This window comes from Parapedomonas caeni (assembly GCF_041060555.1).
In the GTDB taxonomy this organism is placed as follows: domain Bacteria; phylum Pseudomonadota; class Alphaproteobacteria; order Sphingomonadales; family Sphingomonadaceae; genus CAUJIW01.
Window position 1 is genome coordinate 1 of sequence record NZ_JBEUDS010000002.1, and the last position, 55,470, is coordinate 55,470.

The following is a 55,470-nucleotide window of genomic DNA, read 5'->3' on the forward strand; positions in this document are numbered from 1 at the left end:
TGCAAACTCCACCATAACGATGAACCCGGTGGCCACCAGCGACGCCGCATTCCGGGGTGGGGCATGCCCCACCCCGGAATACACCATCGCCTACACCGGAAATTACACCACGAGCGCGGACGCTAACAATATGTGAAGCTTCAAAAAAGCGGCCGTTCTGTCGAAAAATGCGGTTGCGGGCGGCAAGCCTCGCGGTTATTAATTTGCGCGAGGTGGGGGTCCGGCGAACCGTCGGCGGACGTCCACTTTTCGTTTTTAGTGCTCGCTTGTGGCGGCAATTGGCCGACAAACAAGTGAGAGAGCGCTGCTCGCGGGCACTCGGGACGGTCACATTCAGTTCGTGGGAGAGGAGCTGAGCCCCCTTCGATGGCGTACACAGATCAGCGAATGAGTTCCGGACGTATGGCGGCGCTAGGCGTCGTCATTGTCATTCACATCGGGCTTGGTTGGGCCTTCTCGGCCGGACTGGCGCCCAAGGTGATGCAGGTTATCCGTAATCCTATGGAGGTCCTTGATATCAAGGAGGAGCTTCCAAAGGAGGAGGAGCCGCCACCGCCCCCTGAAAAGCTGGAAGAAATTCCGCCCTACGTGCCGCCGCCCGATCTGCCGATCGAGCTGCCGCCGCCGCCGACGACGCAGCCTACCATCACCACCCAGACGACGGTGAGGCAGGATACGCCGCAGCCGGTGCAGCCAGCGCCGGAGCCGGTCAAGCAGGTCGTGCGCAAGCCGTCCGTGCCGAGCAAGCGCAACGTCATCAGCGAGGAGGACTACCCGTCCGCGTCGCTGCGCGCTGGCGAGGAGGGTGTCACGGTCGTCAATTATGCCGTGACCGCCGATGGCCGCGCGACCGACTGTCAGGTCGTGAAGTCCAGCGGTTTCCCGCGGCTTGACGAAAAGGCCTGCGATATCATTCCGCGTCGTTTCCGGTTCACGCCGGCGACCGAGGATGGTCAGCCGGTCGCCGAGCGGAAGACGCAGAACATCAGGTGGCAGATCCGCAAGTAACGCGGACCGCCAGTCACACGCCATAAACCGACATAAAACGATTCGTTAGAGGAAGTTCGAAATGGAACAGGTTGCCGTTGAAAATCCGTATGGCTTCAAAGCCGCGCTTGAGCAGGGTGGTTTCGTCGCCCAGGCGACGTTTGGCATCATGGCCCTCATGTCGCTGGTTTCCTGGTACATCATCTTTACCAAGGCCTGGGACCAGCAGAAGATCATGAAGCAGGCCAAGGACATGGACAAGAAGTTCTGGTCCTCGGCCAGCCTCAAGGAAGGCGCCGCCAAGCTGGAGAAGAACAGCGCCTATCGCCAGATCGTGGACGATGGCCTGCGTGCCGCCGATCACCACGAAGGCCGTCTGACCGACAAGATCGACGCGCATGAGTGGCTCACCATGTCGCTGCAGCGTTCGGTTAACGCGATCAACGGTCACCTGCAGGGTGGTCTGGCGTTCCTCGCCTCGGTCGGTGCGACCGCGCCGTTCATCGGTCTGTTCGGTACCGTGATCGGTATCTACCGCGCGCTGATCAAGATCGGCATGGCCGGTCAGGCGTCGATCGACAAGGTCGCCGGCCCGGTCGGTGAAGCGCTGATCATGACCGCCATCGGTCTGGCCGTCGCCGTGCCGGCGGTGCTGGGCTACAACTGGCTGCTGCGTCGCAACAAGGCGGTGATGGACGATCTGAATGCGTTCTCGGCCGACGTGCACGCCTTCCTGATGTCGGGTTCGCGCATGGCGCCGCAGTCGGCTGCTGCTCCGGCCGCCAAGAAGTAACCGGCATCGCCTGCCTCTTTAGGGAGATCATCCCATGGCAATGAGTGTAGGCCCGTCTGACGGTGGTGGCGAAGGCTCCACGATGTCGGACATCAACACGACGCCGCTCGTCGACGTCATGCTGGTGCTCCTCATCATCTTCCTCATCACCGTTCCAGTGGTCATTCAGACGGCCCCCGTCGATCTGCCGAAGGTCACCAACCTGCCGTTGGAGACCAAGCCCGAGAACATCGTCGTGTCCGTCGATGCCGAAGGCAATGTCTACCTTGGCGCGAAGCTTCTCGAAGGCGGCAAGACCGAACTTCGGGAAGTGGTCAAGACCAAGGTGATCGAGGCGGTGCAGAAGGGTCAGCCGCTGCCGGAAGTGCATATTCGCGGTGATCGCACGACACCCTACCAGTTTATTGGTGGCGTGATCTTCAACGTGCAGCTCGCGGGTATTCCGAAGGTCGGCTTCATCTCCGAACCGGTCGCCGGCGAAGTCACGAGGGATTAATCGCTATGGCAATGAGTGTTGGAAGTAGCGACGATTCCGCCCCGATGGGGGAAATGAACACCACGCCGCTTATCGACGTGATGCTCGTGCTCCTCATCATGTTCATCATCACCATTCCCATCCAGACTCACGCCGTGAAGCTGGATATGCCGCAGAACAACCCCAACCAGCCGCCACCGACGACCCAGCCGGTGATCCACAAGGTTGAGGTCGACTTCCTGGGGCAGATTTACTGGGATGGTCAGCCGGTCGACCTGCCGACGGTTACGCAGTACTTCCGTCGCGCGGCAACGGCGGCGGAGGAGCCGGAAATCCACATCCGGCCTGACAAGCTGGCGCAGTACGAAATTGTCGATCAGGTCCTTGCGGCCGCCCAGAAGATGGGCGTCACCAAGATGGGCTTTGTCGGCAACGAGGCATACGCCAACTGAGTTGGCATGGGTCTCCCGCCAACTGAGTTGGCAAGAGCCTCACGCCAGTCAGAACATGCGCCCGGCTTTGGCACGCCAAGGTTCAGGGTAAGTTCAGGGTGGGGCCGGTATATCCGGCCCCACTTGCGTTTAACCGTAGGTCATGCGTTGATGCGCGCCGACCTAAACGGGAGGGTCCGTAGATGACACTGAAGATGCTTTCGCGCGCCGCGACGTCGGCGCTGGTGCTTGGCCTGCTGTCGGTGGGCGCCGTGGCTATCGCCGTGCCGGCAGTGGCCGCCGACAAGACGAAGGAAGAGCCCAAGGGCAAGGTGCCCAAGGCCAGCAGGAAGGCCCAGAAGCCGCTTGGCGAGATTCAGAAGCTGATCGGCGAGCAGAAGTTCGAGGAAGCCAAGCCGAAGATCGCCGAGGCCGAGGCGCTGCCGGACCTGACCGCGGATGATCGCTATTTCATCAACAATTTTAAATACAACACGGCGCTGGCGCTGAAAGACAATGCCATGCTTGAGCAGGCGCTTGAGGCAATGGCGATCAGCGAGTTCACGGCGGAGACTGATCGGCCGAAAATCCTCCAGAACCTGATCGCGCTGGCCTTCCAGCGTCAGGACATGCCCAAGGCGATCGAGCAGTCGAAGCGGCTGCTGCAACTCGCGCCGGACAATGTCGACGCCCGGATGAACCTCGGCCGCGTCTACTACAACCAGGACGACTTCAGCAATGCGCTGGGCGCGTTCAAGGAGGCGATCGCCACGGCCACGCGGCTGGGCCAGCCGGTCGAGGAATCCTATTACAAGATCGTCGCCCAGACCGCGCTGCGCGCCAACAACCAGGCCGAGCTGCGTTCGGCGATGCTGGAGCTGGTGAAGGCCTATCCGTCGTCCACCAACTGGCGCGACGCGCTGGTGCTCTATCGTGACACGCCGGGGATGACCGATCCGCTCATCCTCGACTCCTACCGCCTGCAGTGGCTGAACGAGGCGCTGGTTGGCGAGCGCGACTACATCGAGATGGCGGAGATCGCGCTCACCAAGCGCGGCCTGCCGGGTGAGGCGAAGTCGGTGCTGGAGAAGGGCATCGCCAATGGCGTGTTCACCAAGGCCAAGGGCGTTGCCAACGAGATGCTGACCCAGGCCAAGGGTCGTGTCGGCGCGGACCAGAAGTCGCTGCCGGGTCTTGAGAAGGAAGCCCGTGCCGGCAAGACCGGTGATTTCGCGGCGTCGGTCGTTGGTCAGGGTTATCTCAGCTATGCCGATTATGCCAAGGCGATCGAGTTCTACCAGCTGGCGCTTTCCAAGGGCGTCAAGAACCCGGACGAGGTCAACCTGCAGCTGGGTATCGCGCTCGTGGGCGGCGGCCGGGCGGCGGAGGCGTTGCCTGCCTTCGCCAACGTGAAGGGCGCGCTGGCGCGGCCGCTGGCTGATCTCTGGGCGGCCTACGCGACCCGGAAGGCTCAGTAAGCATCAGCCTGCCGTTACCGGACTGGTAACCCAATGACACGGCGGCCGGGATCAGTTCCGGCCGCCGTTCTCATTGCTGAGGCTTATGCCATCTCGTCGTCGCGGCTTAGACCATATGAGGCATTGAGTAAGGTCCACGGTGGTGAAATGCTGCTGCTTCAAATGCTTTCCGCGTCTGATGACCGGCGATAGGACTAGTCTCTTGCGCGTTGGGGAGGGCACCGGCACGGTGAGCACGGACGTGGTTTCGACCGGAGGCATGGGGTGAGCGATCCCATCTCGACCATGAGGGAAGGGACAATGGACGCCCCGGCGCTGGACCGCCTGTTCAACGGCGTGACGGTCGGTCTGGCGGTGACCGATACCTCAGGCATCTTCACGGCGGTCAACGCCCGCTTCGCCGCGATTTTGGGGTACAATCCCGCTGATCTGGTCGGCCAGTCATTCAGGAAGGTCGTGCACCCCGAGGATGTGGCGGAGGACGTCGACCGCATTCGCGAGATGCTGGAGGGAGCCATACCCGGTTACTCCCGGGAAAAGCGCCATGTGCGGGCCGATGGCAGCTTCGTCTGGGTCAATCTCAACCTGTCGCTGATCCGGGATGCCGATGGCCAGCCCGATTACCTGGTCGCCGTGATCGAGGACATTGATCAGCGCCATACCATCCTGCATGCCCTGCGTGACAGCGAAGCGCGGTTGCGCGAGGCGCAGCGGATTGCCCAGCTGGGCAGCTGGGAGCTGGACCTGGCGACCAACCGCCTGCACTGGTCGCCGGAGATCTATACGATTTTCGAGATCGACCCCGGCATATTCGAGGCATCCTACGAGGCCTTCCTCAACAAGATTCATCCCGACGACCGCACGCTGGTCAACGAGGCTTTTCTGCGTTCGGTGCGCGAGCGCGGCACCTATGAGATAACCCATCGCCTCCAGTTTCCCGACGGGCGGATCAAGCATGTGGTTGAGCGCGGCAATACGATCTATGCCGAGGACGGCACGCCGCTGCGGTCGCGTGGCACGGTCCAGGACATCAGCGCGCAGCTTTCCGTCGAGGCGGAGCTTCGGGCCGCCGAGGAGCGCTACCGCTTCCTGTTCGAGAATATTCCCGATGCCCTGCTGCTGACCAACAACGACCGTCGTTACACCCAGTTCAATCCGGCGGCGCTGAAGATGCTGGGCTACACGGCCGAGGAGATGCGCGAGCGCACCATCGAGAGCATCACCCCGCCGCGCTGGCACGCCGCCATGCAGGAGGCGATGGTCGAGATCAACGAGCGGGGCTATTCCGGCGTGCTGGACTATGAGCATGTCCGCAAGAATGGCGAGGTGTTTCCGATCGAGGTGCGCGCCTTCCTGCGCCGCGACGAAACGGGCGAGCCCACGGGCATGTGGGCGGTTGTTCGCGATGTCAGTGACCGGCGCGCACTGGAGGAACAGTTGCGCGGCGCCCAGAAGATGGAGGCGATCGGCCAGCTCACCGGGGGCATGGCGCATGACTTCAACAATCTGCTCAGCATCATCATGGGAAACCTTGAACTGCTGGCGATGCGCCATGAGGTCAACGAACAGGACAAGACGCTGATCAAGCGCGCGGTTGCCGCGACCCAGCGGGGCGCGAAGCTCACCCGGCGACTGCTGGCGTTCGCGCGCCGGCAGTCGCTCAACCCGCAGCCGACCGACGCGGGCGCGCTGGTGCGCGGCATGGTGGCGATGCTGCGCCGGACGCTGGGCGAGGCGATCTCGATCGAGGTCGACGAGGAGACGGGCACCTGGCCGAGCATGATCGACCCCGCGCAGTTCGAGGAAGCCATACTGAACCTGGCGATCAACGCCCGCGATGCCATGCCCGCGGGGGGACGCATCACCATCGCCATCGGCAACGTGGTGGTGCCCCGTTCACGACCCGATCAGCCCGACCGTCAGGGCGAGGCGCCGTTCGTCAGGGTCGCGATGACCGACACCGGGGGGGGCATGTCGGCGGAGGTGATGGCGCGTGCCTTCGAGCCCTTTTTCACCACCAAGGATGTCGGCAAGGGCACGGGCCTTGGTCTCAGCATGGTCTATGGTTTTGCCCGCCAGTCAGGTGGCTACGTGCAGCTCGACAGCGCGCCCGGGCGGGGCACGACGGTCGCTATCTTTCTGCCGCGGGCGCGCGAGCCCGCCGTGGCGGTCGCTTCCGTCGACCCTGTGAGCGCCATCGAGCGCGGCGCCGGGGAGCGACTGCTGGTGGTCGAGGACAATCCCGATGTGCGGGCCTGGCTGGAGGAGGGGCTGATCTCGCTAGGCTATCGGCCGACCGTGACGACCGATGGCGCCGCCGCCATCGAGGCCGTGCGCGCCGGCGGCGACTACGCCCTGGTTCTGAGTGATGTCGTGTTGCCCAGCGGCGTCAGCGGGTTCGACGTGGCGCGGACGATTCGGAGCCTGCGACCCGACCTGCCGGTACTGCTGATGTCGGGATTTGCCGATCAGGCGCTGCAGGGCGAGGGCGGCCACGAGGTCATTGTGTTGCACAAGCCGTTCAACATCAGGCAGCTGGCGGCCCAGCTGGCGGCCGCACTTGGCCATGGGGCGCCTGCCTGAGCGGACGGCGTGGTCAGCGGTCCTTGAGGTAGAACTTGGCGGTCGGCTTCAGCGCCGCGTCCAGTTCATAGACCAGCGGCTGGCCGGTGGGGATTTCGACCTTGGTGATGGCCTCGTCCGACAGGCCGTCGAGGTGCTTGACCAGTGCGCGGATCGAGTTGCCGTGAGCGGCGATGATGACCCGCCTGCCCGCTTTCAGGTCGGGCGCGATCGCTTCGTCCCACAGCGGCAGCGAGCGGGCGATGGTGTCTTTCAGGCTCTCGGTCTGCGGCACCGGCAGGCCGGCGTAGCGGCGGTCGGTGGAGACGTCGAACGGGCTGGTGGTCTCCAGCGGCGGCGGCGGAATGTCGAACGAGCGGCGCCAGATGAACACCTGCTCCTCGCCCACCTTGGCGGCCATCTCTTCCTTGTTCAGCCCGGTCAGGCCACCATAGTGGCGCTCGTTCAGCCGCCAGTCCTTGTGCACCGGCAGCCAGAGGTCGCCCATTTCCTCCAGCACCAGGTTCAGGGTCTTGATGGCGCGGGTCAGCAGCGAGGTGTAGGCGACGTCGAAGGCATAGCCCTTGGCCTTGAGGTCGCGGCCGGCCGCCCGCGCCTCGTCCGCGCCCTTGTCGGTCACCGGCACGTCCCACCAGCCGGTGAAGCGGTTTTCCAGGTTCCAGGCCGACTGGCCGTGGCGGATGAGAACGAGCTGCGGCATCGGGAAGCCCTTCATTGCACAAGTGGTTGTCTCGGTCGCCCGACCCTCTAGAGCCTGAGCGAGCGGGAGGAAAGAGCCGTCGCGTCGTCGGGCGGCGGTAATCAGGCGCCGGTCAGTTCCTTCATCGGCACCGCCGGATCGGCCAGCCGCGCCTTGTCGGGTTTCACGCCGGCCTGAATCAGGCCCTTGGCGCCCATGAAGTCCTTGATGGCGTTGACGGCGTCGATGGCGATGATCTGGCCGTCGCGCAGATAAACCACCGAGAACGGCGCCGTGGTGGCATCGCCGCGCACGATTGTCTCGTCGTAGCCGATGGCCAGCCCGGCGGTCTGCAGCTTGAGGTCATACTGGTCGGACCAGAACCACGGCAGATCCTTGTAGGGCTCTGGCTGGCCCATGATGACGCCGACCACGGTCTTGGCCTGATCAACGGCGTTCTGCACCGATTCCAGGCGCATGGCGTCGGCGGCGTAGCGGTTGGGGTGCCTGGCGACATCGCCGATGGCGAATACGTCCGGGTCGGTGGTGCGGCACAGTTCGTCCACCACCACGCCATTGTCGCAGGCCAGCCCCGATTCGTGGGCGAGTTCAGTATTGGGCAGGATGCCGATGCCCACGACCACCAGATCGGCCGGCACCACCTCGCCCGTCGCCAGCCTGACGCCGGTGACGTGGTCGCCGCCTTCGATGGCCGTGACGCCGGTGCCCAGCCGCACGTCGACGCCGTGGGCGCGATGCTGGGCCTCGTAGAAGCGGGAGATGATCGGGCTGGTCACGCGGGCCAGCACCCGGTCCAGCGCCTCGATCAGGGTGACGTCATAGCCGAGCTTGCGGGCCGAGGCCGCCATCTCCAGGCCGACATAGCCGCCGCCGATCACCACCATGCGCGCGCCGTCCTTGAGGTCGCCGCGGATGGCGTCGACGTCGGCCAGCGTCCGCAGGTAATGCACGCCGGCGAGATCGGCGCCCGGGCAGCTCAGTTTGCGCACCCGGCCGCCGGTGGCGATGACACAATGGCGGTAGCGCACCACCGTGCCGTCGGTGAGTTCGGCTTCATGGTCTTCGTGGCGCAGGCGGGCGACGATGGTGCTCACGCGGACCTCGACGTCACGCTCCTGCCAGAACTCCGCCTTGCGCAGGTAGAGCCGCTGCTCCTCCAGCGCGCCGACGAAATAGGCCTTCGACAGCGGCGGTCGCTCATAGGGCAGGGCGGGCTCCTCGCCCACCATCAGGATCGAGCCGGTAAAGCCCTTCTGACGCAGGCCCACCGCCACCATGGCGCCGGCGTGCCCCGCACCGATGATCAACACGTCCCGATCCGCAACAGCCATGATGCTTCTTCTCCCCCGGCAGTGGCCTGCAACAATCCGGGCGGACTCATGCCCCGGGACGCCGGCCAGATCAACCCGCTTGGGCGGATAGGTTGGCAGGCACGCGTCTCAGCGGATGTCGGGCGAGACTTCCAGCAGCGCGTCGAGGCAGGCGCGGCCCAGGTGCTTGGCGCGTTCAGGCGACCAGCCGTGCAGCGGGTCGGGATTCTCCGCCACGTCCTTGAATGGCATCTCCAGCGTCATCGCCAGCGCGCCGAACCGGCCGGCCAGCGCATTGGTGGACATGCTCATGTTGGCCTTGCCCGGCGCGGCGGGCGGATAGCCGACGCGGGTCTGGAAGTCCGGGCTGAGCCGGGCGAGTGCCGCCTTGTAGCGCTCCAGCAGGGCGAACTGGTGGTGGCTCGCCGCCGCCACGCCTTCGAAACCGGCGATGAAGTTGTGCGGCAGCGCCTCGTCGCCATGGACGTCCAGGCAGACGTCGCACCCCACATGCACCATGTGGGCGAGCACGTGGTAGACCTCGGGGCTCTTGTCGAGGCTGGGCTCATGCCATTCGCGATTGAGGTTGGTGCCAGCGGCGTTGGTGCGCAGGTGTCCCCGCCGTGAACCATCGGGGTTCATGTTGGGGACGACGTAGAAACAGGCGCGTTCTTTCAGCCGCGTGGCCACCGGATCGGCGGGGTCGGTGAGGCGCTCCAGCATGCCTTCCATCCACCATTCGGCCATGGATTCGCCGGGGTGCTGGCGGGCGATCAGCCATACCGCCAGCTTTTCCTTGTCCGAGGCATGGCTGTTGGGCGCACTGACGGTCAGCAGATCGAGATCCTGCCCGTCCAGCGTCTGGCCCAGCACCGACACGCTCACGCCCGGCCGGTTGGCCATGCGGGCGACGAGGTCGGCGTGACGTTCCATGCTGTAAGGCGCGAAGTAGGCGAACCAGGCGCTGCTGGTGCGCGGCGTGTAACGGATGGTCAGCACGCCGTCGGCATAGCTGGTCTCGGCCTGGGTCCAGCTCTGGCGATCCTCCGAGACGCGGGCCTGGTAGCCCGGCCAGCCGTCGGGGTAGGCCGCGCCGCCGCAGTTGACGATGCGCAGCGTGCACGGCGTACCCGCCGCCCCGGTCAGCCGGAAGTGGAACCACTGGTAGAAGTCCGACTGGGCGTCCTTGCGAATCGCCAGCTCGATCTCGTGCGGGCCGCGGATCGACAGCACCTCGATGTTGCCGCTGTCGAAGTTGGCGGAAATGGCAATGGTCATGGAACGGCTACTTCCCTGCGGGCTCGGTGTAACGGGTGGTGCGACCGGACGGGCCTGGAAAGTCCGTGAACAGGGCATCGATCAGCTTGGGCAAGGTGGTGGCGAAATCGCCAGTTTTCGCCGGGTTCTCGCTGCTGGCGCGACCTTCCCACACCGCCTCGCCGCCGGGCTTGACGAGCCGCAGTGACAGGCTGTTGACCTTGACGTCGTTGCTGGTCTTCTCGCCGATGCCAAACGCCGTGCCGAGGCTGACGCCGACATGGCTGCCGACACCGCCGACGCCGACGCCGACCTTCACCGGCGAGTCTTCCTTGAGGCCGCGCCGGGTCGCTGAGCTGTAGCTGATCTGGCCGACCAGCGCCGCCTTGGCGGGGTCGGGCTCCGGCGCGAAGCCGAGCTGGCCGAGGCGGGCGCCAATCTGGTTGGCATAGGCCGTGAACTCCAGGCTGTCCGCGAGCGCCGGATCGGCGGGCACCAGCGCCACGCTCATCGGAGCTGGCTGATAACCGCTGTGGAAGCGCACCACGTCGGCCTTGAAGCGGGTGTCGGCACAACCGGCAAGCAGTGACAGGGCGATGAACGGCGCCGCGACGCGCAGGATGGACCGCGTGATAGATGTGGCCATGAGCCTCTCCCAATCAGGACAGGCGGCTAGCCTAGCCCCGGCGCTGGGGCGGGGCAACGCCCCTCGTCGCACCAGCAGGTGGCGCTGGCGCACGCGGCCGCTGGCGGCGGTCGCCGGCCTGGCTGTAACGTTCCTTGGTGTCGCGACGCTCCTCGCGCATGCGGGTGGTGATCTCGCCCAGCCGCAGGTGTGATTCGATCTGGTCGAGCAGGTGCACGCCCTTGCCGATGGCGCCGAACAAGACGCCAACCAGTAACCCGTTGGAGAGAAACATGATATTGCTGGTGTACATGCCGTAGCCGACGCCAATCGCCACCGCCGCCAGACCAATCATGTAGAGCAGGTAATGCATCCAGTTCCGCCTTTCCCCGGCCTTACCATGCACCGGCTTCCTCAAGGAAAGGTAACCATCGTGGTGGTGCAGGGTGGCGGTGTGGCGCCCTATGGTTGTATTGGGCGTGGTTGCCCTCGCGGGGGCAATGCGCTACCCGCGTGATCGAGATTTCGCAGCGACTGTCCGGCGGGCGCCGCCGGGAGGGGGAAGAGTTGAGCGATCATCCAGTCCTGGTCACCGGGGGTGCCGGCTATATTGGCAGCCATGCCGTGCTGGCGCTCAAGGACGCCGGCTTTCCTGTCGTGGTGGTCGACAATCTGGTGACGGGATTCCGCTGGGCGGTGCCGGCCGATGTGCCTTTCTACGAGGGTGACATTGCCGACGACGGGCTGATCGACCGCATCTGCGGCGAACAGGGCATTCGCGCCATCATGCATTTCGCGGGCTCGGTGGTGGTGCCGGAATCGGTCTCCAACCCATTGAAATATTACCACAACAATACCGCCAAGAGCCGTGCGCTGATCGAAAGCGCGGTTCGCAACAAGGTCAGCCACTTCATTTTTTCGTCGACGGCGGCCGTCTATGGCGTGCCCGACCGCACGCCGGTCGCCGAGGATTTCCCGACGGTGCCGATCAATCCTTATGGCGCCTCCAAGCTGATGACCGAGGTGATGCTGCGCGACTGCGCGGCCGCCTATCCCCTGAACTATGGCGCCTTGCGTTACTTCAATGTCGCCGGCGCCGACCCGCAGGGGCGCACCGGCCAGTCCACGAAGGATGCCACCCACCTGATCAAGGTGGCGGTCGAGGCCGCCCTGGGCAAGCGCGGCGCCATTTCGGTGATGGGCACCGACTATCCGACCCCTGATGGCACCGGCGTGCGCGACTATATCCATGTCACCGACCTCACCGAGGCGCACGTGCTGGTGCTGCGCCGGCTGATCGAGGCGCCGGCCGAGAGCCTGCTCTTCAACTGCGGCTATAATCGCGGCTTTTCGGTGCTGGAGGTGCTGGATGCCGTGGAGCGGGTGTCCGGCAACCGCATCGAGCGGATCATGGCGCCGCGCCGTGCCGGTGATCCGGCGGCACTGGTCGCTGACAACCGCAAGATCACCGAGGCGTTCACCTGGCAGCCGCGCCACGGCAACCTCGACCATATCGTCAGGACCGCGCTCGACTGGGAGCGTGGGCTGGCCGACAGGCTCTGACGAGGGCAGCCGAAACCGCGTCGCCGATCGTCGCGCGGACGTCATATCGCTGTCGCATGATCGCCGGATAACGGCCGTGACGGCAGCACAGGATTTTACGCAACCATGCAAGCTCAAGGAGGTGTCCCGGGCATGAAGGAATGGGAAAGCGTCGCCACCCAGCTTTGTCAGCAACTTGAAGAACCACTGGCGCGCCTCGCCGTCCGTCGCCCGCCGACGTGGCCGGGATTGATCCGCCAAGTAGGCGCGTTGCGTCTTGATTTCAGTCGCACGCATTTGTCCCCCGATCTGTGGGCGGCGATTTCACCGTTGTGGCCGGCCGGCGGCTGGCGTCAGGCGTTCGCCGACATGGTGTCGGGCGCCATCGTCAATGCCAGCGAGCAACGCGCCGCCCTGCATACCGCCGCCCGCGGCTTCGCCGTACCCGAACATGACGCCACGGGAGCCGCAGTGGCCGCGCCTATCGCCGAGGCGGACCGGTTGATGCAGGCAACCGTCGAGCGGCTTAGGGCGCCCGACAGCGGTTACGACGCCATCGTCCATCTCGGCATGGGTGGTTCCTATCTCGGCCCCGCACTGGTGCTGGAGGCGCTGGCGCCCACCTGTGCCCGCCGTTTCGAGACGCGCCTGGCCGCCAACATCGACCCGCAGGCCTTCCGGCGTGCGGTCGCCGGTCTTGACCCCGCCCGGACCCTCGTGGTGGCGGTGTCCAAGAGCTGGACCACGCTGGAAACCCAGGCCAACCTGCAGCTGGCGCATGACTGGTTGCGCGCCGGCGGTATCGCCGACCCCGGCGCACGGACACTCGCGGTCACCGCCCGAACGGACCTGGCGGCGGCGGATGGCGTCGATGCCAGTCGTGTGCTGCCCTTTGGTGAATGGGTTGGCGGTCGTTATTCCCTGTGGTCGCCGGTCGGTGTCACCATCGCGTTGACCTTCGGCTGGGACGTGTTCATGGCCCTGCGCGCTGGCGGAAGGATCATGGATACCCATGTCGCCGGCGATGACATGAATGCGGCGACGCTTGCCGCGGTCTCGGGCTATGCCTGTGCCGCCGCCGGGGCGGGCAGCCGGGCGGTGTTCGCTTATGATGAGCGGCTGCGCTTGCTGGTGCCCTATCTCCAGCAGCTGGAACTGGAAAGCCTTGGCAAACGGGTGACGGCCGAGGGCCTCCCGTACACGGGCGCGCCAGCACCGGTGATCTGGGGCGGGGTGGGTACCGATGGGCAGCACGCGGTGTTCCAGTGGCTGCACCAGAGTTCCGACTGGGCGCCGGTGGACCTCATCGCCTGCGCGAAGCCGGTGGGGGCGGGACAGGAGGCGCGTCACCGGACGCTGCTCGCCAATGCGCTGGCCCAGGCCAGTGTCCTGATGCACGGCCGGGCGTCGCCCGACGATCCGGTGCGGGCCTACCCCGGCAATCGGCCTTCGACGATGATCCTGCTTGAGACCCTGACGCCCGAGTCACTGGGCACGCTGCTCGCCTTCTATGAGCATCGCACCTTCGCCCTTGCCCTGCTGATGGGGGTCAACGCCTTCGACCAGATGGGCGTGGAGCTGGGCAAGACGCTCGCCACCGGCATGGACCGGGCGCTGGCGACAGGCGAGACCAGCGGACTGGACGCCGAGGCGGCGGCGTTGGTCGGCTGGTTGCGCACCCGGTAGGCCGGTCGCCATGGGTGCCGGCGCCCCGCGGGCCCTCGTCGTCAGGCGCCGGGAAGTTCCCGTACCATCAGTACGTCGCTGTCGAGGCACGATAGTAGCGCCTCGGCGACACTGCCGATCATGGTGGCGATGAAGCCGCTGCGGCCATGGGTGCCGATGACGGCGAGGTCGGTGCCGAAATCTCGGCCCACCCGGCGGACCATCGAACACACCTCGCCGTAATCAAGATGCGGGACAACCCGTCCGGCGATGCTCGCCGGCATATTGGCTTCCTGCAGGAAGGCGCGCAGATCCGTTTCGGCATGGGCCTGCAGTTCAGGCATTGCCGTCTGCTTGTCGATAAAGCCGGAAAACGGCACGTGAAACGCATGGGCGAGGTGGAACCGGGCGTCCGTGAACAGTGCGCCGGCGACCTTGAGGGCGTGGGCCGAGCAGGTCGAGAAGTCGCTGGCGACGAGGATGTCCCGGTAATCATGGCGGACGCGCTGCTTGACGATCAACACCGGCGCCCGGCTGCGACGGATCAGGCGGTCCACGGTTGTGCCAAGGACAAAATCGCCGAATTCATTGTAGCGGGCGACCCCGGTGACCACCAGATCGGCACCCAGTTCATCCACCGCGGCGGCCACGGTGCTGGCGACATCGCCGTGGCCCAGGCGGATTTCCAGGTTCACGTCGTCGGCGTCGATGTCCTCGCGCAGCTTCTCGACGAGGCGGGCTTCCTCCCGGCTTTCCTCGCTGTCCGGCCGCGGCGGCTTACGATCTTCGAGAATGTGAAGCAGAATGAGCCGGGAATTCCACTGCCGGGCCAGTTTCAGGGCCCGCGCCAGCGGGCGGTCGCAGCGACTGCTGAAGTCGGTCGGGAAAAGGATAACCTTGGGGGGGATATGCAATCTGTCCTCCTGCCGTTCTGGCGCCCGCACGGCGTCGGGGAGCCGTGCGTTGGGTAGCGTCAAGGACGGGACGGCTGATCGCGCGCCCCACTGTCTCCTGCTGGTGTCGTGTTCAGGATGACCACGATTCCAGTCTGTTGACTGTTCCCCCAAATGCCCGATGACATCAAGCCCCGAGTGTCCAGGTGTGCGGCAGTCCGGGCATTTCAGAGACCGGCGCGCGGATCGTCAGGGGTGCCGGTGGTGACATAGCGACGCTGCGTCGCTTCCGCGACAAGCGCGGTCAGCCGACCCGAACTGTAGGCGCCGGTGTCGATGCCGATTCGGTTGGGTCGCTCGCTCACCGTGCGGGTGATCGAGTGACCATGGACCACCACGGCGCCGAAATCTTCGGTGGACGACAGGAAAGGTTCCCGGATCCATATCAGGTCCTGGCGCGACTGCGCGTCGATCGGCACGCCAGGGCGTACGCCGGCGTGGACGAACAGATAGTCGCCGAAACGCAGACTGAGCACCATGTCGCCCAGCAGCCGGTGGTGGCGCGAGGGTACGCCCTTGCGCACCGCCTCCGCGATGTAGGCGGGATCGTCGGCATAGACCACCGGCGCGCCCAGCCGGTAGCTGGCCAGGGTGTCGCGCCCGCCGTAAAGCAGCCAGGCACTGATCGTTTCGTCATCGGCGGTGCCGTCGAGTATATCGAGCAGGGCCTGTTCGTGATTGCCCCGCAGCAGGTGGACGCGCGCCCAGTCCGGCTGGTGGTCGCACAGCCAGTCGAGCACGTCGGCGGACTGCGGTCCGCGATCGATGTAATCGCCCAGCAGAATCAGGCGGGTGTCGAGCGTCGGGCCGGCCTTCACCTCGGCCTCCAGTCGATGCACCAGGCCCTGCAGCAGGTCCAGCCGGCCGTGCACGTCGCCGATCGCGATCAGGCGCATGCCCTCCGGCGCCGAGGCCATGGGAGGCTGGGGCGCCTCGGTGGCGGCGCGGGGCCGACCTAACAGGTGCGACAGCAGTCGCTTCATCAAAGGCTCGTCCTTGCGCGGGCTTGTCCTTGCCACGCCTGAATGGCAGATGAGGTGCGTTCTTGCCAATGACAATCGGCACGCGCGGGCCAGCCAAGGCTTGACAAAAGCCGCGCGGGCCCATATCCGCGCTGCTTCCATTGAAACCACGATAAACGACGAACGCCATGAAAATTCGCAACTCGCTCAAGTCGCTGAAGACCCGCCACCGGGATTGCCGGGTGATCCGTCGTCGTGGTCGCGTCTACGTGATCAACAAGACGAACCGCCGGTTCAAGGCGCGCCAGGGCTGAGTCCCGGCGCTGTCGTGACCAGCCAGCTCAACGCCGTTGTCTTTGACATCGGCGGCGTGCTGATCGACTGGAATCCTCGTCATCTCTACGCCAAGCTGATCGATGATCCGCGGGAGCTGGACTGGTTCCTGGCGAACGTGGTCACGCATGACTGGCATTTTCAGCACGACGCCGGACGCTCTGTCACCGAGACGGTGCCGGAGCTGTCGGCGCGCTTTCCCCGTTATGCCAAGCTGATCGGGCTGTACGGCCCGCGCTGGCTGGAGACGATCGCCGGCCCGGTGCCGGGCGTCTGGCCGTTGGTCGAGGGGCTGGCCGCGCGCGGCGTGCCGCTGTTCGCCATCACCAACTTTTCCGCCGAGTTCTTCCCGGCCTTTCGCGACGCCTGTCCGGTGATGCGGCACTTTCGCGATGTGGTGGTGTCGGGCGAGGAAAAGGTGATGAAGCCGGCGCGGCGCCTCTACGACATCGCCATGGCCCGGTTCGGGCTGGCGCCGGGCGAGGCGCTGTTCGTCGACGACCGCGCCGACAACGTGGCGGCCAGCGAGACCGTCGGCCTGGTGGGGCATCACTTCACTGACGCCGCCCGGCTGGAGACGGCGCTTGTCGAGGCCGGCCTGCTCTGAGGCTGGCCGGTCCTGGCACCGCGTTGCCGGTGGTTCAGTCCTTCAGTTCGCTCCCCTGCAGGCGGGAGATGTGCAGCACGTTGGTGGAGCCCGGCGTGCCGAACGGGTAGCCGGCCATGATGATGACCCGGTCGCCGGCGCTGGCAAGCTTGGTGCGCAACGCCATCCGTTTGGATTTCTCCACCATCTCCTCGAAGCTGGTGACGTCCTTGGTGCGCACGGCGTGCAGGCCCCAGACGATGCCGAGCCGGCGCGCGGTCTCCAGACTGGGGGTCAGCACCAGAATCGGCGCGTTCGGCCGCTCGCGGGAGGCGCGGTGGGCGGTGGAGCCCGACGTGGTGAAGCAGCAGAGCGCCTTGGCGGCCAGCGTCGCGGCGGCCTGGCCGGCGGCGGCGGAGATGGCGTCCGCCGAGGTAGCCTCGGGCCGGGTCTCGCTGAAATGGACACGCGCCTGATAGGTCGGGTCGCCCTCCACCTGGGCGGCGATCTCGTCCATCATGGCGACCGCCTCGATGGGGTAGCTGCCGGCGGCCGATTCGGCCGACAGCATCACCGCGTCGGCGCCGTCGTAGATGGCATTGGCGACGTCGGAGACTTCCGCACGGGTTGGCACCGGGTTCTGGATCATCGATTCCAGCATCTGGGTGGCGACCACCACCGTCTTGCCCTTGGCGCGGGCGGCGGCGACGATCTGCTTCTGCAGCGGCGGCACTTCCGCCACCGGCAGCTCGACGCCGAGATCACCGCGGGCAACCATCACCGCGTCGGCGAGGTCGAGGATTTCGTCCAGCCGGTCGATCGCCGAGGGCTTCTCGATCTTTGCCAGCACGCCGGCGCGGCCGGCCACCAGCTTGCGGGTTTCCGCCACGTCTTCGGGCCGCTGGACGAACGACAGCGCGATCCAGTCGGCACCGGCGTCGAGCGCGAAGGCGAGGTCGCGGCGGTCCTTGTCGGTGAGCGCCGCCAGCGGAATCACCACGTCGGGGACATTGACGCCCTTGTGGTTGGAGATCTTGCCCGCCACCAGCACTTTGGTGACGATGCGGTCGGGGTGGACCTCGATTGCCTCGACACTGACCTTGCCATCGTCGATCAGCAGCCGGGCGCCGACCGAAAGGGCGGAGAACACCTCGGCGTGCGGCAGGTGGACCCGCTCGGCGTTGCCAGGGCGTTCGTCGCGATCGAAGGTGAACAACTGGCCCTTTTTCAGCTCCACCGGGCCGTCGGCGAAGGTGCCGACCCGCAGTTTCGGCCCCTGAAGGTCGACGAGGATGGTGGTTGGCCGCCCTACCTCCTCCTCCAGCGCCCGGATGTTGCCGATGATCTCGGCCCGGTCGGCCTGGGTGCCGTGGGACATGTTGATGCGAAACACGTCGGCGCCGGCCTCGAACAGCGCGCGGATCATGTCCGGTGATCGGCTGGCTGGCCCCAGCGTGGCGACAATGCGGACCTTGCGACGGCGCGGCTTGAACATGGGCGAGGATCACGTATCTGGCTGAATGAGCGATACACTCACCGTTACACGCCTGCGCGGGGAAAGGGAATCCATCATGGACAAGAACACGCACATCGACACGGCGACGCGCGACGCCATCGAGGCGGCGGCGTTCCGCCACCTGCTCCAGCACCTGCGCCAGCGGACCGACGTGCAGAACATCGACCTGATGGGCTGGGGTGGCTTCTGTCGCAACTGCCTGTCCGACTGGGTCGCCGAGGCGGCCACGGCGCGCGGCGTGGCGCTGGACCGCGAGGCCGCTCGCCAGTGGGTCTATGGCATGCGCTACGATGACTACAAGTCGCGCCACCAGACGCCGGCGACACCGGAACAGATGGCGCGCATGGATGCCAGCGTCGCCCGCAACAAGGCCGTGCGCGGCGAGGGGTGAGGGCAGGCGAGAGTCCCCTTGTTCGCGTGGGCACAAGTCGCTAGGGATGCCGGCTCTTCAGGACCCAGGGAAGGAATCAGCATGTCGGGCGATGTCGTCGCGGTCGAGCAGTTGCGCCAGTTCATCGAGCGGATCGAGCGGCTCGAAGAGGAAAAGAAGGGCATCGCCGAGGATATCCGCGACGTTTATGGCGAGGCCAAGTCACAAGGCTTCGACTCCAAGACCATGCGCACCATCATCAAGCTGCGCGCCATGGACAAGCACAAGCGCATGGAGATGGAAGCCCTGCTGGAGACCTACAAGACCGCGCTCGGTCTGCTGGACTGACGAACCCGCGTCGCGCGGGGGCAGGATGAGGCCATTGCGCCGAGCCCCCCCGACGCACGTCACCCCCAGGCCCTTGGCGCGCCCGGGGCACCGCGTTAGGCTGGTGCGTTCGATAGTGATCAAACGCTGGGGGGGTAACGATGATCCTGTATGGCGGCCTGCTGTCTCCGTTTGTCATGCGCGTCGTGCTGGCGGCGCGCGCCAAGGGTCTGAGCCTGCCGGTGCACGAGCCGGAAGGCGGCCTGAAATCGGCGGGTTTTCTCAAGCTGAACCCGATCGGCAAGATGCCGACCCTGGTCGATGGCGATTTCGCGCTGCCGGAGTCGGAAATCATCGTCCAGTATCTCGACGAGATGCACCCGCGCCCCTCGATCCTGCCGGACGATCCGCGCGACCGGGCGCGCTCCCGCCTGATCTCCCGTCTGGTGGATGTCTATGTGGTGCCGCAGCTCGCGCCGGTGTTCCAGGGCAAGCCGGTCGACCGGGAAGGCTTCGCCGCCGCGCTGGGCTATATCGAGCATTATCTGTCCGCCACCGGCCCGCACGCGCTGGGCGCTGACTTCACGCTCGCCGACTGTGCCCTGATGCCGGTGCTGTTCTTCACCGATGCGCTCAACGCCCGCGGCCACACCGCAGAGCTGGTGGCCGGCCACCCGAAGCTTGCCGCCTACTGGGATCGCGCCAAGCTGTCGGAAACCGGCCTGCGGATGAACCGGGAAATGGCGGCGGCGCTGGAGGCATTCATGAAAGCCCGCGCCGGCTGATCCCGAGTCAGGCGGATTGCCGCCTCGTATCCGCGTTATCGAGGGCCGGCGTTCCGCGTCTGGACAGCCCTGACACTCTGTGCCGAATCGGCACGGCGGGAGTAGGGGATGTTTCTCCAACCTGTTGATTTCAAAGGGTGCGCGGTCTGGCATCCTCCTTGCAATGATCGGGGCGTGGGATCTGCGCGGCCCCGTTCCGCGCCATTCCAACCGACCGGCCGCGTCGGTTGTCGTCACAGTGTTGCGTGATGATGCGTGGGCGCGCGGTAACATCCTTGTTGCGTTCGTGTTGTAGGATGTTCCGGGTTGAGATGTGAGACCTCTGGGTGGCGTCCACTTGGCCCTGTGACGCCGCCCTTTTCTTTTCTGACAGGCTTCCCTTTTCAGCCTCGCTTGCTAGCTTTCCTCCTCCGGGGAGGGAGATGGCCCACATGCAGCTCAATATGAACCTCAATGGCGAGGCCGTGACCGTCGAGGTGGCACCCGAACAGCTGCTTGTCGAGCTGCTGCGCGACGATCTTGGCCTCACCGGCACCCACATCGGTTGCGACACCAGCCAGTGCGGCGCCTGCAACGTGCTGCTGGACGGCGAGCCGGTGAAGGCCTGCACGCTGCTGGCCGTGCAGGTGGAGGGGCGCGCGCTGACCACCATCGAGGGGCTGGCGCAAGGCGGGGCGCTGCACCCGATGCAGGCGGCTTTCCGCGCCTGCCACGGCCTGCAATGCGGCTTCTGCACGCCGGGCATGGTGATGGCCGGCATCGGCATCGTCGCCCGCCACGGCCATGACCTGGACGAGGCGACCATCGTCCACGGGCTAGAGGGCAATCTCTGCCGCTGCACCGGTTATCGCAACATCATCAAGGCGGTGGCCGAAGGTGCCCGCGCCATGGCGGGGGACTGACATGCGGCCGTTCAGCTACCATCGCCCCACCGATCTGGCGCAGGCGGCCGCCCTGCTGGAGTCCGGCGACGATGTCGCGGCGCTGGCGGGCGGTCATACGCTGCTGCCGGCCATCAAGTCCCGCCTGCGCGCCCCCGACGGGCTTGTCGACCTGTCGGCGATCCCCGGTCTGGCCGGCATTCGCGAGGATGGCGACCGGCTGCTGGTCGGCGCCATGACCCGCCATGCCGATGTGGCGACCAGCCCGCAGGTGGCCGCGCACTGCCGGGCGCTGGCCCGGCTCGCCGGCGGCATCGGCGACCCGCAGGTGCGCAATCGCGGCACGCTGGGAGGCTCGATCGCCAACAACGATCCGGCCGCTGATTACCCCGCCGCCGTGCTGGGGCTGGCGGCGACGGTGCATACCAGTCAGCGCCGGATCGAGGCCGACGACTTCTTTCAGGGCATGTTCACCACGGCGCTGGAGCCGGGCGAACTGGTGACGGCGGTGGCCTTTCCGCGACCGCTGGCGGCGGGCTATGGCCGTTTCGCCCACCCGGCCTCGCGCTACGCGCTGGTGGGGGTCTTCGTTGCCCGTTTTGCCGCGGGCGTGCGGGTGGCCGTGACGGGCGCCGGCGCCGGGGTATTCCGCTGGATGGCGGCGGAGAATTGCCTTTCCGGTTCGTTCGATCTCGGTTCTGTTGCCGGGCTGGTGCCAGACGAGGCGGACATGAACGGCGACATCCACGCCAGCGCACCCTATCGCGCGCACCTCTGCTCGGTCATGCTCGGCCGGGCGCTGGCCGACTGTGCCGCGTCATCCTGATCCCCGGTCTTGTCACCACAGGAGGCTTCATGCTCGTCACCACCACCGCGATGCTCGATGGCAGGCCAATCGCCGACTATCTCGGCGTCGTCACCGGCGAGGTTATCGTTGGTGCCAATATCTTCAAGGACTTGTTCGCCTCGATCCGCGACATCGTCGGCGGCCGCTCGGGCGCCTATGAAGGCACGCTGCGTGACGCGCGACAGACCGCGCTGGCGGAGATGGAGGCGGAAGCCCGGCGGCTGGGCGCCGATGCCGTGATCGGGGTCGACCTCGACTACGAGACGGTGGGGCAGGGTGGTTCCATGTTGATGGTGACGGCGACCGGCACCGCCGTGCGGCTGGCCTGAACGGTCAGTCGGCGCGTCTGGCCTCTGGCGTTTGGCCCATCGGATGGTGTAGAGGCCATCGCCAGTCGGAAAACATGCAAGAGGACGCGCGGCCGGGGCTGCCCGGTCGCCAGACGGTGAAGTCATGGCAGGTCATTCCCAGTTCAAGAACATCATGTACCGCAAGGGCGCGCAGGACGCGAAGCGCGCGCGCCTGTTCGCCAAGCTCGCCCGTGAAATCACGGTGGCATGCAAGATGGGGCAGCCGGACCCCAACCATAACCCGCGCCTGCGCGCGGCGATGAACGCCGCCCGCCAGGCCCAGATGCCCAAGGACAACATCGAGCGGGCGATCAAGAAGGCCAGCGGTCCGGACATGGAGAATTACGAGGAGGTCCGTTACGAGGGCTTCGGCCCCGGCGGCACGGCGATCATCGTCGAGGCGCTGACCGACAACCGCAACCGCACCGCCGGCGAGGTCCGCTCGCTGTTCTCCAAGAACGGCGGCAACCTTGGCGCTTCGGGCTCGGTCAGTCACCAGTTCGATCGGGTTGGCCAGATCGTCTATACCGCCGCCGCCGGCTCGGCCGACGCAGTGTTCGAGGCGGCGCTGGAGGCCGGTGCCGACGATGTGCAGTCGTCCGAGGATGGCCACGAGATCTTCACCGCCATCGAGAACCTGCACGAGGTCGCCCGCGCGCTGGAGGACAAGATCGGCGCCGCCGAGTCCGCCAAGCTGGTGTGGCGCCCGCATGACCTGGTGTCGGTCGACGAGGCCGCCGCGCAGTCGCTGATGAAGCTGATCGACGCGCTGGAGGACAATGACGACGTCCAGACGGTGTCGGGCAACTACGACGTTTCCGACGACATCATGGCCAAGCTCGGCGGATGACGGCGCGCACCGTCCGCCTGATCGGCCTCGATCCGGGGCTGGGCGCGACGGGCTGGGGCGTCATCGATGTCACCGGCACCCGGTTGTCCCACGTCGCCAACGGCGTGCTGCGTACCGACCAGAAGGCCAGTCTCGCCGCGCGGCTCGTCGAGCTGCACGAGGGGCTGAAGCTGGTCATCGCCGACTGGCGACCGGCCGAGGCGGCGGTCGAGGAGACCTTCGTCAACAAGAACCCGACCTCGACGCTGAAGCTGGGCCAGGCACGCGGCGTGGTGCTGATGACGGCGGCGCTGACCGGGCTCAAGGTGGCTGAATACACCCCCAACCATGTCAAGAAGGCAGTGGTGGGCGTCGGCCATGCCGACAAGGACCAGGTTCACGCCATGGTGCAACGGTTGTTGCCGGGGGTGTCGATTGCCGGCGCCGACGCCGCGGACGCTTTGGCCGTTGCCATCGCCCATGCTCACGCGGCAGGATCGGCGGCCGTGATCGCCATGGGCAAGAGGATGGCCTGATGTTCGCCAAGCTGCGCGGTGTGCTCGACAGCGTCAACGAGGACAGCCTGATTATCGACGTGGGCGGGGTGGGCTATCTGGTCCATGCCGCCAGCCGCACCCTGTCGCAGCTGCCGGCGGCCGGCGAGCCCCTGACCCTGTTCATCGAAACCCAGGTGCGCGAGGACGCCATCGCCCTCTACGGCTTCCTCAAGGCCGAGGAGCAGCGCTGGTTCCGGCTGCTGCATTCGGTGCAGGGCGTCGGCGCGCGCATCGCGCTGGCCATCCTGTCGGTGCTGTCGGCGGCGGAACTGTCGGCGGCCATCGCCGCCCAGGACACCGCGTCGGTCGCCCGCGCCAATGGCGTCGGTCCCAAGCTCGCCCAGCGCATCGTGCTGGAACTCAAGGACAAGGCTGGCGCGCTGTCGGCCGACTTCGGCACCTCCGCTTCGGCGCCGGTGGCCTCGGTGCCGGCCGTGCAGGCCGATGCCATCTCGGCGCTGGTCAATCTCGGTTACCGGCTGGCCGACGCGACGGCCGCCGTCAGCGCCGCGCTGGCCAAGCTCGACGGCGGCGCGCGCCTCGACGTGGTGGTGCGGGCGGCGCTGAAGGAAGCGGCCCAGCGATGACCGTGTGGCGTCGACGGGCCGGCGCCTGATGCCGGTCATCGGGCCAAGGCCTTTGCCTTGGCGGGCTGCCCGCCGTAAAGGAGGGGCGAACAACCGGGAAAAACCATGACCGTGGACGAGCAGGCCGACCGTTTCGTGAGCGCCGCCAAGCGCGAGGAGGATTTCCTCGAAGCCTCGCTGCGCCCGCAGCGGCTGGAGGAGTTCATCGGCCAGCTGACCGCGCGGGACAATCTGCGGGTGTTCATCGAGGCGGCCAAGGGCCGTGGCGACGCGCTCGACCATGTGCTGTTCTTCGGCCCGCCGGGGCTGGGCAAGACGACGCTGGCGCAGATCATCGCGCGCGAGATGGGGGTCAACTTCAAGGCGACCTCGGGCCCGATCATCGCCAAGGCCGGCGATCTGGCGGCGCTGCTGACCAATCTCGAAGCCGGCGACGTGCTGTTCATCGACGAGATTCACAGGCTTAATCCGGCGGTCGAGGAAGTGCTCTACCCGGCGATGGAGGATCGCCAGCTCGACCTCATCATCGGCACCGGACCCTCGGCGCGCTCGGTGCGCATCGACCTGCCGCCGTTCACCCTGGTGGGGGCGACCACCCGCTCGGGGCTCATCACCACGCCGTTGCGCGACCGTTTCGGCATTCCGGTGCGGCTGCAGTTCTACGAGACCGACGAGCTGGAGCTGGTGGTGCGGCGTGGCGCGCGGGTGCTGGGCGTCGAGATCGCCAACGATGGCGCCCGCGAGATCGCCGCGCGCTCGCGTGGCACGCCGCGCATCGCCGGCCGGCTGCTGCGCCGGGTGCGGGATTTCGCGGCCGTCGCCGGCGCGGGCGTGATCGACCGGGCGGTCGCCGACGCGGCGCTGACCCGGCTCGACGTCGACCGGCTGGGGCTCGACGCCATGGACCGGCGTTATCTGATGTGCATCGCCGACACCTACCAGGGCGGGCCAGTGGGGGTCGAGACGCTGTCGGCCGCGCTGTCGGAGCCGCGCGACACGCTGGAGGAAGTGATCGAGCCCTATCTGATCCAGGTTGGCATGGTCGCCCGCACCGCGCGCGGCCGCCAGCTGACAGTGCGCGCTTTCGAGCATCTGGGCATGGCGCCGCCGGCCAGCCGTACCCCCGGCCTGCCGTTGCTGGACGCCGAGGGCTGATCGGCTCGTCATGACCCAGGCACAGGCCACCGACACCGCCTATCAGGGCCGCTTCATTGGCGCTACCCATCGGTTTTCGCTGCGGATCTACTTCGAGGATACGGATGCCGGCGGCGTCGTCTATCACGCCAACTACCTGAGGTTCATGGAGCGAGCGCGCACGGACATGCTGAGATGCTTCGGCATTGAGCAGCGGTCGGACCTGGAAGCGCCGGGCGATGCGCGCGGTGTCTATGTCGTCAGCAGACTTGCCATCGACTATCGCCGGCCGGCCTACCTTGATGACGTGCTGACCGTGGTCAGCACGGTGGAGGCGGTGACCGCCGCCAGCTGCACCATGCGCCAGCGGATCGAACGGGCTGGCGAGCTGCTGACCGAGGCGACCGTCGTCGCCGCCTATGTGGGAAAGGGTGGCCGGCCACGGCGCCAGCCGGTATCGTGGCGCCAACAATTTGAAGCGTTGGCTGACGCCGCGCGCAACAGTTAGGGATTGAGGATGGACCAGGCCGTCAACTCGGTTGCTTTGCCTTTGAATCACGTGGATTATTCTGTCTGGTCGCTGTTCCTCCAGGCCGACGTGGTCGTCAAGCTGGTGATGATCGGACTGGTTGTCGCGTCCATCTGGTCGTGGGCGATCATGATCGACAAGGGGCGTCGGGCACGCCACATCAAACGCGAGGCGGACAGCTTCGAGGATGCCTTCTGGTCCGGCAATTCGCTCGACAAGCTGCACGACAAGGCGAAGAAGCGCGCCGATCACCCGTTCGCGATGGTGTTCGTGGCGGCGATGGAGGAATGGCGCCGCTCTTTCACCGGCGCGCGGGTCGACAAGGCGTCGATCAAGCAGCGGCTGGCGACGGTGATGCGTGTCACCTTCGAGCGCGAGATGGACAAGCTGGAAGGCAGCCTGGTCTATCTGGCGACAGTGGGCTCGGTGGCGCCGTTCGTGGGTCTGTTCGGCACGGTCTGGGGCATCATGCGCGCCTTCACCGGCATCGCCCAGACCCAGAACACCACGCTGGCGGTGGTGGCGCCGGGCATCGCGGAGGCGTTGTTCGCGACCGCCATCGGCCTTGTCGCCGCCATTCCGGCGGTGATCGGCTACAACAAGATCCAGGGTGATGTCGCCCGCTATGGCAACCGGCTGTCCACCTTCTGTGACGAGTTTCACGCCATCCTGTCGCGCCAGCTCGACGAGAAGGTGGACTGATGGCCTTCCACGTCATCCCGTCGTCCAGTGGCGGCTCGCGCCGGCGCCGGCCGATGGCGGACATCAACGTTACTCCGCTGGTGGATGTGATGCTGGTGCTGCTCATCATCTTCATGGTGACGGCGCCGCTGCTGGTGGCCGGTGTTCAGGTGGACCTGCCGGACTCGCGTGCCAAGGCGCTGTCATCGGACAACACGCCGGTACAGATCTCCATTGACGGGCAGGGGCAGGTGTTCATCGATCGTCAGCCGATCGAGGTCGCGGCGCTGGGGCCGAAGCTGGCCGCGATTGCCCAGGCCCGCACCGACCAGCCGCGGGTCTATGTGCGCGCCGACAGCGGGCTGGATTACGGCCTGGTGATGCGGGTGGTCGGCGAAATCAATGCCGCCGGCCTGAAGAAGGTGGCGCTTGTCACCGAACAGAAGGGCCGTTGACGGTGAAGGACTGAGCGGTGGAGCGATCCAGCCTTGCCATGTCCGGAGGCATGCACGCGGCGGTACTTGCCGCGGTGCTGTTCGCGTGGCCGGCTTCCAGGGTGATCAACGAGGCAACCGAGCCGGTGACGGTGGAGGTTCTCACCGTCGACGAGCTGACCCGGATGACCGAAATGCCCAAGCCGTCGATGGCGGCGGCGCCGCGCGAGACCAGTGCGCCGGATCAGGCCCAGGCGGAAAGTCAGCAGGAGCCCGAGCCTGCGGAAACGTCGGCCGATATGCCCCCGCTGCCGGACCAGAAGCCCAAGCCGGAGAAGGCGCCCGCCGACAAGCCGCAACTTGATGCCTCCCGGCTGGAAAACCTGATCGACAAGAGCCTCAAGCAGGCCAATCGCAAGCCGCTCAATGTTTCCGAGCTTGCCAAGACGCTGGAGAAGGACATCGCCAAGAAGGCGGTGCTGGACGTGCGGGCGGCGATCACGCTCCAGCAGCTGATGGATGCCCAGGTGTCGCGCTGTTTCAATCCGCCGACCGGCGGCTCCGATGTCGCCAACATGACGGTGACACTCCGGTTGCGGCTTGACCCGGAGGGCAAGATCGTCGATCCGCCGGTGATCGTGCGCCAGACCGGCATGACGGAGGGCAACCGCGCCTACGCCCAGGCGCTCGCCAGTGCCGCCCGTCGCGCGGTCATCAAGTGCGCGCCCTATGACCTGCCCAAGGAGCTGGCGCCGGTGTGGGCGGGCCAGGAACTGGAACTGAATTTCGATCCGTCACGACTGATGTGAGGGGAAGCATCGTGAAGCGCCTGCTGTTGTCCATTTTCGCCCTGCTGCTGACGTCGGCCCAGCCGGCCTGGGCCGTGCTCAAGATCGACATCACCGGCGGCGCCGTGCAGCCGATGCCGGTGGCCGTGCCGTCCTTCCCGGCCGTGGCGCCCATCACCACCCAGTTCGGTACCGCGAGCGAACTGGGACGGCAGGTGGCGCAGGTGGTGTCGGCCGATCTGGAGCGTTCAGGCCTGTTCCGGGTCATTGACCCGCGCGCCTTCACGACGACCGTGCAGGTGGGCGACGTGCAGCGGCCGCAGTTCCCGGCCTGGCGCACCGTGGCCGCGCAGGCGCTGGTGACCGGTTACACCCAGGTCAATGCTGACGGATCGCTGCTGGTCGCGTGCTATGTCTATGACGTGTTCGGCGAGGAGGAAATCGGCCGCAACGGCTTCACTGCCCGCTCGCCCAGGGACTGGCGGCGTGCCGCCCACAAGTGCGCTGATTTCGTCTATTCCAAGATCACCGGCGAGAAGGGCTATTTCGATAGCCGGATCGTCTACATCGCTGAAACGGGTTCGAAGAAGAACCGTATCAAGCGGCTGGCGATCATGGATCAGGATGGCGCCAACCACCAGTATCTCACCGCCGGCCAGACACTGGTGCTGACGCCGCGCTTCTCGCCGACGCAGCAGCAGATCACCTACATGTCATACTTCCAGAACCGGCCGCGGGTGTTCATCTACGACCTGCCGCGCGGTCGTCAGGAGCTGCTGGGCGACTTTCCCAACATGAGCTTCGCGCCGCGCTTCGCGCCGGATGGCAACAGCGTGGTGATGAGCCTGAGCCAGGCCGGCAATGCCGAAATCTTCACCATGGATCTGCGGACCCGCCAGTTGCGCCAGCTCACCCGCTCGCCGGCGATCGATACGGCGCCGTCCTATTCGCCCGACGGCAGCAAGATCGTGTTCGAGAGCGATCGCGGCGGTACGCAGCAGCTCTATGTGATGAACGCCGACGGTTCCAACCCGCAGCGCATCTCGTTCGATCGCAACAATGCCCGGGCGAAGTATGGCACGCCGGTGTGGTCGCCGCGCGGCGACCTGATCGCCTTCACCAAGATGTCGGAAGGCAAGTTCCGCATCGGCGTCATGCGGCCTGACGGATCAGGGGAGCGGTTGCTGACCGACGCCTGGCAGGATGAGGGGCCGACCTGGTCACCCAATGGCCGTGTCATCCTGTTTTTCCGCAGCGAGAAATATGGTCCGGGTGGTACCGGTGGCGGGTCGTCTCTGTGGTCGATCGACCTGACCGGCCAGAATGAGCGGCGGATCGCGACGCCCCAGGATGCTTCCGATCCGGCATGGTCGCCGCTACTACCATGAAATTTATCGGACAATCGGAATTGTTCATCTAATATTCATGTGCAGTGTGTTGCTTGAACGCCACCGATAGTGTTCTATAACCACAATATGGCTGTTGGAGCTGCGAGGAAGACGATGCGCACGAATCTCAAATTGATCGCCCTGATGAGTGGTGTGGCCCTGATGGCCGCTTGTGCGAAGAAGGAGGAGCTGCCGCCGCCGCCGCCGCCCGCGCCCGCGCCTGCGCCCGTCGAGGCGCCGAAGCCGGTTGACACGGGTCCGGTGACGCCCGCCGTCGTTCCGGGCAGCCTTCAGGATATGATCAACACCGTCGGTTCCGACCGGGTGTTCTTCGCCTACGACAGCTACGTGCTGGACGCCGATGCCCGCGCCACCCTCGACAAGGAAGCGGCGTGGCTGAAGCAGTATCCGGCGCTGAAGGTGGCGATCGAGGGTCACTGCGACGAGCGCGGCACCCGTGAGTACAACCTCGCGCTGGGCGACCGTCGCGCCAACGCCGTGCGTAGCTACCTGATTGCCCAGGGCGTTGATGGCGGCCGCATCAGCACCATTTCCTACGGCAAGGAGCGCCCCGAGGTGCTGGGCTCGGACGAGGAGTCCTGGTCCAAGAACCGGCGCGGCGTGACTGTGCTGCAGGGCGCGTCGAGCTGATCTCAGCGGCGCCTGCGAATCTGACGCTCCGGTGCCACCGCGCCGGAGCGTTTGATTTTTCGGCCCAATCAGCCTTTGTTTTGCTCTCGCCCGCGTTAGGGTGAGCGACGCTGAGGCGCGCGGCGGTCATGGTGGCCGCGCCGCGCTATCGAACGGAAATCGGCGGCCTGGTGATGCTGGGGGTACCCTCCTGTGCACTGACCGGTCGCCACGACAGGGAGACCCGAGCCGATGCTCAACCGTCGTCTTGTGTCCATGATTGCGATCGTGGCCGTTGTCCTGCCATCCGTGGCCCAGGCGCAGACCGCTGCTGATATCGACAAGCGGGTCGGCAAGCTCGAATCCGAGATGAGGGCGGTACAGCGCAAGGTATTCCCGGGTGGATCGCCCAAGTATTTCGAGCCGGAAGTCGCGTTGCCCGGCGGACAGCCGGGTGTGGCGCCGCCGCAACAGGACTCCGGTGCCACCAACCTGCTGCCGGAACTGCAGACCCGCCTGCAGCTGCTGGAACAGCAGGTGGCATCGCTCACCGGCCTGGTCGAGCAGTCGGGGTTCCGTATCCGTCAGCTGGAGGATCAGCTCACCCGGCTGAAGTCGGACACCGAGTTCCGCTTCGGCGAGCTTGAGGGCAGTCCGCAGGCCCGCGCCGCTGGCGGCGCCGTCGCGGCGCCGGCCAAGGAGCCGGAAGTCGCCGCCAGGACGTCCGTCGATCCGGTGGAGCAGCAGTATCGCGATGCCTATGCCTATGTGACGGCGAAGGACTACGATCGCGCCGAGGCGGCCTTGAAGGCGTTTGTCGAGAAGAACCCGAAAGCCGGTCAGGCGGCCTCCGCCCAGTACTGGGTGGGGCGGACCCACATGGCGCGCCGGCAGTACGCCGAGGCCGCGATGGCCTTCCTGGATGTCTATCAGAAGTATCCCAAGAGCGATCGCGCCCCCGACAGTCTGCTCTGGCTTGGCGACGCCCTGACCCAGTGGGGCAAGCCCGAGGAAGCCTGCCGCGCCTACAACAGCCTTCAGACCAGCTATCCGGCCAAGGTGACGGGTGACCTCAAGGTGAGGCTGGAGCAGAGCCGCAAGAAGGCAAAATGTGGGTGATGACGCGTCGTCGCTGCCGCTGACCGTCGAGGCGGTGCGCGCGGCGATCGCGCGGGTGGCGGCGCCATCCGGTCTCGACATCGCGCGCGTGCCGCTTGCCGTGGCGGTTTCGGGCGGTGCTGACAGTCTGGCGCTGGTCCTGCTTGCCGCCGAGGCCTTTCCCGGCCGGGTGACGGGTGTTACCGTCGATCATGGTCTGCGGCCCGAGGCGGCCGCCGAAGCGGTGCAGGTGCAGGGCTGGCTCGGGCGCCACGGGATTCCTCACGCCACCGTTCGCTGGGAAGGCGAGAAGCCGTCCGGTAACCTTCAGGCGACGGCGCGACTGGCGCGCTATCGGCTGCTGGCGGCGTGGTGCCGTGCGAACGGGGTGTCGGTTCTGTTGTCCGCCCATCATCAGGATGACGTCGCCGAGACGCTGCTCCAGCGGCTGTCGCGCGGCAGTGGCCTTGCCGGACTGGCGGCGATGCCGGCCCTGCGGCGCCTTGACGACGGCGTGGACGGCGTGTGGCTGGCCCGGCCGCTGCTGGACGTACCCCGCGCCCGGCTGCGGGCAACGCTCGCCGCCCGCGGGCAGGCCTGGGTCGAGGATCCCAGCAATGGCGATGATCGCTTCGATCGCGCCCGCGCAAGACGATGGCTGGAGACCCAGCCGGATCTGTCGGCGCGGCGGCTGGCCCTGGCGGCGCATCACCTCGCCGAGGCGGACAGCGCGATCCATTGGATGGTGAAGCGCCATCTGGCGGGGTATGTGGCACGCCGCGAGGACGGGGCGGTCGCCGTGGCCGATCCCGCCGCCTTCCTCGATGTGCCGGGAGAGGTCTTGCGCCGGAGCGTCGCCTGGTGTCTGGGCGCCGTCGTCGCCGGCGCCACGCCAAGGGGTGCCGCGCTCGACCGGCTGATCAGCAGCTTGCGTGCCGGCCGGCCGTCCACGCTGGCGGGATGCCAGGCTGGCTTTGAGCGTGGCAGCCTGGTTTTCCGCCCTGAGGCGCCGCGCCGCCACTGACCGGCGGTGTTTCGTCGCGGGTTCGCCCGGCTTCGCCGAGATGCGACGATCGGGCAGTTGTCTCGCGGCGCGGAGAGCTTATCTTAACATCAAACGGCGCATTGTCTGGTCAAGGCGCCTTTAGTGTAGGAACAAGCATGTCCGATAAGCCTGGCCCCAGCACCCTGAGCAGGAGCATCGCCTTGTGGGCGATCATCATCCTGGTTCTGGTGGTGATGTTCAACATGTTCTCGCCCCAGGGTTCGCGTGGCACGGTCAGTCAGATCGCCTATTCCGACTTTCTGGCCCAGATCGACGAGGGCGAGATTCGCGAGGTGCAGATTCAGGGCCCGGACATCTCCGGCACCCTGCGGGACGGTCGGCCGTTCCGTACCTATGCGCCTGACGATCCGCAGCTCGTCGACCGGCTGAAGGCAAAGGGTGTCACCTTCAAGGCCGCCCCCGAAGAGAGCCGCAGCCTGCTGGTGCAGCTGGCGGTCAACATGCTGCCGTTCCTGCTGGTGCTGGGTATCTGGATTTTCGTCATGCGCCAGATGCAAAATGGTGCCGGTCGTGGCGCCATGGGTTTCGGCAAGTCGCGCGCCCGCATGCTCACCGAGAAGCATGGCCGCGTCACCTTTGACGACGTTGCCGGCATCGACGAGGCCCGCGAGGAGTTGCAGGAGATCGTCGATTTCCTCAAGGATCCGCAGAAGTTCCAGCGCCTGGGCGGCAAGATTCCGAAGGGCGCGCTGCTGGTCGGCCCGCCGGGCACCGGCAAGACGCTGCTTGCCCGCGCCATCGCCGGCGAGGCTAACGTGCCGTTCTTCACCATCTCCGGCTCCGACTTTGTCGAGATGTTCGTCGGCGTTGGTGCCAGCCGCGTGCGCGACATGTTCGAGCAGGCGAAGAAGAACGCGCCGTGCATCATCTTCATCGACGAGATCGACGCCGTCGGCCGCCATCGCGGCGCCGGCCTGGGCGGCGGCAACGACGAGCGCGAGCAGACACTGAACCAGCTGCTGGTGGAGATGGACGGCTTCGAGGCCAATGACGGCATCATCATCGTTGCCGCCACCAACCGGCCCGACGTGCTCGACCCGGCGCTGCTGCGTCCGGGCCGCTTCGATCGCCAGATCGTGGTGCCGCGCCCCGACATCGTCGGTCGCGAGAAGATCCTGTCGGTGCACATGAAGAAGATTCCGCTGGCCCCCGACGTCAAACCGCGGGTGATCGCGCGCGGCACGCCGGGCTTCTCCGGCGCTGACCTCGCCAATCTGGTCAACGAGGCAGCCCTGCTGGCCGCCCGCAAGGGCAAGCGGCTGGTGGCGATGGATGATTTCGAGGATGCCAAGGACAAGGTCATGATGGGCGTGGAGCGCAAGTCCATGGTCATGACCGAGGACGAGAAGAAGATGACCGCCTATCACGAGGCCGGTCATGCGCTGGTGGCGTTGTTCGAGCCGGCCTCCGACCCCATTCACAAGGCGACCATCATTCCGCGCGGCCGCGCGCTGGGCATGGTCATGCGTCTGCCCGAGCGCGACAGCTACAGCTATCATCGTGACAAGATGTTCGCCAACCTGTCGGTGGCCATGGGCGGCCGCATCGCCGAGGAAGTGATCTTCGGCTATGACAAGGTCAGCTCCGGCGCGTCCGGCGACATCCAGATGGCAACCTCGCTGGCCCGCCGCATGGTCACCCAGTGGGGCATGTCGGAGAAACTCGGGCCGCTGATGTACGGCGAGAACCAGGAGGAAGTGTTTCTCGGACACTCAATCGCCCGGACCCAGAACGTCTCGGAAGAGACCGCCCGCCTGATCGACGCCGAGGTCAAGCGCATCGTCATGGAATCCTACGACCGTGCCAAGTCGATCATCACCGAGCACAGCGACGGCCTGCACGCGATCGCCAATGCGTTGCTGGAATATGAGACGCTCACCGGCGACGAGATGAAGGGGCTGATCGAGGGCAAGCCGATCGAGCGCCGCGACTCGGAGGACGAGGCGCCGCCGGCGGCGCCCACCGGCCTGTCGTCGGTGCCCAAGTCGGGCAAGCGGTCATCCGGCGGCTTCGGCGGCGTGGAACCCCAGCCGCAAGGCTGAGCCCGTCACGGGCGGCAACGTCCTGGCGTTTGTCAACGCGCGACCTGGCCGGGCTTGTCCCGGCCATTTCTTTTGGTGATACCCGAGGGGGTACCACCATCCTGCCTGAACGAGGCCGCCGATGCCCGACCGCGCCCCAGATCACGTCCCCGATCCCGTTCATGACATTGCTGCCTTCGCGGCCCTGCCGGCGGACGCCAGGATCTATCTACGGCCCACCGGCTTCACCGAGACGCCGTTCGATGATCCCGCCGGCTGCCGCCGGCTCGCCGGCGGACTGACCTGGTTCGGCCTGGTCCAGGTGATCGCGCGGGTTGGCGTCCGGCGGGTGGCCAGCGTCGTGATGCCGGTGGCCGATGTCGAGGCGCTGATCGCCCGCCTGCCGGAGGCCGCACAGGCGCGCGCCGTGGCCCAGTGGCAGGCGCTGTGCGGCGTGCGCGCGCCGCTGGCGCTGCGCGGTGGGGCACGGATGCTGCGTTTCGATCGCCCGCATGTCATGGGCATCCTCAACCTGACGCCGGACAGCTTCTCCGACGGCGGCCGCAATGCTGAACCGGTGGCGGCGGCGGGAGCCGCGTTCAACATGGCCGCCGACGGCGCGGCGCTGGTGGATGTCGGCGCGGAATCAACCCGGCCGGGCGCCAAGCCGGTGTGGGAGGGCGACGAGATCGAGCGGCTGCGCCCGGTGGTGGCCCGCTTCCAGGACAGCGAGCTGTTGTGGTCGATCGACACCCGCAAGGCCGCGGTGATGCGCTTCGCGCTGGCGGCGGGGGCGGCGATCGTCAACGACGTCTCGGCGCTGACCTATGACGAGCAGGCGCTGGGGGTGGTGGCGGCGAGCGAGTGCCCGGTGGTGCTGATGCACCATCAGGGCGACCCGCAGTCGATGCAGGACCGGCCGCAGTATGACGATGCCCTGCTCGACGTCTATGACTGGCTGGCGGCGCGTATCGCGGCGTGCGAGGCGGCCGGTATCGCGCGGACCCGGCTCATCGTCGATCCCGGCATCGGCTTCGGCAAGAGCGTCCGCCACAACATGGAGCTGCTCAACGGTCTCGGCCTGTTCCACGCGCTGGGCTGCCCCATCCTGCTCGGTGTCAGTCGCAAACGCTTCGTCGGCGCGCTGTCGCGCGGCGAGGACGCTTCGGAACGGCTGCCGGGAACGCTGGTGGCGCTGGCGCGCGGGCTGGACCAGGGGGCGCAGCTGCTGCGCGTCCACGACGTGCCGGAGGCCGTGCAGGCGCTCAAGGTCTGGCAGGGGATGCGCGACGCCGCGCTGTCGCTGGCGATCGGCTGAGGCGCTGGCGATCGGCTGAGGCGCGTGGGAGAGCAGGTGACCCTTGTCGCCCGCTCTCCTGGCCGTTGCCGTTTACGCGGCGAGGGTCGGATAGTCGGTGTAGCCGGCGGCGCCACCGCCATAGAGGGTCTTTTTGTCCAGCTCGTTGAGCGGCGCGCCCTGGCGCAGGCGTTCGACGAGATCGGGATTGCTGATAAACGGCCGGCCGAAGGCGATCAGGTCGGCCTGACCGTTGGCGATCGCGGCCTCGGCCATCGCCGCCGTGTAGCCGTTATTGGCGATCCAGGCACCGTGGTAGCGCTGGCGCAGCGCGGCATAGTCGAACGCCGGCTCGTCGCGCGGGCCGCCGGTGACGCCCTCGATCATGTGAATGAACACCGGTTGCAGCGCATCAAGCTGCTCGACGACGTAATTGAACAGCGGCTGCGGGTTGCTGTCGGAGATGCCGTTGACCAGCGTCACCGGTGACAGCCGGATGCCGGTGCGGGCCGCGCCGATCTCGCCGATTACCGCCTGCATCACCTCCAGCAGCAACCGGGCGCGGTTCTCGATCGAGCCACCATAGGCGTCGGTGCGGTGGTTGGCGGCGTCTTTCAGGAACTGATCGATGAGATAGCCGTTGGCGGCATGGACCTCGACGCCATCGAAGCCGGCGGCAATGGCGTTGCGCGCCGCCAGCCGGTAGCTCTCGACGATGCCGGGCAGTTCCGCCAGCGCCAGCGCACGCGGCGCCGAGGTGTCGATGAAGCGGCCGGCGACATAGGTCTTGGCCTCGGCGGTGATCGCCGATGGCGCGACCGGTGCCACGCCGCCCGGCTGCAGGCTGGTGTGGGAGATGCGCCCGACATGCCAGAGCTGCAGGAAGATGCGGCCGCCGGCGGCGTGCACGGCGTCCGTCACCAGACGCCAGCCGGCCACCTGCTCGGGAGTGTGGATGCCCGGCGTATCCTCATAGCCCTGGCCCTCGGGGCAGACCTGCGAGGCCTCGGCGACGATCAGCCCGGCGCTGGCGCGCTGGGCGTAATATTCGGCGATCAGCGGCGTCGCCACATTGCCGGGGCCGGCACGGTTGCGGGTGAGCGGCGCCATGACGACGCGATTGGGCAGATTGATATCACCAAGCCGAAAGGACGAGAACAAGGATGCGGTCATGAACAAGCTCCTGATGAAGGCGCTGCCGGTTTGGCCGGAGGCGTAATAGTCCAAGAACCCGACCGATATAGCGGTTCACCCCGGCGCGCGGGAGGCGGGACCGGGGTGACGGATTGTTCGGCAGGCGATGACAGTGGCGGCGACGATCGGCCTTTCAGACGATGCCGGTCTCGCCCTTGCCCCAGTAACGGTCCTTCAGCAGGCGCTTGTAGAGCTTGCCGGTGGGATGGCGCGGCAGTTCCGGCTCGAAATCCACCGTGCGCGGGCACTTCACGTGGCTCAGCCGGTCGCGGCAATAGGCGATCAGTTCCGCCGCGAGGTCGGGGCCGGCGTCGGCCCAGTCCATCGGCTGCACCACCGCCTTCACTTCCTCGCCGAATTCCGGATTGGGCACGCCGAACACCGCGACGTCGGCCACTTTGGGGTGGGCCACCAGCACGTTCTCGACTTCCTGCGGGTAGATGTTGACGCCGCCGGAGATGATCATGAACGCCTGCCGGTCGGTGAGGTAGAGGAAGCCGTCGGTATCGACATAGCCGATGTCGCCGAAGGTGGCGCGGCCACGCTCGTCCAGGCTGCCGCGCGCCTGTTCCGCGTCGCCATGATATTCGAACGGCGGCCCGCCGGAGAAATAGACCCGGCCGATCTCGCCCGGCGGCAGCTCCTCGCCGTCCTCGTCGAGAATGTGGATCTGTCCCAGCATGGAGCGGCCGACCGAGCCGCGATGCGCCTTCCAGTCGGCCGGTCCGATGGCGGTGAAGCCGGCGCCTTCGGTGGCGGAGTAATATTCGTAGATGACGTCGCCCCACCAGTCGAACATTTGCTCCTTGATCTCCACCGGGCAGGGCGCGGCGGCGTGGATGGCAACCTTCAGCGACGACACGTCGTAGCGGCGGCGCACCTCCTCCGGCAGCTTCAGCATCCGCACGAAGTGGGTGGGTACCCACTGGCTGTGGGTGATGCGGTATTTCTCGATCGCCGCCAGCGCCTGCTCGGGGTCGAAATGCTCCATCACCACCACGGTGCCGCCCAGTTTCTGTACACCCATGCAGTAACGCAGCGGCGCCGCGTGGTAGAGCGGTGCCGGCGACAGATAGACCACCTGGTCGTTGAAGCCGAACAGCGCCTGCATCAGGCCGATCATCACGTTGGGGGCGTCGATGGCTTCCTCGGGCAACATGCCCTTGATGCCCTTGGGACGGCCGGTGGTGCCGGAGGAATAAAGCATGTCCCGCCCGCTCGATTCGTCGGCGATGCGGCTGGCCGGCACGGCGCTGCTTTCCGCCGCGAAGGAGCGGAAGCCGGGAATGTCACCGTCGACGGCGAAAGCGGCGAGCGCATCGCCCAGTCGCCGGGCGACCTCGCTGGCGATGCCGCCGAGGCTGGCGGAGGCGAAGAAGGCACGGGCACCGCAGTCACGCACAATATACTCGACCTCGTCGGCGCTCAGCTTGGAGCTGATGCAGGTGAACACGAGGCCCGACCGCTGGGCGCCCCAGCACAGCGCGAAATAGGTCGGCGTGTTTTCGGCGAAAATGGCGATGGTATCGCCGCGCTTGAGACCCAGCGAGCGGAACAGCTGGGCCGCCTGGTTGGACTGCGCTTCCAGTTCAGCGTAACTGACCGTCTTGCCCGAACCCGCCATGATGATGGCCGGCTTCTCCGGCGCGCCGGCGGCATGATGCATGATGTGCATGCCTGTCGTCTCCCCATTCGACTCTTGCTCTTTGAGAACAAGTTAGGAGTGATGCGCGCAGGGGTCCAGAGTGGAATGCGGAGTCCGTGTCCGCAAAAACGGGGGGGATGGCGCAGGCCGGCTGATGCCTTTCAGGCCGGTTCGCTCACAGCATCCTGGAGATCAAGGTCGCCGATCTTGCGGTAGAGCGTCGAGCGGCCGATGCGCAGCCGGCGTGCCACCTCGCTCATCCGGCCACGGTAGCGGTTGAGCGCGAAGCGGATCACTTCCGCCTCGATGTCTTCCAGCGGCCTGACGTGGCCTGAGGGGTCGACGACCGTCAGATGGCCCTCGCCGGGCTTGAGGGTGGCGGGCTGCCGCCACAGGCCGAGCGCACTGCCGTTGGCGGCCTCGCGCGGGGCGGGGGCCTGGCCGCGCTGTGCCTGGGCCAGCAGCTGGGGGAAGTCACGCAGGGTCAGCGTGTCGCCGTCGCACAGCACGACGGCGCGGAAGATGGCATTCTGCAGCTGGCGGACATTGCCCGGCCAATCGAAGCCGGACAGCAGTTCCACGGCCTCGTGCGACAGCTGGCGCACCGGCGTCGCTTCCGACTGGGCGATGCGTTCGATGAAATGGCGGGCCAGCGGCGCGATGTCGTCGCGGCGTTCCCGCAGCGCCGGAATGCGGATCTGCACCACGTTGAGACGATAGTAGAGATCCTCGCGGAAGCGCCCGGCATCGACCTCCGATTGCAGGTCACGGTTGGTGGCCGAGAGCACGCGGACATCGATCTTCTGGCGGGTGCGCCCGCCGACGGGGTCGATTTCCCCTTCCTGAAGCACGCGCAGCAGCTTGACCTGGGTGTCGAGCGGCAGCTCGCCGATCTCGTCGAGGAAGATGGTGCCGCCGTCGGCTTCGGCGAACTTGCCGACGTGACGGTCGATGGCGCCAGTGAAGGCGCCCTTTTCGTGGCCGAACAGGATGCTTTCCGCCAGGTTTGGCGGCAGCGCGCCGCAGTTGACGACGATGAACGGCTTGCCGGCGCGCGGGCTGGCGGAATGGATCGACTGGGCGATCAGCTCCTTGCCGACGCCGCTCTCGCCCTCGATCAGCACCGAGACCGCTGCATGGGCGGTGCGGCGCGCGATGTCGATGGCGGCGCGGAACGACGGCGCCGCGCCCACCAGTTGCTCGAAGCTGAGCTGCTTGGAGAGCTTTTCGGTGAGCGGCCGCAGCTCGCCGTCGGCGATCGCCTCGTTGAGCGCGGCTTCCAGCGCGGTGCGCAGCCGCTCGCCGCTGGCCGGCTTGGCGATGAAATCGGTGGCGCCGGCGCGCATCGACTGCACGGCGTTGGAGACGCTGGTGTGGGCGGTGAGCACGATGATCGGCAGGCGCGGCCGCTGCGGCCGCACCGCATTGAGCACGTCGAGGCCGCTGACCTTGGGCATCGACAGATCGAGAATGACGGCACCGATCTGTGCGCCCTCGGGCGACAGCAGCAGGTCGATGGCCGCCTGACCGTCGCCGAGGCTGCGGCTGGCGTAGCCCTCGCGCCGGATGGCGGCCTCCAGCAGGTTGCGCTGGGTGGCTTCATCGTCGACGATCAACACGCTCTTTTGCGGCGGCGCCATGCTCGGTGTCCTCATGCCGGTTTCTGTCCCAGTACGGCACAAATCCTTGAAGGAAGCCTTAATCGCGTCCCGAATCGGGAAAGTCCGGGGTTGGGGGCTGGCACCGGGCGTGTGTCGTGCCTACCTTCCGGGCATCGGTGGCCGATGGAGTTGAGGCGTGCATGACCCTTCGTGACGACGACCGGCTGGGCGGCAGGCTCGCCCGCTACGCCAAGGTGACCGGCGCGGTGGGCGGCCTGGCGGCGCAGTTCGCCGCCAACCGGCTGCTCGGGACACCGCTGGACGAGGCCCGGCACGCCGAAGCCCTCAAGGCAGCACTCGGCGGGCTGAAAGGCCCGGTGATGAAAGTGGCGCAGATTCTCGCGACCATCCCGGAGGCGCTGCCGGCCGACTATGCCCGCGAACTCGCTCAATTGCAGGCCAACGCGCCGTCGATGGGCTGGCCGTTCGTCAAGCGCCGCCTGCGCGCCGAGCTGGGGGAGGACTGGCGGGACCGCTTCGCCAGCTTCGAGGAGACGGCGGCCGCCGCCGCCTCGCTCGGCCAGGTGCATCGGGCGACCGGGCTGGATGGCCAGCCCTTGGCGGTGAAGCTGCAATATCCCGACATGGCATCCGCCGTGGAGGCGGACCTTCGCCAGCTCGACGTCATCCTGGGGCTTTACCGGGCCTATGATCGCGCCATCGACCCGTCGGCGATTCGCGAGGAACTGGCGGACCGGCTGCGCGAGGAACTGGATTACGCGCTGGAGGCCCGGCACATGGCGCTCTACCGGCACATGCTGGCCGACGAGCCGATGGTGCAAGTGCCAGCCGTGGTCGAGGCGCTGTCGACCCGCCGGCTGCTCACCATGAGCTGGCTGGAGGGCCGGCCGCTGCTCAGCTTCAAGGACGCGCCGCAGGATGTGCGCGACCAGCTGGCGATCAACCTGTTCCGCGCCTGGTATGTGCCATTCCACCGCTATGGCGTCATCCATGGCGACCCGCACCTGGGCAATTATGCCGCCCGCGACGATCTGGGCATCAACCTGCTGGATTTCGGCTGCGTGCGGGTGTTCCCGCCGCGCTTCGTCGGCGGCGTCATCGACCTTTATCGCGCCCTGCGTGACGGCGATTTCGATCTCGCCGTCCATGCCTATGAAAGCTGGGGTTTCGCCAACCTCAGCCGCGAGCTGGTGGAGACGCTCAACATCTGGGCGGGCTTCCTCTACGGGCCGCTGATGGAGGATGCGCCACGTCTCATCAACGCGGCGGAGAAGCCCGGCGACTATGGCCGCGAGCAGGCGGCCCGCGTCCATGCCCGGCTGCGCGAGCTGGGGCCGGTGACGCCGCCGCGCGAGTTCGTGTTCATGGATCGCGCCGCCATCGGGCTGGGCGGGGTGTTCCTGCATCTGGGCGCCCGGGTGAACTGGTACCGGCTGTTCCAGGACGTCATCGACGGCTTTGACGTCGCCGCGCTGGCCGACCGCCAGACCGCTGCGCTGACGGCGGCGGGGCTAACGAAATGACCAGCCTGTAAAATTTTATTACTGCGCAATTTGTGAAGTTGCGCAGAAAGTTTCGCTGTGGTTGACCATTTTACAGGGCTCGCGCCTTGGCATTCGCCCGGCCTTTGCTATGGTGCGCGGCCAACAAAATAGTGAGTGGAGCAGGTATGGCCATGGCTGATAGCGAGTTCGACATGCGGGATCACCGGCGGACCTACGAAGGGTTCATCGGTTTGACCAAGTTCAGCATCATCGCGATCGTGATCTTGCTGGTCTTGATGGCCGCTTTCCTCGTCTAGCACGAACCAACAGGGGGACGCATGAAGATCGGGGTGCTGAAAGAAACGCGCACCGCCGAACGGCGGGTCGCGGCCACGCCTGAGACGGTCAAGAAGTTCATTGGCCTCGGGTTCGAGGTGGCGGTGGAAGCAGGCGCCGGGGCTGCCTGCAACATCAGTGACGCGGCCTATGCCGCTGCTGGCGCGACGGTCGCCGACAAGGCGGCGGTGCTGGCGGGTGTCGGCATCGTATTGAAAATCCAGGGGCCGGACGCCGACGCGCTGGCGGGCTTCCCGCGCGGCGCCGTGCTGGCGGCCAGCCTGAACCCGTATCAGAACCGGGAGCTGATGCAGGCCTATGCCGAGGCGGGGCTGACCGCCATGGCGATGGAGTTCATGCCGCGCATCACCCGCGCGCAGTCGATGGATATCCTGTCCTCGCAGTCCAACCTCGCCGGCTACAAGGCGGTGCTGGACGCCTGCGAGCACTATGGTCGCGCGCTGCCGATGATGATGACCGCCGCTGGCACCATTCCGGCCGCCAAGGTGTTCGTCATGGGGGTCGGCGTTGCCGGGTTGCAGGCGATCGCCACCGCCAAGCGGCTGGGCGCCATCGTGTCAGCGACCGACGTACGGCTGGCGACCAAGGAGCAGGTGGAGAGTCTGGGCGGCAAGTTCATCTTCGTCGATGACGAGGAAGCCCGTCAGGCCGAGACCGCCGGCGGCTACGCGAAGGAAATGTCCGACGCCTACAAGGTCAAGCAGGCGGCGCTGATCGCCGAGACCATCAAGAAGCAGGATATCGTCATCACCACCGCGCTGATTCCGGGTCGTCCGGCGCCGCGTCTGGTGTCGGCGGAGATGGTGGAAAGCATGGCGCCGGGCGCGGTGATCGTCGACCTGGCGGCCGAGCAGGGTGGCAATTGCGAACTGACACGGGCCGGCGAGGTGGTGACCACCGACAATGGCGTGACCATCGTCGGCCATCGCAATGTGCCGAGCCGGCTGGCGAGCGATGCCTCGGCGCTGTTCGCGCGCAACCTGTTCAATTTCCTGTCGGCCTTCCACGACAAGGAAGCCAGGTCGATCGCCTGGGACTGGGACGACGAGATCCTCAAGGCCGTTGTCGTCACCAGGGACGGCGCGGTCGTCCATCCGGCGCTGCAGGGTTAAGGGGGCGGACATGGATTTCATTTCCCAGCTGTCGATCTTCGTGCTGGCGATCTTCGTCGGCTACTACGTCGTGTGGTCGGTAACGCCGGCCCTGCATACGCCGCTGATGGCGGTGACCAACGCCATTTCCTCGGTGATCGTCGTCGGCGCGCTGATCGCCGCCGCACCCACCGACTGGTCGAGTGCCAAGATTCTCGGCCTGGTGGCGGTCGCCTTCGCCGCGGTCAACATCTTCGGCGGTTTCGCCGTCACCCAGCGGATGCTGGGCATGTACAAGAAAAAAGAGAAGAAGTGAGGGGGCACCAATGGAAGCGGACGTCATGACTCACGCGACCGCCGCGCCCGGCTGGGTGCCGCTCGCCTATCTCGCCGCCGGCGTGCTGTTCATCCTGGCGCTGCGCGGGCTGTCCAGCCCGGCGACCAGTCGCCAGGGCAACATGTTCGGCATGATCGGCATGCTGATCGCGGTGGTGACCACGCTGGTCACCCACCAACTCGCCAGCCTGCCGGAAATCGCCGGCGCGCTGCTGATCGGCGGCGGCATCGGCTATGTCATCGCCCAGCGCATTGCCATGACGGCGATGCCGCAGCTGGTCGCCGCCTTCCACAGCCTCGTCGGCATGGCGGCGGTGCTGGTGGCGGCGGCGGCCTACTTGAACCCGGACGTCTTCGGCATCGGCACGGCGGACAACATCCACCTGGTCAGCCGGGTCGAGATGAGCCTCGGCATCGCCATCGGCGCCATCACTTTCTCGGGCTCGGTGATCGCGTTCGCCAAGCTCAACGGCAACATGTCGGGCGCGCCGATCATGCTGCCGGGCCGGCATGTCATCAACCTCGGCACTCTCGCCGTCATCATCGGCCTGATCGCCTATTTCGTCACCGACCAGAGCCCGTGGGTGTTCTGGGCGATCACCGGCCTGTCGTTCCTGATCGGCTTCCTGCTGATCATCCCGATCGGCGGCGCCGACATGCCGGTGGTGGTGTCGATGCTGAACAGCTATTCCGGCTGGGCGGCGGCGGCGATGGGCTTCACGCTGCACAACACGGCGATGATCATCACCGGCGCGCTGGTGGGTTCCTCGGGCGCCATCCTCAGCTACATCATGTGCAAGGCGATGAACCGCTCGTTCATCTCGGTCATCGCCGGCGGCTTCGGTGCCGATGCCGGCGCGGCGGCGGGGCCGGGCGGCCCCAAGGTCGACCGGCCGTACAAGAAGGGCTCGGCCGACGATGCCGCCTTCATCATGAAGAACGCCGAGAAGGTGATCATCGTGCCGGGCTACGGCATGGCGGTCTCCCAGGCCCAGCACGTGCTGCGCGAGATGACCGACACGCTGAAGAAGGAAGGCGTGTCGGTGAAGTTCGCCATCCACCCCGTCGCGGGGCGTATGCCGGGCCACATGAACGTGCTGCTGGCGGAAGCCAACGTGCCCTACGACGACGTGTTCGAGCTGGAGGACATCAACACCGAGTTCGGCCAGGCCGACGTCGCCTTCGTCATCGGCGCCAACGACGTCACCAACCCGGCGGCCAAGACCGACCGTTCGAGCCCGATCTTCGGCATGCCGATCCTTGACGTCGAAAAGGCCAAGACGGTGCTGTTCATCAAGCGCTCGATGGGCGGCGCGGGCTATGCCGGCGTCGAGAACGAGCTGTTCTTCCGCGACAACACGATGATGCTGCTCGGCGACGCCAAGAAGGTCACCGAGGAGATCGTGAAGGCACTGGCCCACTAAGACGCCCGGCCACGGATGGCCGACCACACGACGGAAACGGAAAAATGGCCGGGGCGACCCGGCCATTTTTTTGCGCCGGCGATTGTCAGCGGGCGCCGGAGAGGTCGATTTCCGGCTGGATGATGTCCAGCGCCTTGGCCGCCAGCACCGCCTGGGTGCGGTTGACCACGTGCAGCTTGCGGAACACCGCGGTCACGTGCGCCTTCACGGTGGCTTCCGAGATGTTCATTTCATAGGCGATCTGCTTGTTGAGCAGGCCCTCGCTCAGGCCCATCAGTACCCGCATCTGTGCCGGCGTCAGGGTGGCGAGCCGCTGCACCGCCTCACTGTTGCCATTGAGCGGGGCGCCTTCCGCCTGGTTGCCGTCAGGCCAGCTTGGCTGGCCGGCCATGGCGGCGGCCATGGCTTCACGAATGGTGGCAAGCGGCGCTGATTTGGGGATGAAGCCATGGGCGCCGAAGGCGCGCGCACGGGCAGTGACCGAGGGGTCGTCGCTGGCCGAGACCACCACCACCGGCAGTTCCGGCCGGAGTTGCCGGATCGACAGCAGGCCGGCGAAGCCTCGGCTGTCGGGCATCATCAGATCGAGGAAAACGGTACCGGGGTGCTGGCTGCCTATCGCTTCCAGCGTTTCCTTCAGTGTGGTGGTGCGGACGATGCGGGCGTCGGGCCGGACCCGCTGCACGGCCATCTCCAGCGCCTCGCAGAACAGCGGATGATCATCCGCGATAATCACGGTCGGCGCCATTCTTCACCTCCCCCGGCTTTTTCTCGTGTGCACGCCACGCCTGACCTGTTGTCGCGCCGATCCGCGGATGTCGTGAGTTGTCCCGATGAACAATAGTCCAAACCTGACCCTCTGGAAAGTCGAGTGAATTTAACTGTCAACTCGGCGGAAGGTCTGCCTCCTACGACCTTTGGCTGACAGACCATCCGCTAGATGGCCCATCGGCCTCCTTTTTCGGAATGCTCACCCATCCGTCAATAAAGAAAGCGGCGGACTGGGGAGGTCTGACATGATGATGCGATGCGAACATCGGTCATGGTTGCGTGCGTTGTTGGTGACGTCGACGGTCATGAGCGGCATCGGCGCGGCATCGCCGGCCCTTGCCGCCGGGGAGCCGCTGGAAAAGCGGGTCGAGCGGCTGGAAGGCCTGCTGGAGCAGATTCTCCAGCGTCTTGAAGCCCAGGACGGCAAGATCAATACGCAGGACCGGCAGATTCTTGAACAGGCCCGGACAGTGGTCAGCCAGCGCCAGGAGCTGGAGCAGAAGGTCGCCGCCACCGACGCCAAGGCAGAGGAGGTGCGCAAGGCCTCCGCTTCCGGCGACGGCTTCCGGGTCGGCAAGACCCGCTTCAAGATTGGCGGCTACCTCAAGGCCGACTTCAACGCCACCCGTTACTCCGATGGCGATACCGAGCCGGAAGTGGTGGGTGACGATTTCTATCTGCCGCAACAGATTCCGGTGGAGGCGGCGGCCTCGAAGAGTGACGGTTTCGACACCAACGCCAGTGCCCGCGAAACCCGGCTGTGGGTGAGCGGCGAGACCGATGTCGATGGTCACAAGCTGTCCGGTCGTCTGGAGTTTGATTTTCAGGTGGTGGGCACCAACGCCACCGAGCGGGCGACCAACAATTATTCGCCGATGCTGCGCCATGCCTTCATCCAGTGGGACAATCTGCTGGTCGGCCAGACCTGGTCGACGTTCCAGAACGCCGAGGTACTGCCCGACGGCATCGACTATGTGGGCCCGACCGAGGGCACGGTGTTCGTCCGCCAGCCGCAGATCCGCTACACCATGGGTGACGTCCAGATCGCCATCGAGAATCCCGAGACGGTGGTCACCCAGGCCAGCGGCGCGGCCGTGTCGAGCAACGACGGTGCGCTGCCCGACATCGTGGTGCGCTACGTGCGCAAGGCCGACTTCGGCCAGTTCACGCTGGCTGGCCTGGTGCGGCAGCTCGACTGCAAGAACTGTGTCGACACCATCGACGACAGCGCCATGGGCTATGGTCTGAGCGCCGCCGGCCTGATCAAGGTCGGCGCCAGCGACGACATCCGCTTCATGGCCAACGCCGGCCGCGGCATCGGCCGCTACATCGGCATCAACATCGTCAACGATGTCGCCATCCGCGCCGACGGCAGCCTGAAGCCCATCGACGTCTACAGCGGCTTTGTTGCCTATCGCCACGTCTGGGCGCCGGGCCTGCGCTCCACCCTCACCGGCGCCTTCTTCAAGGCGGACAATCCGGTGGCGTTGACCGGCGGCAACGTCACTGACCGCGTGTGGTCGGCGCAGGTCAACCTGCTGTGGTCGCCGGTGCCGCAACTGACGTTCGGGGCGGAATATATCTACGCCGAGCGTCAGATCGAAAGCGGCTGGGATGGTACCATGAGCCGGTTCCAGGTCTCGACCAAATACGCCTTCTGATCGCGCGCGCCGCCATTGGCTGGCGGCTCATCCCGGGTGGCTCCTCCCTCGTCCCCTGCCCTGCGGCAGGAGAGGGGGAGGACGCGCCAGCGTCGCCGCGCCATACCTCCAGTCCTGGCTGCCGTGCCTGCCGTTATTGCGCAGGTGCAGTATTATGTTGTACTGCGCCGCAGCGCGAGCGGCTTTTAAGAATAGAGGTAATAAAAATTTCTTTTCCATTAATTCACGCATGGGGGGGAATCTCTAATTTGACTTAAAGCAGGGAAAAATTCTGAATATTGAGTAATTAATTATCTAATTATATTAAGTATTACAAATTGAGTTTGACGATATATGATTAATGGCATACCATTGCACAACCCTGAAGGATTGGTTTGTCAATATTGGTGATTTTCACTGTGATTCACTATGCTTGCGAGATTTGATCCCGCCAGCACCGCCTGGTTCCTCGATGTCGATGGTACATTGGTCGATCTGGCGCCCACGCCGGACGGCGTCACCGTTCCGGCGACGCTCCCCTCCCTGCTCGAACGGCTCTCGACGGTCACCAGTGGTGCGCTGGCGCTGGTCTCCGGCCGCGCCCTTGCCGACCTTGAGGCGCTGTTGCCGGGGGTTGGCGTGACCATGGCCGGTGACCATGGCGCCGTCGTCCGCTTTGCCGATGGCGGCAAACGCTGGTTGAGCCGGCGCCGACCGCTGCCGCGCCCCCTGGTGCGGGAGATACAAAATGATCTTGGCCAGCTGCCGGGGGTCCTGGTGGAGGACAAGCAGACCTGCCTGACGGTGCATTACCGTCAGGCGCCGGGCAGCCGGGACCGGCTGCGGCGGGTGCTGGAGGCCATGGCCGCCCGCTGCGGTACCCATGAGCTGACGACGGCCCACATGGCCTTCGAGTTGCGGCCGCGTGGCGGCGGCAAGGGCGTGGCGGTGGCCCGGTTGATGCAGACCCCGCCCTTCCGGGATCGGCGGCCCGTGTTCATCGGCGACGACGTGACCGACGAGGACGGCATTCGCGCGGCACTGCTGTTCGGCGGCGTCGGCTTGCGGGTGGCGCAGGATTTCGCGGGCGAGCCGGCGGCGGTGCGTCGTTGGCTCGCGGCGCAGGCAGAGGCCGGGATTGTGACCACGGAGGGCCAGATCGTATGATGACAAGCAACAACGATGATCGTCTTGTCATCGTCTCCAACCGGGTGCCGACGCTGGGTCGTCGTGGGGTTGCCGCCGCCGGCGGGCTGGCCGTGGCGATCAAGGACGCGCTGGTCCCCGGCCGGACGTTGTGGTTCGGCTGGAGCGGCCGCTATGGCCCCGAGGCTGGCCACGTCCGCCACGCCCGGGCGGAGGGCATCGACCTGGTCACGCTCGACCTCACCGAGGCCGCCTATCGTGCCTACTATGTGGCGTTTGCAAACCGGACCTTGTGGCCGTTGCTGCATTACCGGCAAGGCCTGTTGACCTACGACCGGCAGGATTTCGCCACCTATCTGGCAGTCAATGGCAGCTTCGCGGAGCATCTGATGCCGCAGTTGCGCGCTGGCGACCGGGTGTGGGTGCACGACTATCACCTGATGCCGATGGGCCAACGGCTGCGCCAGCGTGGCTTTGAGGGTCCGATCGGCTTCTTCCTGCACATCCCGTTCGTGCCGCCAGCGATGTTCTCGGCACTGCCGGCGGCGCCGACCCTGCTGCGGGCGATGATGGCCTATGACCATGTCGGCTTCCAGACCGAGGAGGATCGCCAGCATTTCCTTGACTGCCTGCGCGACATCCTGGGCGCCCGCATCACGGCCGACGGCTGTGCCCTGCTGGACGGCCGGATGACCCGCACCAGTGCCATTCCGGCAGGCATCGACCCGGACGAGTTCCAGCAGCTGGCCGAGCAGGCCGACGGTCTCGTCGAGGTGCCGCGACTGCGCGACAGCATCGGCGACAAGGCGCTGATCGTCGGCGTTGACCGGCTCGACTATTCCAAGGGCCTGCCGCACCGCTTCCGGGGCTTTGGCCGGATGCTGGAGTCGCACCCGGAACATCGTGGCCGGGTCAGCTTCCTGCAGGTGGCGCCGCGTTCGCGCGATGACGTGGCCGAGTATCGAGACCTCAAGCGCGAGCTGGACCGGCTGGCGGGCCAGATCAACGGTCAGTACGCGGATCTCGACTGGGTGCCGCTGCGCTATCTGACCCGGCCTGTACCCCGTCCCGTGCTGGCCGGAGTCTATCGCACCGCCCGCGTCGGGTTGGTGACGCCATTGCGGGACGGCATGAACCTCGTCGCCAAGGAATTTGTCGCCGCCCAGGATCCGGCTGACCCCGGCGTGCTGATCCTGTCCCGTTTCGCCGGCGCCGCCGGTGCGCTGGGCGACGCGCTGCTGATCAACCCGCACGACCCCGACGAGATCGCCGAGGCGCTGGACGTGGCGTTGACCATGCCGCTGGCCGAACGCCAGGCGCGCAACCGGAGCCTGCGCGAAGCGGTCTGGGCCGGTACGGCCAGTGCCTGGAGCCAGGCCGCGCTGGCGGCCCTGACAGTGCGGCCGGCGGCCGACGCTCTTGTGGCCTGAGCGCGGTCGGTCGATCGCTCGGACGTCGGCGGTGGCGGCAAGGGAGGTTTGCCATGGCGCTGGGTTTGAACGGCGCGCTGGGGCGTGTTGGGGCCATCATCTGGCCCATCGCGGCGCTGCTGGCGTCGACCGCCCTGATGGTTACAGGCAATGGCATGCAGATGCTGGTGCTGCCCCTGCGTGCCCAGGCCGAGCATTTTCCGCCACTGATGATCGGGCTCCTGGGCACCGGCTATTTTCTGGGCTTCACCGTCGGCTGTCTGGCGGGTCCCCGGCTGATCGCGGCGGTCGGCCATATCCGCACCTATGCGGCGCTGGTGTCGCTGACCGTGGTGGTGGTGCTGGCGCTGTCGCTGCTGGTCACGCCCGTAACCTGGGTGGCGGGTCGTTTCGTTACCGGACTGTGCGTTGCCGGGCTGTCGCTGGTGCTCGAAAGCTGGCTGCACGACCAGGCCACGCCCGCTACCCGTGGGGTCGTGATGTCGAGCTACGTCGCGATCAACCTCACAGTCATCACCGTTGGTCAGCTGCTGGCCGCCCGTTTCGATCCGGCGGGCTTTACCCTGTTCGCGCTGATGGCGATCCTGCTGTCGCTGGCGGCGCTGCCGGTGACGCTGACCCGGGCCACCCAGCCGGCGCCGCTGCTGGCGGTACGCTTGCGGCCGCGCTTCCTTTATGCGTTGTCGCCGGCCGGGTTCGTATCGATCTTCGGCATCGGTCTGGCCAATGGCGCTTTCTGGGGGCTGGCGCCGGTGGTTGTGCAGACCGCTTCCGGCTCGATGACCTTCGTCGCCTCCTTCATGAGTGCCGCCGTGCTGGGCGGCGCGCTGGTGCAGGCGCCGCTCGGTCAGCTCTCAGACCGTCTCGACCGCCGGCGCATTGCCCAGATGCTGTCGCTGCTGTCGGCCGCGCTGGCACTGCTGGTGGCGCTGGTGCTGGGGCTGGGTCAGTCGGGCGCCGGCGCACTGCTGCTGGCGATGCTGTTCGGCGCGGTGACCCTGCCGGGTTATGCGGTGATCGCCGCTCATGTGTTCGATCTGGCGTCGCGCGACGACATGGTGGAGGTCTCGGCCGGACTGCTGCTGACCAATGCGCTGGGGGCGGCGGCGGGACCGCTGCTCGCATCGGCGCTGATGACGGCAATGGGCAACCTGTGGGGCTTCGCATTGTTCACGGCCGTGGCCCAGCTGGCAGTGTTCACCTATTTGCGCCACCGGCTGGCCATCACCCCGTCGCCGGCGCCGGCCGACAAGGCGCAGTTCGATTTCTCGGCGACCGCGCCGGTGCTGTCGGGTCCGGTGGACGAGGCGCGCGGTGAAGCCGGGGAGGCGCCGGGGGATCCCGGTCAGGCGGACTCGCCGGCCGCCTAGCCGCGCCAGGCCGCCTAGCCGCGCCAGGCCGCCTAGCCGCGCCAGGCCGGCGGGTTGTGGGGCCGGCGGGTTGTGGGGATGGCGTGGGCGCCCAAAAAAAACGGGTCGCATGTGCGACCCGCTTAAAGGCGTCATTCAGGGTGGTGCGATCTCTCAGGAAGCTGATGCGAATGAAATCGACCGAGGCCATTTCTACGCCTTAGATGGTTAACAAAGCGTCAACGCTGTTTGCTAACCATGAGGCGGGTTCGAACGCAGGCTGGCAGCCGGGCGGCATGAGGGGGTTCAGGCCGCGCGGGGTCGAATGCCACGGGCGCGTGCCCGCTGCTCACCGCGGCGGATTTCCTTATTCAGATCAGCGACATAGTGGTTGAAGTCGACCTGAATGGTATGGCGCGGGCTCTGGTAGAAATGCCCCAGATGCTGGCGCTCGTCGCGGGCGATGATCCGGCGCATTTCGGCGCTGTCGGGCAGCGCGTAGCGGCCGGCGAGGCAGGCGGCGACCAGTTTCGACTGCTGCTCCGGGAAGTTGACCAGGGTCGGCAGCGGCTGGGCCAGCCCCATGTAGAACAGGTTGTCGACCCCCGGCAGCACCATGCGCTTGAACAGCGGCAGGCGGTTGTCGGCGTCGGGGCTGAAGTCCGGCTGGTCGAAGAACGGGAAGCTGATCCTGTAGCCGGTGGCGTAGATGATGACGTCGACGGCTTCAGCGCTGCCGTCGGTGAAATGGACGGTGTTGCCCTCGAAGCGGGCGATGCCAGGCCGGACGGCGATGTCGCCGCAGCCGACCCGGGTCAGGAACTCGCCGGACACCGAGGGGTGGGCCTCGAACAGCTTGTGGTCCGGCTTGGGCAGGCCGTAGTCCTCCATCCGGCCGACGGCGCGGCCCACCACCTGACGGGCAAGCCAGCGGCCGATCGGCAGTGGTACCCAGGCCGGCAGGGCGGATTTGTCGGCGGGCTTGCCGTTGAGATATTTGGGCAGCACATGGACGCCGCGCCGGGTGGACAGGAACAGCCGGCGGGCGATCGGCCGCTGCGACAGCTCGGAGGCGATGTCCATCGCCGAGTTGCCGGCACCGACCACCAGGATCGCCTTGCCGCGCATGTCGTGGGGCTCGAACGGCGTACGATAGTCATGCGCATGCATCTGCAGGCCATCGAAGTGACCGGGGTAGGGGTCGGGCCAGCGCGGATCCCAGTGGTGGCCGTTGGCGACGATCAGCGCGTCATAGTCGCGGGTTTCCCCGGTCGAGAGGCTGACGCGCCAGCGGCCGTCCGCCTCGCGGTGGGCGCGCGTCACCTCGGTGTTGTAGGTGATGGTGTCGCCCAGCCCGAAGTGGTCACGGTACTGCCGCAGATAGGCGAGAATCTGGCTGTGATGCGGGAAGTCGGGGAAGTCCGCCGGCACCGGCAAGTCCTCGAACGCCAGCCGCCACTTCGAGGTGTCGATGTGCAGGCTGTCGTAGCAGGCCGAGCGGCCGTTGGGGTTCTTGTAGTACCAGGTGCCGCCGATGTCGTTTGACATCTCGAAGCAGTCGTAGGGCAGGCCCCAGTCCTTCAGGCGCTTGGCGGTGGTGAGGCCGGCGGCGCCGGCGCCGATGATGCAGCTTCTGGGATGGTGCTCAGCCGCCATTGCCCGTTCCTTCCCCTTCGGCGCGATTTTGCGCGCTACTCAGTTTTGCCCAGAGTAGCGTGACGGCGTGGCAGGACAAGGGTGGGGGGACAGGAAGCGTGACGCGCGGGCCTCAGACGCCCCAGTCGGGCGCCGGAATCGCGCGATAGGCCTTGCGCAGCGCGCTCGACCAGCGCTGGCGGATCATCTTGAAATAGGGGTCGTCCTCGCCGATGCGCCGCTGCATGGCCACCTGGAAGCTGTCTTTCTTGTAGACCAGCAGGTCGACCGGCAGGCCGACCGTCAGATTGGAGCGCAGGGTGGAGTCCATCGACACCAGACATAGCTTGATGCCGTCGGTCAGCGCGGTCTGGTGGGTGGCGGCGCGGTCCAGAATCGGCTTGCCATACTTGTTCTCGCCGATCTGCAGGAACGGCGTGTCGGCGGTGGCCTGGATGAAGTTGCCCGCCGAATAGATGTGGAACAGCCGCATGGTGCGGCCCTTGAGCTGGCCGCCAAGGATGATCGACACGTCGAAGCGCACGTTTTGCGCCTGCATCGCCTCGCCGTCGGTCTTGTAGATCTTGCGGATGGTGTCGCCCACCAGCTGGGCGGCGCGGAACATCGACGGCACGGTGTAGATGGTCTCGATGTGGCCGGTCTCGGGATCCTCGACGCCCTCGGTGATCATGTTGACCACCGCCTGCGAGATGGCGAGGTTGCCGGCGGTCATGGCGACGATCACTCGCTCGCCCGGCTTCTCGAACACATGCATCTTGGAGAAGGTGGCGATGTTGTCGACGCCCGCGTTGGTGCGGGTGTCGGCCAGCATCACCAGGCCGTCTTCCAGATAGAGTCCAACACAATAGGTCATGGCCGTGCCCCCGCTCCAGTCGCGCATCAACGCTTGTTCCCTCAAGCGCTCAGGAAATCAACAATCGCCTGCCTGAATTCCGCCCGGGTGACGGCGCTCATATGGTCGCCGGGGATTGCCTTGTAGCGCGCGTTGGGGAGCAGTCGGGCCAGCTCTTCCGCCGAGCCGTTGTCGTGGTCGTCCTGGCCGGCGAGCACCAGTGTCGGGGTGGCGATGGCGCGCAGCATTTCCGACGTCGTCTCGACGTAGGAGCCCATGATGTGCATGGCGGCGTCCGGATCGGTGCCGGTGGAGGCCAGGAAGCGCGCCACCCGGCCCTTGTCGGACAGTGGCTTGGCGGTGGCCCGTTCCGCGATGGCGCTGACGAACCAGGCGGCGCGGGCCTGGCCGGCGATGATCCCGGTCGCGCCCATGCCGCCGAGGATCATCCGGCGCGGGGCCAGATCATGGGCGACCACGGCGCGCACCACCGTGCGGGCGCCCAGCGAGTAGCCCACCAGGTCGTAGTCGGTCAGCTCGAAATGGCGCACAATGGCCGCGAGGTCCAGTGCCAGGACGTCCGGCGGATAGGCAGTGGCAATGGTGGGGGCGTCGGAGTCGCCGTGGCCGCGCAGGTCGGGCAGCAGGGTGCGGAAGCCGGCTTCATTCAGCGCGCGGGCGGTGCCGAACGCCTCCCAGTTGACCCGGGCGGTCGACAAGAATCCATGGACCAGGATGACCGGGCGGCCCGCGCCCTCATCCCGCACTGCCAGTTCAACGCCATCAAAACTCCGTACACGCACGCTCGATACTTCCCGTCACTGTTATCGTTATGTTCGCGCAACCCTGATCGGGTGATCACTGCTGCTGTTGCTGTTGCGCCTGAATGCCGGCGGCGATCTGCACTGCGACCGACAACCGTTCCGATGCGCCACCCCGACGGATGCCCCGCACCGGTGCGGCATCATCATAGCAGCGTCCGGTCGCCACGCGAACATAGGCCTCGGTGGGGCACAGCCCGTTGGCGGGATCAAAGCCGACCCAACCGAGGTCGGCGACATGCACTTCGGTCCAGGCGTGGTTGGCTGGCGCCACGTCGTCATCGCTGGTCCACAGATAGCCGGAGACGTAGCGCGCAGGGTAGCCCAGATGCTGGGCCGCGGCGATCATCACATGGCTGTGGTCGGCCGGCACGCCGCGCCCGGCGGTCAAAGCCGCAGCGGCGGTCGGCTGCGCGTCGGCGCTGTCGGGCGCGCGGGCGATGCGCTCGCCGATGGCTCGCATCAACCGGTGCAGGCGGTCGAGATCATTGGCGCGCCCGGCGGCGGCCCAGTCGGCCAGGTCGGCGATGGCGGCATCGGTCTGGGTGGCGTTGGTCGGCTGCGTGAAGGCCAGCGGCGGCAGCGGCTCGGGTGCGCCGCGCACGACGCCGAAGGTATCGCGGGTCTCGACGTCGCCCTCGACGCTGATCTCCACCGTGTCGGTTTCCCGGGTGATGGTCTGGGTCAGCACGACGTTGCCGAAACCGTCAGCGGTGGCGGGCAGGGCGCGACCGTCGGTGCCGGTCACCTGCCAGCGATGGATGGCCAGTCCATCGTGGGGACGCGGCGTCAGCCGGATCGCCTGGATCAGGTAGGCGAACGGTTCCGCGTAGGTATAGACGGTCGTGTGACGGACTTTCAGTCGCATGACATGTTCCAAGCTGGCACATCATGCCAGATACTGTTTGCCGACCTCCTGGCCCAGCACAATCGTACTGTCGATGAACTCGGTTAGGAATTCGTGCAGGCCTTCCTGAAAAATGTCGTCAATGCGGGCATAACGCAGCTTGGCATACATCTGGCCAGCCAGCCGCTGCGCCTCCGTTGGCCGGCCATGCCCCTGCCCGATGAGATCGAGATTGGCGGTGATCTGCTCGAAGCAGAACAGCAGGGAACGCGGCAGTTCGGGGCGCAGGATCAGCAGCTCGGCCACCTGCCAGGGGTGCATCCGGCCGGGATAGACCCAGCGATAGGCGCGCAGCGCCGAGACGGCGCGCAGGATGGAGGCCCACTGGTAGTAATCGATGACGCCGCCGACCTTGGCTTCCTGGGGCAGCAGCACATGATATTTGACGTCAAGAATGCGCGCGGTGTTGTCGGCCCGCTCGATGAAGGTGCCAAGCCGTGTGAAGTAGAAGGCGTCGTTGCGCAGCATGGAGTTGGCGTAGGCGCCGTTGAACAGGCCGGCGCGCTCCTTGGTCCATTCCAGGAAGCGGGTGAGGTTCTCGGCCCGCAGCAGCGCCTCGACGTCGAACTCGCGCACCTCCAGCCAGGTGGTGTTGATGGCATCCCACATGTCGGCGGTCAGCGCCGTGCGCACCGAGCGGGAGTTGCGCCGGGCGGTCTCGAAGCAGGACAGGATGGAGGAGTTGTTGTCGGGGTCGCGCACCAGATAGTCGATGGCGGCCTCCGGTGTCACCTCCTCGCCATGCCTGGCGACGAAGCCTTCCTCGCAGCCGGCGGCGACGATCGCCGAATGCCATTCGTTGGCGTCGCCGTTGCTGGCGGTGGTGCCGGTGAGCCGCTGGGCGACCTGGATCAGGCGGGCGACATATTCGGCACGCTCCATGTAGCGGGCGAGCCAGAACAGGTTCTCGGCGGTGCGGGCGAGCATCAGTCCATCTCCTCCAGCACCCAGGTATCCTTGGTGCCGCCAC

At 66.5% G+C, this 55,470-nt stretch carries 57 protein-coding genes (1 of these 57 only partly in view); 39 read left to right on the top strand and 18 right to left on the bottom strand.

Annotated features, from left to right (window positions below; all coding sequences use genetic code 11):
• The first annotated feature begins 402 nt into the window (after positions 1 to 402).
• The 6 genes from ABU113_RS01635 (at position 403) to ABU113_RS01660 (ending at position 6,747) form a co-directional block, all read left to right on the top strand.
• Positions 403 to 1,008 (top strand): energy transducer TonB, encoded by a 606-nt coding sequence (locus tag ABU113_RS01635; RefSeq protein ID WP_454557728.1) that lies wholly within the window; start codon positions 403 to 405, stop codon positions 1,006 to 1,008.
• Positions 1,009 to 1,069: 61 nt separating this feature from the next.
• Complete coding sequence (locus tag ABU113_RS01640; RefSeq protein ID WP_454557729.1) at positions 1,070 to 1,780, top strand: MotA/TolQ/ExbB proton channel family protein; 711 nt, start codon at positions 1,070 to 1,072, stop codon at positions 1,778 to 1,780.
• A gap of 34 nt (positions 1,781 to 1,814) precedes the next feature.
• Positions 1,815 to 2,276, top strand: coding sequence for an ExbD/TolR family protein (locus tag ABU113_RS01645; protein ID WP_454557730.1), 462 nt, complete (start codon positions 1,815 to 1,817; stop codon positions 2,274 to 2,276).
• A 5-nt stretch (positions 2,277 to 2,281) separates the two neighbouring features.
• Complete coding sequence (locus ABU113_RS01650; RefSeq protein WP_454557731.1) at positions 2,282 to 2,707, top strand: ExbD/TolR family protein; 426 nt, start codon at positions 2,282 to 2,284, stop codon at positions 2,705 to 2,707.
• Positions 2,708 to 2,889: 182 nt separating this feature from the next.
• On the top strand, positions 2,890 to 4,164 hold the full coding sequence (locus tag ABU113_RS01655; RefSeq protein ID WP_454557732.1) for a tetratricopeptide repeat protein: 1,275 nt from the start codon (positions 2,890 to 2,892) through the stop codon (positions 4,162 to 4,164).
• Positions 4,165 to 4,428: 264 nt separating this feature from the next.
• Positions 4,429 to 6,747 carry a PAS domain S-box protein gene (locus tag ABU113_RS01660; RefSeq protein WP_454557733.1) on the top strand — a complete coding sequence of 773 codons (2,319 nt, stop codon included), beginning with the start codon at positions 4,429 to 4,431 and terminating at the stop codon, positions 6,745 to 6,747.
• A gap of 13 nt (positions 6,748 to 6,760) precedes the next feature.
• On the opposite strand, the gene gpmA is transcribed toward ABU113_RS01660, so the two are convergent.
• The 5 genes from gpmA to ABU113_RS01685 form a co-directional block, all read right to left on the bottom strand.
• Positions 6,761 to 7,447 (bottom strand): 2,3-diphosphoglycerate-dependent phosphoglycerate mutase, encoded by a 687-nt coding sequence (gpmA, locus tag ABU113_RS01665; RefSeq protein ID WP_454557734.1) that lies wholly within the window; start codon positions 7,445 to 7,447, stop codon positions 6,761 to 6,763.
• Positions 7,448 to 7,548: 101 nt separating this feature from the next.
• A complete protein-coding gene (locus ABU113_RS01670) occupies positions 7,549 to 8,778 on the bottom strand; it encodes an NAD(P)/FAD-dependent oxidoreductase (protein ID WP_454557735.1) in 1,230 nt (409 codons plus the stop codon).
• A 108-nt stretch (positions 8,779 to 8,886) separates the two neighbouring features.
• Positions 8,887 to 10,035: a M14 family metallopeptidase gene (locus tag ABU113_RS01675; protein WP_454557736.1), complete on the bottom strand. Its 1,149-nt coding sequence runs from the start codon at positions 10,033 to 10,035 to the stop codon at positions 8,887 to 8,889.
• A 7-nt stretch (positions 10,036 to 10,042) separates the two neighbouring features.
• A complete protein-coding gene (locus tag ABU113_RS01680) occupies positions 10,043 to 10,660 on the bottom strand; it encodes a DUF4136 domain-containing protein (RefSeq protein ID WP_454557737.1) in 618 nt (205 codons plus the stop codon).
• A gap of 31 nt (positions 10,661 to 10,691) precedes the next feature.
• Entirely contained in the window at positions 10,692 to 11,012 is a 321-nt protein-coding gene (locus ABU113_RS01685; RefSeq protein ID WP_454557738.1) for a hypothetical protein, read from the bottom strand.
• Positions 11,013 to 11,206: 194 nt separating this feature from the next.
• Between ABU113_RS01685 and galE the strand changes: the two genes are divergently transcribed.
• Together galE and ABU113_RS01695 are read left to right on the top strand one after the other, a co-directional pair.
• Positions 11,207 to 12,202, top strand: a complete 996-nt coding sequence (gene galE / locus ABU113_RS01690; RefSeq protein ID WP_454557739.1) for a UDP-glucose 4-epimerase GalE — start codon at positions 11,207 to 11,209, stop codon at positions 12,200 to 12,202.
• Positions 12,203 to 12,334: 132 nt separating this feature from the next.
• The gene (locus ABU113_RS01695) at positions 12,335 to 13,867 is read left to right on the top strand and encodes a glucose-6-phosphate isomerase (RefSeq protein WP_454557740.1); all 1,533 of its coding nucleotides are present in this window, start codon (positions 12,335 to 12,337) and stop codon (positions 13,865 to 13,867) included.
• 41 nt (positions 13,868 to 13,908) lie between these two features.
• Here ABU113_RS01695 and ABU113_RS01700 read toward each other — a convergent pair whose 3' ends face one another.
• Positions 13,909 to 14,760 carry a universal stress protein gene (locus ABU113_RS01700; protein ID WP_454557741.1) on the bottom strand — a complete coding sequence of 284 codons (852 nt, stop codon included), beginning with the start codon at positions 14,758 to 14,760 and terminating at the stop codon, positions 13,909 to 13,911.
• 206 nt (positions 14,761 to 14,966) lie between these two features.
• Positions 14,967 to 15,782 (bottom strand): metallophosphoesterase family protein, encoded by an 816-nt coding sequence (locus tag ABU113_RS01705; protein ID WP_454557742.1) that lies wholly within the window; start codon positions 15,780 to 15,782, stop codon positions 14,967 to 14,969.
• A gap of 167 nt (positions 15,783 to 15,949) precedes the next feature.
• On the opposite strand from ABU113_RS01705, the gene ykgO reads away from it, so the two are divergent.
• Together ykgO and ABU113_RS01715 are read left to right on the top strand one after the other, a co-directional pair.
• Complete coding sequence (ykgO, locus tag ABU113_RS01710) at positions 15,950 to 16,075, top strand: type B 50S ribosomal protein L36 (RefSeq protein WP_454557743.1); 126 nt, start codon at positions 15,950 to 15,952, stop codon at positions 16,073 to 16,075.
• A gap of 14 nt (positions 16,076 to 16,089) precedes the next feature.
• On the top strand, positions 16,090 to 16,701 hold the full coding sequence (locus tag ABU113_RS01715) for an HAD family hydrolase (protein WP_454557744.1): 612 nt from the start codon (positions 16,090 to 16,092) through the stop codon (positions 16,699 to 16,701).
• A gap of 34 nt (positions 16,702 to 16,735) precedes the next feature.
• On the opposite strand, the gene pyk is transcribed toward ABU113_RS01715, so the two are convergent.
• Positions 16,736 to 18,175 carry a pyruvate kinase gene (gene pyk, locus ABU113_RS01720; protein ID WP_454557745.1) on the bottom strand — a complete coding sequence of 480 codons (1,440 nt, stop codon included), beginning with the start codon at positions 18,173 to 18,175 and terminating at the stop codon, positions 16,736 to 16,738.
• A gap of 76 nt (positions 18,176 to 18,251) precedes the next feature.
• On the opposite strand from pyk, the gene ABU113_RS01725 reads away from it, so the two are divergent.
• The 20 genes from ABU113_RS01725 to folP all read left to right on the top strand — a co-directional run bounded on the left by ABU113_RS01725 (position 18,252) and on the right by folP (position 34,816).
• Positions 18,252 to 18,587, top strand: coding sequence for a DUF1244 domain-containing protein (locus tag ABU113_RS01725; protein WP_454557746.1), 336 nt, complete (start codon positions 18,252 to 18,254; stop codon positions 18,585 to 18,587).
• 81 nt (positions 18,588 to 18,668) lie between these two features.
• A complete protein-coding gene (locus ABU113_RS01730) occupies positions 18,669 to 18,914 on the top strand; it encodes a DUF2312 domain-containing protein (protein WP_454557747.1) in 246 nt (81 codons plus the stop codon).
• Positions 18,915 to 19,054: 140 nt separating this feature from the next.
• Positions 19,055 to 19,678: a glutathione S-transferase family protein gene (locus ABU113_RS01735; protein ID WP_454557748.1), complete on the top strand. Its 624-nt coding sequence runs from the start codon at positions 19,055 to 19,057 to the stop codon at positions 19,676 to 19,678.
• A gap of 431 nt (positions 19,679 to 20,109) precedes the next feature.
• Positions 20,110 to 20,580: a (2Fe-2S)-binding protein gene (locus tag ABU113_RS01740; protein ID WP_454557749.1), complete on the top strand. Its 471-nt coding sequence runs from the start codon at positions 20,110 to 20,112 to the stop codon at positions 20,578 to 20,580.
• 1 nt (position 20,581) lies between these two features.
• Positions 20,582 to 21,385: an FAD binding domain-containing protein gene (locus tag ABU113_RS01745; RefSeq protein WP_454557750.1), complete on the top strand. Its 804-nt coding sequence runs from the start codon at positions 20,582 to 20,584 to the stop codon at positions 21,383 to 21,385.
• Positions 21,386 to 21,414: 29 nt separating this feature from the next.
• A complete protein-coding gene (locus ABU113_RS01750) occupies positions 21,415 to 21,735 on the top strand; it encodes a heavy metal-binding domain-containing protein (protein ID WP_454557751.1) in 321 nt (106 codons plus the stop codon).
• A gap of 124 nt (positions 21,736 to 21,859) precedes the next feature.
• The gene (locus ABU113_RS01755) at positions 21,860 to 22,606 is read left to right on the top strand and encodes a YebC/PmpR family DNA-binding transcriptional regulator (RefSeq protein ID WP_454557752.1); all 747 of its coding nucleotides are present in this window, start codon (positions 21,860 to 21,862) and stop codon (positions 22,604 to 22,606) included.
• A complete protein-coding gene (gene ruvC, locus ABU113_RS01760; RefSeq protein ID WP_454557753.1) occupies positions 22,603 to 23,121 on the top strand; it encodes a crossover junction endodeoxyribonuclease RuvC in 519 nt (172 codons plus the stop codon). Before ABU113_RS01755 ends, ruvC begins: the two co-directional genes overlap by 4 nt.
• Positions 23,121 to 23,729 (top strand): Holliday junction branch migration protein RuvA, encoded by a 609-nt coding sequence (gene ruvA, locus ABU113_RS01765; RefSeq protein WP_454557754.1) that lies wholly within the window; start codon positions 23,121 to 23,123, stop codon positions 23,727 to 23,729. Before ruvC ends, ruvA begins: the two co-directional genes overlap by 1 nt.
• Before the next feature lie 105 nt (positions 23,730 to 23,834).
• A complete protein-coding gene (gene ruvB, locus ABU113_RS01770) occupies positions 23,835 to 24,884 on the top strand; it encodes a Holliday junction branch migration DNA helicase RuvB (protein WP_454557755.1) in 1,050 nt (349 codons plus the stop codon).
• Between the two features lie 10 nt (positions 24,885 to 24,894).
• Positions 24,895 to 25,371, top strand: a complete 477-nt coding sequence (gene ybgC / locus ABU113_RS01775; RefSeq protein ID WP_454557756.1) for a tol-pal system-associated acyl-CoA thioesterase — start codon at positions 24,895 to 24,897, stop codon at positions 25,369 to 25,371.
• 9 nt (positions 25,372 to 25,380) lie between these two features.
• The gene (gene tolQ, locus ABU113_RS01780) at positions 25,381 to 26,094 is read left to right on the top strand and encodes a protein TolQ (RefSeq protein WP_454557757.1); all 714 of its coding nucleotides are present in this window, start codon (positions 25,381 to 25,383) and stop codon (positions 26,092 to 26,094) included.
• On the top strand, positions 26,094 to 26,528 hold the full coding sequence (locus tag ABU113_RS01785) for an ExbD/TolR family protein (RefSeq protein WP_454557758.1): 435 nt from the start codon (positions 26,094 to 26,096) through the stop codon (positions 26,526 to 26,528). The genes tolQ and ABU113_RS01785 overlap by 1 nt, the downstream gene beginning before the upstream one ends.
• Positions 26,529 to 26,566: 38 nt before the next feature.
• Entirely contained in the window at positions 26,567 to 27,316 is a 750-nt protein-coding gene (locus ABU113_RS01790) for a hypothetical protein (protein ID WP_454557759.1), read from the top strand.
• 11 nt (positions 27,317 to 27,327) lie between these two features.
• On the top strand, positions 27,328 to 28,683 hold the full coding sequence (gene tolB / locus ABU113_RS01795) for a Tol-Pal system beta propeller repeat protein TolB (protein ID WP_454557760.1): 1,356 nt from the start codon (positions 27,328 to 27,330) through the stop codon (positions 28,681 to 28,683).
• Positions 28,684 to 28,827: 144 nt separating this feature from the next.
• The gene (pal, locus tag ABU113_RS01800; protein ID WP_454557761.1) at positions 28,828 to 29,334 is read left to right on the top strand and encodes a peptidoglycan-associated lipoprotein Pal; all 507 of its coding nucleotides are present in this window, start codon (positions 28,828 to 28,830) and stop codon (positions 29,332 to 29,334) included.
• 255 nt (positions 29,335 to 29,589) lie between these two features.
• On the top strand, positions 29,590 to 30,432 hold the full coding sequence (ybgF, locus tag ABU113_RS01805) for a tol-pal system protein YbgF (RefSeq protein WP_454557762.1): 843 nt from the start codon (positions 29,590 to 29,592) through the stop codon (positions 30,430 to 30,432).
• The gene (tilS, locus tag ABU113_RS01810; protein ID WP_454557763.1) at positions 30,425 to 31,435 is read left to right on the top strand and encodes a tRNA lysidine(34) synthetase TilS; all 1,011 of its coding nucleotides are present in this window, start codon (positions 30,425 to 30,427) and stop codon (positions 31,433 to 31,435) included. Before ybgF ends, tilS begins: the two co-directional genes overlap by 8 nt.
• Positions 31,436 to 31,572: 137 nt before the next feature.
• Positions 31,573 to 33,519, top strand: a complete 1,947-nt coding sequence (gene ftsH, locus ABU113_RS01815; protein ID WP_454557764.1) for an ATP-dependent zinc metalloprotease FtsH — start codon at positions 31,573 to 31,575, stop codon at positions 33,517 to 33,519.
• Between the two features lie 121 nt (positions 33,520 to 33,640).
• Positions 33,641 to 34,816, top strand: coding sequence for a dihydropteroate synthase (gene folP / locus ABU113_RS01820; protein WP_454557765.1), 1,176 nt, complete (start codon positions 33,641 to 33,643; stop codon positions 34,814 to 34,816).
• A 72-nt stretch (positions 34,817 to 34,888) separates the two neighbouring features.
• On the opposite strand, the gene ABU113_RS01825 is transcribed toward folP, so the two are convergent.
• From ABU113_RS01825 to ABU113_RS01835, 3 genes are all read right to left on the bottom strand, one after another.
• Positions 34,889 to 35,968, bottom strand: coding sequence for an alkene reductase (locus ABU113_RS01825; RefSeq protein ID WP_454557766.1), 1,080 nt, complete (start codon positions 35,966 to 35,968; stop codon positions 34,889 to 34,891).
• 154 nt (positions 35,969 to 36,122) lie between these two features.
• The gene (locus tag ABU113_RS01830; RefSeq protein ID WP_454557767.1) at positions 36,123 to 37,664 is read right to left on the bottom strand and encodes an acyl-CoA synthetase; all 1,542 of its coding nucleotides are present in this window, start codon (positions 37,662 to 37,664) and stop codon (positions 36,123 to 36,125) included.
• A 131-nt stretch (positions 37,665 to 37,795) separates the two neighbouring features.
• Entirely contained in the window at positions 37,796 to 39,274 is a 1,479-nt protein-coding gene (locus ABU113_RS01835; protein WP_454557768.1) for a sigma-54-dependent transcriptional regulator, read from the bottom strand.
• Between the two features lie 161 nt (positions 39,275 to 39,435).
• Between ABU113_RS01835 and ABU113_RS01840 the strand changes: the two genes are divergently transcribed.
• From ABU113_RS01840 to ABU113_RS01860, 5 genes are all read left to right on the top strand, one after another.
• Positions 39,436 to 40,779 carry an ABC1 kinase family protein gene (locus tag ABU113_RS01840; protein WP_454557769.1) on the top strand — a complete coding sequence of 448 codons (1,344 nt, stop codon included), beginning with the start codon at positions 39,436 to 39,438 and terminating at the stop codon, positions 40,777 to 40,779.
• Between the two features lie 152 nt (positions 40,780 to 40,931).
• Positions 40,932 to 41,057, top strand: coding sequence for an aa3-type cytochrome c oxidase subunit IV (locus ABU113_RS01845; protein ID WP_454557770.1), 126 nt, complete (start codon positions 40,932 to 40,934; stop codon positions 41,055 to 41,057).
• A 21-nt stretch (positions 41,058 to 41,078) separates the two neighbouring features.
• Positions 41,079 to 42,209, top strand: coding sequence for a Re/Si-specific NAD(P)(+) transhydrogenase subunit alpha (locus ABU113_RS01850; protein WP_454557771.1), 1,131 nt, complete (start codon positions 41,079 to 41,081; stop codon positions 42,207 to 42,209).
• Between the two features lie 10 nt (positions 42,210 to 42,219).
• Positions 42,220 to 42,504, top strand: a complete 285-nt coding sequence (locus ABU113_RS01855) for an NAD(P) transhydrogenase subunit alpha (protein ID WP_454557772.1) — start codon at positions 42,220 to 42,222, stop codon at positions 42,502 to 42,504.
• 25 nt (positions 42,505 to 42,529) lie between these two features.
• On the top strand, positions 42,530 to 43,948 hold the full coding sequence (locus ABU113_RS01860) for an NAD(P)(+) transhydrogenase (Re/Si-specific) subunit beta (protein ID WP_454557773.1): 1,419 nt from the start codon (positions 42,530 to 42,532) through the stop codon (positions 43,946 to 43,948).
• A gap of 85 nt (positions 43,949 to 44,033) precedes the next feature.
• Here the strand turns inward: ABU113_RS01860 and ABU113_RS01865 are convergent, their stop codons facing one another.
• Positions 44,034 to 44,696, bottom strand: a complete 663-nt coding sequence (locus ABU113_RS01865) for a response regulator transcription factor (RefSeq protein WP_454557774.1) — start codon at positions 44,694 to 44,696, stop codon at positions 44,034 to 44,036.
• A gap of 328 nt (positions 44,697 to 45,024) precedes the next feature.
• Here ABU113_RS01865 and ABU113_RS01870 point away from each other — a divergent pair, with 328 nt between their 5' ends.
• The 4 genes from ABU113_RS01870 (at position 45,025) to ABU113_RS01885 (ending at position 50,305) form a co-directional block, all read left to right on the top strand.
• Positions 45,025 to 46,380, top strand: coding sequence for a DcaP family trimeric outer membrane transporter (locus tag ABU113_RS01870; RefSeq protein WP_454557775.1), 1,356 nt, complete (start codon positions 45,025 to 45,027; stop codon positions 46,378 to 46,380).
• Positions 46,381 to 46,788: 408 nt separating this feature from the next.
• Positions 46,789 to 47,526 carry a trehalose-phosphatase gene (otsB, locus tag ABU113_RS01875; protein ID WP_454557776.1) on the top strand — a complete coding sequence of 246 codons (738 nt, stop codon included), beginning with the start codon at positions 46,789 to 46,791 and terminating at the stop codon, positions 47,524 to 47,526.
• Positions 47,523 to 48,935, top strand: a complete 1,413-nt coding sequence (locus ABU113_RS01880; protein ID WP_454557777.1) for an alpha,alpha-trehalose-phosphate synthase (UDP-forming) — start codon at positions 47,523 to 47,525, stop codon at positions 48,933 to 48,935. The genes otsB and ABU113_RS01880 overlap by 4 nt, the downstream gene beginning before the upstream one ends.
• A gap of 53 nt (positions 48,936 to 48,988) precedes the next feature.
• A complete protein-coding gene (locus tag ABU113_RS01885; protein ID WP_454557778.1) occupies positions 48,989 to 50,305 on the top strand; it encodes an MFS transporter in 1,317 nt (438 codons plus the stop codon).
• Between the two features lie 285 nt (positions 50,306 to 50,590).
• Here the strand turns inward: ABU113_RS01885 and ABU113_RS01890 are convergent, their stop codons facing one another.
• The 6 genes from ABU113_RS01890 to ABU113_RS01915 form a co-directional block, all read right to left on the bottom strand.
• The gene (locus tag ABU113_RS01890; protein ID WP_454557779.1) at positions 50,591 to 51,940 is read right to left on the bottom strand and encodes a flavin-containing monooxygenase; all 1,350 of its coding nucleotides are present in this window, start codon (positions 51,938 to 51,940) and stop codon (positions 50,591 to 50,593) included.
• 112 nt (positions 51,941 to 52,052) lie between these two features.
• The gene (locus ABU113_RS01895) at positions 52,053 to 52,793 is read right to left on the bottom strand and encodes a peptidase (protein WP_454557780.1); all 741 of its coding nucleotides are present in this window, start codon (positions 52,791 to 52,793) and stop codon (positions 52,053 to 52,055) included.
• Between the two features lie 41 nt (positions 52,794 to 52,834).
• The gene (locus tag ABU113_RS01900; protein WP_454557781.1) at positions 52,835 to 53,575 is read right to left on the bottom strand and encodes an alpha/beta fold hydrolase; all 741 of its coding nucleotides are present in this window, start codon (positions 53,573 to 53,575) and stop codon (positions 52,835 to 52,837) included.
• Positions 53,576 to 53,630: 55 nt separating this feature from the next.
• A complete protein-coding gene (locus ABU113_RS01905) occupies positions 53,631 to 54,461 on the bottom strand; it encodes a transglutaminase family protein (RefSeq protein ID WP_454557782.1) in 831 nt (276 codons plus the stop codon).
• 21 nt (positions 54,462 to 54,482) lie between these two features.
• Positions 54,483 to 55,427 carry an alpha-E domain-containing protein gene (locus ABU113_RS01910; protein ID WP_454557783.1) on the bottom strand — a complete coding sequence of 315 codons (945 nt, stop codon included), beginning with the start codon at positions 55,425 to 55,427 and terminating at the stop codon, positions 54,483 to 54,485.
• Positions 55,427 to 55,470, bottom strand: the 3' portion of a protein-coding gene (locus tag ABU113_RS01915; RefSeq protein ID WP_454557784.1) for a circularly permuted type 2 ATP-grasp protein. It continues 1,378 nt past the right edge of the window; only the last 44 of its 1,422 coding nucleotides appear in the window; its start codon lies off the right edge, out of view; it ends in the stop codon at positions 55,427 to 55,429. The genes ABU113_RS01910 and ABU113_RS01915 overlap by 1 nt, the downstream gene beginning before the upstream one ends.

Bases quoted from the DNA above. Each gene is read 5' to 3' on its own strand.
- ABU113_RS01635 (WP_454557728.1), top strand. From the start codon at position 403: ATGGCGGCGCTAGGCGTCGTCATTGTCATTCACATCGGGCTTGGTTGG.
- ABU113_RS01640 (WP_454557729.1), top strand. From the start codon at position 1,070: ATGGAACAGGTTGCCGTTGAAAATCCGTATGGCTTCAAAGCCGCGCTT.
- ABU113_RS01645 (WP_454557730.1), top strand. From the start codon at position 1,815: ATGGCAATGAGTGTAGGCCCGTCTGACGGTGGTGGCGAAGGCTCCACG.
- ABU113_RS01650 (WP_454557731.1), top strand. From the start codon at position 2,282: ATGGCAATGAGTGTTGGAAGTAGCGACGATTCCGCCCCGATGGGGGAA.
- ABU113_RS01655 (WP_454557732.1), top strand. From the start codon at position 2,890: ATGACACTGAAGATGCTTTCGCGCGCCGCGACGTCGGCGCTGGTGCTT.
- gpmA (WP_454557734.1), bottom strand. From the start codon at position 7,447: ATGCCGCAGCTCGTTCTCATCCGCCACGGCCAGTCGGCCTGGAACCTG.
- ABU113_RS01670 (WP_454557735.1), bottom strand. From the start codon at position 8,778: ATGGCTGTTGCGGATCGGGACGTGTTGATCATCGGTGCGGGGCACGCC.
- ABU113_RS01675 (WP_454557736.1), bottom strand. From the start codon at position 10,035: ATGACCATTGCCATTTCCGCCAACTTCGACAGCGGCAACATCGAGGTG.
- ABU113_RS01680 (WP_454557737.1), bottom strand. From the start codon at position 10,660: ATGGCCACATCTATCACGCGGTCCATCCTGCGCGTCGCGGCGCCGTTC.
- ABU113_RS01685 (WP_454557738.1), bottom strand. From the start codon at position 11,012: ATGCATTACCTGCTCTACATGATTGGTCTGGCGGCGGTGGCGATTGGC.
- ABU113_RS01695 (WP_454557740.1), top strand. From the start codon at position 12,335: ATGAAGGAATGGGAAAGCGTCGCCACCCAGCTTTGTCAGCAACTTGAA.
- ABU113_RS01705 (WP_454557742.1), bottom strand. From the start codon at position 15,782: ATGAAGCGACTGCTGTCGCACCTGTTAGGTCGGCCCCGCGCCGCCACC.
- ykgO (WP_454557743.1), top strand. From the start codon at position 15,950: ATGAAAATTCGCAACTCGCTCAAGTCGCTGAAGACCCGCCACCGGGAT.
- pyk (WP_454557745.1), bottom strand. From the start codon at position 18,175: ATGTTCAAGCCGCGCCGTCGCAAGGTCCGCATTGTCGCCACGCTGGGG.
- ABU113_RS01725 (WP_454557746.1), top strand. From the start codon at position 18,252: ATGGACAAGAACACGCACATCGACACGGCGACGCGCGACGCCATCGAG.
- ABU113_RS01730 (WP_454557747.1), top strand. From the start codon at position 18,669: ATGTCGGGCGATGTCGTCGCGGTCGAGCAGTTGCGCCAGTTCATCGAG.
- ABU113_RS01735 (WP_454557748.1), top strand. From the start codon at position 19,055: ATGATCCTGTATGGCGGCCTGCTGTCTCCGTTTGTCATGCGCGTCGTG.
- ABU113_RS01740 (WP_454557749.1), top strand. From the start codon at position 20,110: ATGCAGCTCAATATGAACCTCAATGGCGAGGCCGTGACCGTCGAGGTG.
- ABU113_RS01745 (WP_454557750.1), top strand. From the start codon at position 20,582: ATGCGGCCGTTCAGCTACCATCGCCCCACCGATCTGGCGCAGGCGGCC.
- ABU113_RS01750 (WP_454557751.1), top strand. From the start codon at position 21,415: ATGCTCGTCACCACCACCGCGATGCTCGATGGCAGGCCAATCGCCGAC.
- ABU113_RS01755 (WP_454557752.1), top strand. From the start codon at position 21,860: ATGGCAGGTCATTCCCAGTTCAAGAACATCATGTACCGCAAGGGCGCG.
- ruvC (WP_454557753.1), top strand. From the start codon at position 22,603: ATGACGGCGCGCACCGTCCGCCTGATCGGCCTCGATCCGGGGCTGGGC.
- ruvA (WP_454557754.1), top strand. From the start codon at position 23,121: ATGTTCGCCAAGCTGCGCGGTGTGCTCGACAGCGTCAACGAGGACAGC.
- ruvB (WP_454557755.1), top strand. From the start codon at position 23,835: ATGACCGTGGACGAGCAGGCCGACCGTTTCGTGAGCGCCGCCAAGCGC.
- ybgC (WP_454557756.1), top strand. From the start codon at position 24,895: ATGACCCAGGCACAGGCCACCGACACCGCCTATCAGGGCCGCTTCATT.
- tolQ (WP_454557757.1), top strand. From the start codon at position 25,381: ATGGACCAGGCCGTCAACTCGGTTGCTTTGCCTTTGAATCACGTGGAT.
- ABU113_RS01785 (WP_454557758.1), top strand. From the start codon at position 26,094: ATGGCCTTCCACGTCATCCCGTCGTCCAGTGGCGGCTCGCGCCGGCGC.
- ABU113_RS01790 (WP_454557759.1), top strand. From the start codon at position 26,567: ATGTCCGGAGGCATGCACGCGGCGGTACTTGCCGCGGTGCTGTTCGCG.
- pal (WP_454557761.1), top strand. From the start codon at position 28,828: ATGAGTGGTGTGGCCCTGATGGCCGCTTGTGCGAAGAAGGAGGAGCTG.
- ybgF (WP_454557762.1), top strand. From the start codon at position 29,590: ATGATTGCGATCGTGGCCGTTGTCCTGCCATCCGTGGCCCAGGCGCAG.
- ftsH (WP_454557764.1), top strand. From the start codon at position 31,573: ATGTCCGATAAGCCTGGCCCCAGCACCCTGAGCAGGAGCATCGCCTTG.
- folP (WP_454557765.1), top strand. From the start codon at position 33,641: ATGCCCGACCGCGCCCCAGATCACGTCCCCGATCCCGTTCATGACATT.
- ABU113_RS01825 (WP_454557766.1), bottom strand. From the start codon at position 35,968: ATGACCGCATCCTTGTTCTCGTCCTTTCGGCTTGGTGATATCAATCTG.
- ABU113_RS01830 (WP_454557767.1), bottom strand. From the start codon at position 37,664: ATGCACATCATGCATCATGCCGCCGGCGCGCCGGAGAAGCCGGCCATC.
- ABU113_RS01835 (WP_454557768.1), bottom strand. From the start codon at position 39,274: ATGGCGCCGCCGCAAAAGAGCGTGTTGATCGTCGACGATGAAGCCACC.
- ABU113_RS01840 (WP_454557769.1), top strand. From the start codon at position 39,436: ATGACCCTTCGTGACGACGACCGGCTGGGCGGCAGGCTCGCCCGCTAC.
- ABU113_RS01845 (WP_454557770.1), top strand. From the start codon at position 40,932: ATGGCTGATAGCGAGTTCGACATGCGGGATCACCGGCGGACCTACGAA.
- ABU113_RS01850 (WP_454557771.1), top strand. From the start codon at position 41,079: ATGAAGATCGGGGTGCTGAAAGAAACGCGCACCGCCGAACGGCGGGTC.
- ABU113_RS01855 (WP_454557772.1), top strand. From the start codon at position 42,220: ATGGATTTCATTTCCCAGCTGTCGATCTTCGTGCTGGCGATCTTCGTC.
- ABU113_RS01860 (WP_454557773.1), top strand. From the start codon at position 42,530: ATGACTCACGCGACCGCCGCGCCCGGCTGGGTGCCGCTCGCCTATCTC.
- ABU113_RS01865 (WP_454557774.1), bottom strand. From the start codon at position 44,696: ATGGCGCCGACCGTGATTATCGCGGATGATCATCCGCTGTTCTGCGAG.
- ABU113_RS01870 (WP_454557775.1), top strand. From the start codon at position 45,025: ATGAGCGGCATCGGCGCGGCATCGCCGGCCCTTGCCGCCGGGGAGCCG.
- otsB (WP_454557776.1), top strand. From the start codon at position 46,789: ATGCTTGCGAGATTTGATCCCGCCAGCACCGCCTGGTTCCTCGATGTC.
- ABU113_RS01880 (WP_454557777.1), top strand. From the start codon at position 47,523: ATGATGACAAGCAACAACGATGATCGTCTTGTCATCGTCTCCAACCGG.
- ABU113_RS01885 (WP_454557778.1), top strand. From the start codon at position 48,989: ATGGCGCTGGGTTTGAACGGCGCGCTGGGGCGTGTTGGGGCCATCATC.
- ABU113_RS01890 (WP_454557779.1), bottom strand. From the start codon at position 51,940: ATGGCGGCTGAGCACCATCCCAGAAGCTGCATCATCGGCGCCGGCGCC.
- ABU113_RS01895 (WP_454557780.1), bottom strand. From the start codon at position 52,793: ATGACCTATTGTGTTGGACTCTATCTGGAAGACGGCCTGGTGATGCTG.
- ABU113_RS01905 (WP_454557782.1), bottom strand. From the start codon at position 54,461: ATGCGACTGAAAGTCCGTCACACGACCGTCTATACCTACGCGGAACCG.
- ABU113_RS01910 (WP_454557783.1), bottom strand. From the start codon at position 55,427: ATGCTCGCCCGCACCGCCGAGAACCTGTTCTGGCTCGCCCGCTACATG.